Origin of the sequence: Micromonospora vulcania, assembly GCF_042658605.1 — a bacterium.
GTDB classification, from domain to species: Bacteria; Actinomycetota; Actinomycetes; order Mycobacteriales; family Micromonosporaceae; genus Micromonospora; species Micromonospora vulcania.
In genome coordinates this window covers 1-54,840 of the sequence record NZ_JBHSQS010000021.1, presented here as the reverse complement: position 1 = coordinate 54,840, position 54,840 = coordinate 1, and the positions used below count along the sequence as shown (strand labels likewise).

The following is a 54,840-nucleotide window of genomic DNA, read 5'->3' as shown; positions in this document are numbered from 1 at the left end:
CCTGTCCTGCGCGCCGCTGCTGCACAACGGCATCAAGGTCAACCTGCTGGACACCCCCGGGTACGCCGACTTCGTCGGCGAGCTGCGCGCCGGGCTACGGGCCGCCGACGCCGCGCTCTTCGTCGTGTCCGCCGTCGACGGGATGGACGCGGCCACCGCGGCGCTCTGGGACGAGTGCGCGGCGGTCGACATGCCCCGAGCCGTCGCGGTCGCCCGGCTGGACCACCCGCGTGCCGACTTCGACAACGCGGTGGCGCTCTGCCAGCGGATCTTCGGCGACAACGTGATGCCGCTCTACCTGCCGATGCTCGGCGACGACGGGGTGTCCACGGCCGGTCTGCTCGGTCTGATCACCCGCCGGGTCTTCGACTACACCGCCGGGCTCCCCGCCGACGTGCGCGAGCCCGACCCGGAGCACCAGCCGGCCATCGCCGAGTCCCGCAACGAGCTGATCGAGGGAATCATCGCCGAGAGCGAGGACGAGTCCCTGATGGACCGCTACCTCGGCGGCGAGGAGATCGGCACCGAGGTGCTTATCGAGGACCTGGAGAAGGCGGTCGCCCGCGGCCACTTCTATCCGGTGGTGCCGGTCTGCGCGGAGACCGGCGTCGGCCTGGACGCGCTGCTGGAGGTGCTGACCGCCGCGTTCCCCTCCCCGCTGGAGCACGACCTGCCGGCGGTGGCCGGTCTGGACGGCTCACCGCGTCCGCCGCTGACCTGCGATCCGGACGGGCCGCTGATCGCCGAGGTCGTCAAGACCACCGTCGACCGGCACGTCGGGCGGGTCTCGCTGGTCCGGGTCTTCTCCGGCACGCTGCGTCAAGACCAGACCGTGCATGTCGCCGGGCACGGCCTGGCCGAGCGCGGGCACCCCGACCACGACGCCGACGAGCGGGTCGGGCACATCTACACCCCGCTGGGCGCGACCCTGCGTGAGGTGCCGCTCTGCGTGGCCGGTGACATCTGCGCCATCACGAAGTCCGGCAGTGCGGAGACCGGCGACACCGTCTCGTCCAAGGACGAGCCGCTGCTGATCGCGCCGTGGGAGATGCCCGAGCCGCTGCTGCCGGTGGCGATCGTCGCGCACACCCGGGCCGACGAGGACGCGCTGGCCCGCAACCTCGCCCGGCTGGTCGCCGGCGACCCGACGCTGCGGCTGGAGCGCAACCCGCAGACCCACCAACAGGTGCTCTGGTGCATGGGCGAGGCACACGCGGACGTGGTGCTGGATCGTCTGCGGGCCGGCGGCGTGGAGCTGGACACCGAGCCGGTACGGGTGTCGCTGCGCGAGACGCTGACCGTGCCGGCGAAGGGGCACGGCCGGCACGTCAAGCAGTCCGGCGGCCACGGCCAGTACGCGGTCTGCGACATCGAGGTCGAGCCGCTGCCCCGCGGCAGTGGCTTCGAGTTCGTCGACCGGGTGGTCGGCGGCGCGGTGCCGCACAACTACATCCCGTCCGTGGAGAAGGGCGTCCGCACCCAACTGGAGCGCGGCCTGGTCGCCGGCCACCCGGTGGTGGACCTGCGGGTGACCCTGGTCGACGGGAAGGCGCACAGCGTCGACTCGTCCGACGCGGCCTTCCAGACCGCCGGCGCGCTGGCGCTGCGCGACGCCGCCGAACGCGGTCAGCCGGCGTTGCTGGAGCCGATCGACGAGGTGACCGTCCGGGTGCCGGACGGCTCGGTGGGCGCGGTCATGGGCGATCTGTCCGGTCGACGCGGCCGGGTGCTCGGCACCGAGCCCGACGAGGACGCCGAGGGCCGCACCCTGATCCGCGCCGAGGTCCCGGCCAGCGAGCTGCTCCGCTACGCCGTCGAGCTGCGCTCGATCACCGCCGGCACCGGCACCTTCCGTCGCCACTTCGTCCGCCACGACCCCATGCCCGCCCACCTGGCCGACCAGATCCGCAAGGAGCAGACCCCGTAACCGTCACCCTCGCCCCGCCGATCTAGGGAAAATCACCGTGCGTTGATCTCCTCGGGCAACGATTTGCCCTAGATCGACGAGGTGGGGTGGGGTGGGTGGGTGGGTGGGTGGGGTGGGGGGTTGTCAGGGGTGGGTTTGGGGGTCGTTGGGGCGGGGCCAGTGCGGGCGGTCGGCGTCGCGTAGGGCGGCCGTGCGCAGGGCGGCCAGTTGGCGTTCCACCTCGGCGAACTGGTCGCTCGGCAGTGGGCCGAGGTGCAGCGCTGCGGCGTTCTCCTCGACCTGGGCGACCGTACGACAGCCGGGGATCGGGACGGTGCGCCCGCTGCGGGCCCAGATCCAGCCCAGCGCGCCCTGGGCGAGGGTGCGACCGTCGGCGGTGAGCGCGGCCCGGACCGCGCCGACCCGACGCAGCCATTCCGGCGCCGGCCGGCCACCGCGGAACCACTCCAGCCAGCCCGGGGCCAGGCCGCGTACGTCGTCCCGGGGCAGGGTGGACCCGGCCGAATACTTGCCGGTGAGCAGCCCCATCCCCAGCGGCCCCCGGTTGATGCTGGCCAGGTCGTACTTGTCGCAGACGGCGAGCACCTCGGGCGCGTCCCGCAGCACCGACAGGGTGTGCTGCACGGCGGTGGCGCCCGCGGCGGCGTGCCCGAACGCGGTGGCCCGGTCCGGGCGGTCGGTGCTCCAGCCGTAGGCGCGGATCAGGCCCTCGGCGACCAGTCCCTCGCAGGTGTCGATGAGCGCCTCCGCCCGGGGCACCGACAGGTCCGCCAGGTGCAGCTGGTAGAGGTCGATCCGGTCGGTGGCCAACCGGCGCAGCGAGTCGGTCACCGCCTGCCGCAGGTACGCCGGCGACGCGTCCTGCCCGGTCGCCTGCCTGCTCGCCTCGTCGAAGGTGTAGCCCCACTTGGTGGCGATCACGGCCTCGTCCCGGCGCCCGGCGAGCGCCCTGCCGAGCACCCGCTCACTGTGCCCGGCCCCGTACGTGTCGGCGGTGTCGAACAGGGTGACGCCCAGGTCGAGGGCCCGACGTACGGTCCGGACCGACTCATCGTCGTCGACCGCGCCCCAGCCCAGCGGCTGGGAGCCCTCCGCCCAGGGGCCTCCGATCGCCCAGCACCCCATGCCGAGGGCGCTGACCTCGATGCCACTGCGCCCCAACGTCCGTGTCGTGACTGCCATCGGCCGATCGTGCCACCTCCACCGGTCGGGGCGTAGCGGTTCCCGGCCCGGAGAACCCGGTACGCGGCGGCCGGCCCGGTGCGGCATGATCGACGGATGCGGCGGTTGGGCGTGGACATCGGCGGTGTGATCATCCAGCCGGCCGACGAGGACGCCGACACGTCCTTCTTCGGCGAGCACTACCTGCGTACGCCCATGATCGACGGGGCGTTCGACGCGCTCGGCGCGCTCGGCGCGGCGTTCAACGAGGTGCACCTGGTCTCCAAGTGCGGTGAGTCCACCGAGCAGCGGACCCGGGAGTGGCTGGCCCACCACGACTTCCCGGCCCGCACCGGCATCCCCGTCGAACGGGTGCACTTCTGCCGGACCCGGCCGGCCAAGGCGCCGATCGCCCGGCAGCTCGGGCTGACCCACTTCGTGGACGACAAGCTGGAGGTGCTCGGCTACCTCGACTCGGTGCCGCACCGCTACCTGTTCCGGCCCCGCCCGGCAGAGGTCGCCGCGCACGCCGCGCTGCTGCCCGGCGTACACCGGGTGGAGAGCTGGCCGGAGCTGACCACCCTGCTGCGCGCCGGCTAGGTGCGCAGCGGCGAGGAACGCGGAGCCGCGGTGGTCGACACCGCCGACTGGCCAGCTCAGCCGACCGGCATCGGCGGCGGGGGCATCGGCGGAGCCGGAGGCTGGATCGGAGCGGGGGGCGGCACGTTGGGTGGCGGCTCCGTCATGATCAGGTCAGCCCGCCGCCGGGTCATGACCCCCGCCGCTGCGGCGATCATCAGCGAGAAGTCGCCGTAGAGGTGCTCTGGCCAGTCCACCTCGACGACATCGCCGGCCGCGACGGTCAGACCAGGTGCGCGCAGTTGGGCGGGTGCCTTCGGGTCCGACTGGCACACGCCATCGACCCCGAGGCAGACGCGCACAGGCCCACCCGACCCGTTGTACAGCCGGAAATCGTCACCGTCGAACGAGTAACGCGGCCGGTGGAAACCGGCCGCGGTCACGTCGATGGTGCCGCCGCGCCGCCACAGCGGCACCGAACACGCCCCGGCGACGAGGGCCAGGACCAGCACGACCAGCAGAGCGGAGCCTTTGTCGTCTTCGTCGTCGCGGATGAACACAACGACGAGGCCGACCGCGAACGCGGCAGCGATCACGATGCCGGACACCGCGAGCCAGCGTTCGTCGGACGGCACCGGCGAGCCCTGGTCGCTCCGGAGGCTCGGCAGTAGCCGGCACAGCCCGTACAGGGCCGACACCGCGACGAGGCTGAGGGTCACAGCCGCGGTGGCGAAGACGGCACGTGCTCGCCACTCGGCCACGACACGACTGTATCGACTTTGGTCAACCTCTGATCGGCGTACCGGAGCAGGCCCGTCAGGACGGCCAGGCGCGGCCGAGCAGATCCCGGGTGTCGCCGAGCAACTGCGGCAGGACCTTGGTCCGGCCGATCACCGGCATGAAGTTCGCGTCGCCGCCCCAGCGCGGCACGATGTGCTGGTGCAGGTGCGCCGCGATGCCGGCACCGGCCACCCCACCCTGGTTCATCCCAAGGTTGAAGCCGTGCGCGTTGCTCACCTTGCGGATCACCCGCATCGCGGTCTGGGTGAACGCCGCCAGCTCGGCGGTCTCCGGCTCGTCCAGGTCGGTGTAGTCGGCGACGTGCCGGTAGGGGCAGACCAGCAGGTGCCCCGGGTTGTACGGGTAGAGGTTGAGCACCGCGTAGACGTGGGTGCCACGAGCCACCACCAGGCTCTCCTCCGGCGGCAGCCCGGGCGCCCGGCAGAACGGGCAGCCGGTGGGCTTCTCGTAGCCCTCGGCCGGGCGTTCCTCGCCCGCGATGTAGGTCATCCGGTGCGGCGTCCAGAGCCGCTCCAGGCCGTCGGCCATGCCGTCACTGTCCGTGTGCCGTTCCACCCCTGTCACGAGGCGATCCTACGGAGCCACCGGCGCGGGTCGCGACACCCGCCGTTGGGAAAGTCGACCGCTGGAAGTTGTTGACGGATCGAGGCCGGCACCTGAAAATTCCATGCATCCAGATACTTCCATTTAGCGATGGAGATTTCGATGATCCGACTGCTCGGCAGGTTCCTCGCGGCGCTCGCGCTGACGGCCGCCACCACGGTGGCCGGTGTGACACTCAGCGCCGGTGCGGCGCACGCGGACGGCTGCTACACCTGGGGTCGCAGCCTGTCTCAGGGAACGTCCGGCGAGGACGTCCGGCAACTACAGATCCGGGTCGCCGGCTACCCGGCCTACGGCGCCGTGCTCACCATCGACGGAGCGTTCGGGCCGGCCACCCGGTCCGCGGTGATCCGCTTCCAGCAGGCGTACGGCCTCGCGGCGGACGGCATCGCCGGCCCGCAGACCTACAACCGGCTCTACGCGTTGCAGGACGACGACTGCACGCCGGTCAACTTCAGCTACGCCGAATTGAACAAGTGCAACAGCACCTGGGCCGGCGGAGCGGTGGCGGCGAGCACCGCACGGGCCAACGCGCTCGTCTCGATGTGGAAACTCCAGGCCCTGCGGCACGCCCTCGGGGACGTGCCCATCTCGATCAGCAGCAGCTTCCGCAGCTACGCCTGCAACAGCGCGGTCGGCGGCGCGTCGAACAGCCGACACCTGTACGGCGACGCGGTGGACCTGGTCGGATCCCCGTCGTTCTGCCGGCTGGCCCAACAGGCCCGCTACCACGGCTTCGCGCAGATCCTCGGCCCCGGCTACCCGGACCACAACGACCACACCCACGTGGCGGCGGTCGGCGGCTGGTCGGCGCCGAACTGCGGCATCTGACGCCGAGCTCGGGCCCGCGCTCGAACCTGATCGCGCTCGAACATGGAAGTAGTGGCCTGCCCGGCACGGGGAGGCCACTACTTCCTGGATCATGCGCGATCTGCGGGACCGGCTACTCCGCGGCGGCGGACGGGCCGATGTTGGTGCGGGTGCTGACCACGTCGAGGACGTGGTTGACGGCCTCGGCGGTCGGCACCCCGTTGCGCTGGGAACCGTCGCGGTAGCGGAAGGAGACCGTGCCGGCGGCCACGTCGTCGTCACCGGCGATCACCATGAACGGGATCTTCTGCTGCTGCGCGGTACGGATCTTCTTCTGCATCCGGTCGTCGCCCGCGTCCACCTGAGCCCGGATCCCCTCGGCGCGCAGCGCCGCGACGAAGCCGTGCAGGTAGTCGGTGTGGTCCTCGCGGATCGGGATGCCCACCACCTGCACCGGGGCCAGCCAGGCCGGGAACGCACCCGCGTAGTGCTCGGTGAGCAACCCGAAGAACCGCTCGATCGAGCCGAACAGGGCCCGGTGGATCATCACCGGCCGCTGCCGGGTGCCGTCGGCGGCCTGGTACTCCAGCCCGAACCGCTCCGGCTGGTTGAAGTCGATCTGGATGGTGGACATCTGCCAGGTCCGGCCGATCGCGTCGCGGGCCTGCACCGAGATCTTCGGCCCGTAGAACGCCGCGCCGCCCGGGTCGGGCACCAGATCCAGGCCGGAGGTCTCGGCGGCGGTCCGCAGCGCCTCGGTCGCCTCGGCCCAGTCGGCGTCGTCACCGATGAACTTGGGCGAGTCGTCCCGGGTGGAGAGCTCCAGGTAGAAGTCGTCCAGCCCGTAGTCGCGCAGCAGGTCCAGCACGAAGCTGAGCAGCGTGGACAGCTCGCCGGCCATCTGCTCGCGGGTGCAGTAGATGTGCGAGTCGTCCTGGGTCAGGCCGCGGACCCGGGTCAGGCCGTGCACCACGCCGGACTTCTCGTACCGGTAGACCGTGCCGAACTCGAACATCCGCAGCGGCAGTTCCCGGTACGACCGCCCGCGCGCCTTGAAGATCAGGTTGTGCATCGGGCAGTTCATGGCCTTGAGGTAGTAGTCCGCGCCCTCCAACTGCATGGGCGGGAACATCGTGTCCGCGTAGTAGGGCAGGTGACCGGAGGTCTCGAACAACTGCGCCTTGGTGATGTGCGGGGTGTTGACGAACTCGTACCCCGCCTCCTCGTGCCGGCGCCGCGAGTAGTGCTCCATCTCCCGGCGGATGATGCCGCCCTTAGGGTGGAATACCGCCAGGCCGGAGCCGATCTCGTCGGGGAAGCTGAACAGGTCCAGGTCCGCGCCGAGCTTGCGGTGGTCGCGCCGGGCGGCCTCCTCCAGCAGCTTCAGGTACGCCTTGAGCTCGTCGCGGGTCGGCCACGCGGTCCCGTACACCCGCTGCAGTTGCGGGTTCTTCTCGGACCCGCGCCAGTACGCGGCGGCCGAGCGCATCAGCTTGAACGCGCCGATCAGCCGGGTGTTCGGCAGGTGCGGACCCCGGCACAGGTCCGACCAGCAGACCTTGTCCTCCTTGGCGTCGAGGTTGTCGTAGATCGTCAGCTCTCCGCCGCCGACCTCCATCACCTCGTCGGTGTCCAGGCCCTCGCCCTTGACCTCGATCAGCTCCAGCTTGAACGGCTCGGCGGCCAGCTCGGCGCGGGCCTCGTCCAGGCTGCCGAAGCGACGACGGCGGAACCGCTGACCGGACTTGACGATCTCCTGCATGCGCTTCTCGAGCTTGCCGAGGTCGTCGGGCTGGAACGGCTTGTCGACGTCGAAGTCGTAGTAGAAGCCGTTCTCGATCGGCGGCCCGATGCCCAGCTTGGCCTCGGGGAAGACGTCCTGCACGGCTTGGGCGAGCACGTGCGCGGTGGAGTGCCGAAGCACGTTGAGCCCGTCGGGCGAGTCCAGGCTGACCGGCTCGACGACGGTCTCGTCGGCCGGCGCCCAGTCCAGGTCACGCAGCTGGCCCTGGGGATCGCGGACCACCACGATCGCCTTGGGGCCGTTCGCGGGCAGTCCGGCCGCGGCCACCGCGTCGGGCGCCGTGGCCCCGGCGGCGACGACGACGGGGTCGGCCACGGCGGGGGTACGGGGTGCAGACACGGTGACTCCTCCAGCAGGCGTTACGGACAGTGCCGATCCTCGGCTCCTGCCGATGCTATCGGTCCGCCCCCCTCGGCTAAGGAAGGGCACCTTCTTAACGCCTGCGGTAGAGGAAGGGCCCCTTGTTAACGGTCGGCTTGTTAACGACCGACGTTGAACCTTTTTCGCCCGCCAGCCGAACTACCAGGTGTGGCCGGAGCCGGTACCGGCTCACACACAAGACGGATGGGGGCACGAGATGGCGAGCACGCACGGCGGTGGCCGCCGGTGGCGGATCATGACGGCGACCACGCTGACCGCCGCCGGACTGCTGCTCTGGCCCGCCGCGGCGCACGCGGCGGACGTGACGACCACCCCGACCGAGGCCCGGCAGGGCGACGCGGTCCGGCTGGAGTTCACCGTCCCCGAGGACCGGGCCGGCACGACGACCAGGCAGATCGAGGTCCGGATGCCGGCCGACGCGCCGGTGGCGGAGGTCTATCCGATGTCGGTGACCGGCTGGGCGCCCCGGATCAGCTCCCGCACTCTGGACCAGCCGGTGGCCGGCATCCACTCCACCGGGGTGAGCACGGTGACGACAGCGGTGACCTGGATCAGGGTCGGTGTCAGTGAGCCCGGCCCGGCACGGTTGGCGCTGTCCATGGGCCCGCTCCCGCAGGCCGACAAGCTCGCCTTCGAGGTCGTCCAGACGTACGCCGATGGCACGGTGGTCCGCTGGGCGGACGCCAGCGGGGCGCACCGGGCGCCGGTGCTCACCCTGCTGCCGGCAGCGGCCGGCGCGGCCGGGGCAACCGGACACAACGCGCACGGCGGCCCGGCGCCCGAGGCGGGAGCCGACGCCGCGCCGGCGGACGGCGCCGAGGGCGCCGGCGAGACAGGCAGCTCGGACGCGATGCTGGCGGCCGGGCTGTTGGCCGGCCTGGGCGGCGGCGTGGCGATCGGCTGGCTGGTGAGCCGGTGGCGCCGACGCGACCCGGCCGAGCGCACGGCCCTGGCCGAGGTGACCGGCGGACAGGACCACGCTCTCGCACCGGCCGACCCGTCGGATGCCGACTCGGCACCGGACGACCGGACCACGACCGCGCCCGCCACGGACTCGGCGACCGCCACGAAGCCGCAGACGGACACGAAACCGGCGACCGCCACGAAACCGGCGACCGCCACGAAGCCGAAGACGGACACGAAGCCGGCGACCGCCACGAAGCCGAAGACCGCCACGAAACCGAAGACCGCCACGAAACCGGCGACCGCCACGGAGTCGGAGACGAACACGGCACCGCAGACCGACCCGGAGCCGGCCTTGGCCGCCACCCCGGTCCGTACCGGCTGATCCACCCCACGTCCATCCCGCACGCCCCTTGCTCTGCTTCAACGCACGCAACAGTCTCGGTCCGGAACCGTTGCGCCGGTTGAAGCAGAGCAAAGCCGGCGCGCAGCGGCCCCGCACCCGTCGGCGCGGGTCGAACGCGGGTGCGCGGCAGTGGTCAGGGCACCCAGGTGGGTAGCGCCTCGCGGGCTGCCAGCCACGGCTCGGGCACCCCGCCCGGCGTGCCCACGCCGGTGTACGCCGCCACCACCGCGCCGGCGATCGCGGCCGTGGTGTCCAGGTCCCCGCCGGCCTGCACGCAGGCCCGGATGGCCGCGGGATAGTCGTCGAGGTGGGTGGCGGCCACCCAGAGGGTGAACGCGACGGTGTCCTGCGCCGTCACCCGCGAGCCGTTGCCGAGCGCCGCCATCACCCGGCTCAGCGGCCGGCCGAGCAGCCCGGCCGCCCGGTTCACGCCGCGGTGTACCTCGGTGCCCGGATCGAGCGCGGCGGCGATCTCGGCGAGCAGCCGGTCCGGCTCGGGCCGGTGCCCGTCGAGGCGGGCCCGGGCGGCCAGCGCGGCGGCGACCGCCACCGCGACCGCACCGGCGATCCCCTCCGGGTGCGCGTGGGTCACCTCGGCCGAGGCCCGGGCCTGTGCCGCCGCCCGGGCGGTCGAGTCGGCGAAGTACGCGCCCAGCGGGCCGACCCGCATCGCCGCGCCGTTGCCGCAGGAGCCCTGGCCGTCGAAGGCGGACGCGGCGGCGACCGGCCACGGGGTGCCGGTACGGATCAGCCGCAGGATCAGCATCGCCCCGGCGCCGTAGCCCCGCCGGGGGGCGCAGCGCTCGGCGAACGCCAGGGCCAGCCGGTCCCGGTCGATGCCGCCGCGCTCGGCCAACTCGGCGAGGACCGAGCAGGCCATCTCGGTGTCGTCGGTCCACTCCCAGGGCGCCGGCGGCAGGGCGCCAGCGGCGAGATCCGCCGGTCGCAGACCGGGCAGGAAGTACTGCGCGCCGAGCGCGTCGCCGGTGGAGAGGCCGGCGAGACTGTCCCGGGCGAGCGCCAGGCGGGCATCGACGAACAGGGTGAACGTCATCGTCGTACCAGCTTGCCCGCTCGCCAGGCACGTCGCAACGCGATCAACTTGCCAGGCCAAGTACGGTCTTGGGGTGGCCTCCGTGCTCCTGGTCGAAGACGATCACGTCGTACGCGGCGCGATGCTGCGGTCCCTCGCCGACCGGGGGCACGCCGTGCACGCCGTGGGCACCGCGCTGGACGCACTGCGCCGGGTCGCCGCCGAGACACCCGACCTGGTGGTTCTCGACCTCGGCCTGCCCGACCTGGACGGCTCGGACGCGCTGCGGATGCTGCGCGGCATCACCGATGTCCCGATCATCATCGCCACGGCCCGGGACGACGAGCAGTCGGTGGTCAAGCTGCTGCGCGCCGGCGCGGACGACTACATGGTCAAACCGTTCACCGGGGCGCACCTGGACGCCCGGATCACCACCGTGCTGCGCCGGGCTGGTCGGGCCAGCCGGACCGTGCAGCCCGCGGTGCACACCGTCGGCGGCCTCCGGGTGGACGTCGGCGAACGCAGCGCACAGCTCGACGGCGAGCCGCTCGCGCTGACCCGTAAGGAATTCGACCTGCTGGCGTATCTCGCCGCACGACCCGGGCGGGTAGTGTCCCGCCGGGAACTCTTGGAGGAGGTATGGCGGCAGCCATCGGTCGGCGAGGACCAGACCATCGACGTTCACCTGTACTGGCTCCGCCGAAAGATGGGCGAGTCCGCGGCGAAGCCGCGCTACCTGCGCACCGTGCGGGGGGTGGGATTCCGGCTGGTGGCACCGGACTGAGGACGGCGCTGGCCCTGCTGACGGCCGGCATGTGTTCACTCGTGGCGCTGGCCTTCCTGATTCCGCTCGGGCTGAGCCTGCGCGGGCAGACCCGCGACGAGGCGATCGCCGACGCGGCCCGGCGCAGCGCGCTGGTGACCGGGGCGCTGGCCGTGAGCACCGAGCCGGCCGTGGTCGACCGGGCGGTGGTGGCCAGTGCCGAGGGCGCACCGACCCGCCCGGTGGTGCACGGGCTGGGGCTGGACGAGTCCGCCGGCCGGGCCAGCGGCGCCGACCTGGAACGGGCCCGTGCCGACCGGCGCTCACTGGTCACCGACGTCGACGGCGGGGTGGTCCGGCTCGATCCGGTGGTCCTCGGCGACCGGACGGCCGTGGTCGAGGTGTTCGTACCGGATTCGACGCTGGGCGAGGGCAGCGGCGGCACCTGGCTGCTGCTGTTCGCGGTCGGCGCGGCGATGGCCGGCGCGGCGGTGCTGGTGGTCGACCGGGTCGCCGCCCGCGCGGTGGAGTCGACCCGGGGCCTGGTCAAGGCCGCGCTCTCGATCGGCGACGGCGACCTGGGGGTACGCGTCGAGCCGACCGGCCCCCGCGAACTGGCCGAGGCCGGGTACGCCTTCAACCGGATGGCCGACCGCCTGGACGCGGCCCGCACCGACGAGCGGGAACTGGTGGCGGACCTGTCGCATCGGCTGCGTACCCCATTGACCGTGCTCCGGCTGGACGCGGAGGCGTTGGAGTCCGACGACACCAGCGTGGGTTCGTTCAGCCCCGCGGAGCTGGACCGGCTCCGCGGCATCCGGCGGATCCGGCAGGCGATCGTCACCCTGGAGGGTGAGATCGACGTGTTGATCAAGACCACCCGCAAGGCGGTGGCCCACGAGGCCGGGCCGGCGATGTGTGACGTCAGCGAGGTGGTCCGGGACCGGATGGTGTTCTGGGCGGCGCTGGCGGGCGACCAGAACCGGCCGCACCGGGTCAACGGCGCACAGCTGCGCATCCCCGCGCCGGTGCCGCGTGCCGAGTTGGCCGCCGCGCTGGACGCGGTGATCGGCAACGTCTTCCGGTACACCCCGCAGGGGACCGCGTTCGAGGTGGCCGTCTCCCGCCGGGACGGCTACGTGGCCATCCGGGTCGACGACGCCGGCCCCGGCATCGCCGACCCGGACCGGGCGCTGCGCCGGGGCACCAGCGACAAGGGCTCGACCGGGCTCGGCCTGGACATCGCCAAACGGGTGTCGTTGCAAGCCAACGGGTCGGTCAGCATCGACCGGGCCCGGTTGGGCGGCGCCAGCGTGGTGATGCTGCTCGCCGACCCGGAGGCCACGCCCCGGCAGGTCAGCCGGTTCGGTCTGGTCGGCCGGATGGCACGCGACGCCCGGGACCAGAAGACGAGCGGTCGGCGCTGGCCCCGCCAGCGCCCCACCGACGACTGACCGGGAGCCGACAGGCCCGGCTGTGGGCCGGCGCAAGTCTTCCTTAGATCGCGGTTAACGACAGTGGTGGAGCCCTCGCGGGCTGACAGGATCGAGGAACGAACCCACCGAGTTCCACCGGCCGGTGCACCGCGCACCTACCGGTCGGTGGAGCCGCGCGCGCGGCGGGAGTTCAGGTCCCCCCACACCAACGCTCCCGCCGCGCGCCCTCCTCTCCCAAGCTCGTCAGCCGGCGACGGTGGCGAGGTAGGCGTCGATCTCGGCGGTGATCCGCTGCTTGCCCGTCGGGTCGAGGAAGGACGCGGTCACCGCGTTGCGGGCCAGCCCGGCGAGCCCCTGCGGGCCCACCCCGAGCAGCCGGGCGGCCACCGCGTACTCGTCGTCGAGGGTGGTGCCGAACATCGGCGGGTCGTCGGAGTTGATGGTGACCAGCAGCCCGGCCTCGACGAGTCGGGGCAGCGGGTGCTCGTCGAGGCTGGCCACCGCCCGGGTCCGTACGTTCGACGTCGGGCAGACCTCCATCCCGATCTGCCGCTCGGCCAGGTACGCGAGCAGCTCCGGGTCCTGCGCGGCGGAGATGCCGTGCCCGATCCGCTCGGCGCCCAGCTCGTTCAGCGCGTCCCAGATCGTCTGCGGGCCGGTGGTCTCCCCCGCGTGCGGCACGGAGCGCAGCCCGGCGGCCCGGGCCTGGTCGAAGTAGGGGCGGAACTGCGGCCGGGGTACGCCGATCTCCGGGCCGCCCAGGCCGAAGCTGATCAGCCCGTCCGGACGCTCCTCCAGCGCGATGCGCAGCGTCTCCTCGGCCGCCGGCAGGCCCGCCTCGCCGGGGATGTCGAAGCACCAGCGCAGCTCGATGCCGAAGTCGTCGAGGGCACGCTTGCGGGCGTCCTCGATCGCCTCGCAGAACGCTGGCGCGGGGATGCCCCGGCGCACGTGCGAGTACGGCGTGATGGTCAGCTCCGCGTACCGGACCTGCTGGCGGGCCAGTTCCCGGGCCACCTCGTGGGTGAGGATCCAGACGTCCTCCGGGTCGCGGACGAGGTCCACCACGCTCAGGTAGACCTCGATGAAGTGCGCGAAGTCGCGGAACTCGAAGTAGTCGACGAGCGCCGCCGGGTCGGCCGGCACCGGGGTGCGGCCCTCGTGCCGGGCGGCCAGCTCGGCGACGATCCGGGGCGAGGCGGAGCCGACGTGGTGCACGTGCAGCTCCACCTTGGGCAGTCCGGCGATGAAGGTGGACAGGTCGGTCACTGATTCTCCTCGGCACAGTCGCCGGTGCGGGCGACGACGAAGACGCGGCGGAACGGGAAGTACACCTGACCCTGCCGGACCGGGTACGCGGCGGCGAGCCGTACCCCCAGCTCGGCCCGGAAGGCGGACCAGCCGGCGGCGTCCAGGGCGGCCCGGACCGGGCGCAGCGCCGTGCCCTCCATCCAGGTCAGCACCGGGTGGTCGGCGGCGGGCCGGGCCGGTAGCAGGTGCACGTAGGTAGTCTCCCAGGCGTCCACCGCGCAGCCGGCACCGGTCAACAGCGCCGCGTAGCCGGGCGCGTCGTCGACGGGGTCCGCGCGCAGCAGCGGGGCGACCTCGGCCCGCCAGGCCGGCTGGTCGGCGACCTCGCGCAGCGCCCGGTGCGAGGGTGCGTCGAAGTTGCCCGGGACCTGCACGGCGAGCCAGGCGCCGGTGGGCAGTTCGGCGGCCCAGCGGCGCAGTAGCTCCTGATGGCCGGGGACCCACTGCAGCGCGGCGTTGGTGACCACCACGTCCTCGTCACCGGCCGGGTGCCAGTCGCGCAGGTCGGCGACGGCGAACTCGACCGGGGCGCTCAGCGCGGCGGCTCGCTCGATCATCTCCGGCGACGAGTCCAGGCCGAGCACCCGGCTCGCCGGCCACCGTTGAGCCAGGGTGGCGGTGAGCTGGCCGGGGCCGCAGCCGAGGTCGACCACCGTGCGGGGCCGCTCGGCCGGGACCCGGGCGACCAGGTCGTGGAACGGCCGGGACCGCTCGTCGCCGTAGCGCAGGTATGTCGCCGGGTCCCACATCACGCCTCCCAAACCGTACGTCCGTCTTGTTTACCGTACGGCCCGCGCGGCGGACCGGCAACCCGATCACTAGGCTCGGGGGATGGAGCAGCGCACCTTCCCCCGGCTCGGCCGGACCGTCGGGGTCGTCGGCCTGGGCGCCTGGCAGCTCGGCGCCGACTGGGGCACCGTCAGCGAGGACGACGCGATGGCGGTGCTGGCCACCGCCGTGGACTCCGGGGTCACCTTCCTGGACACCGCCGACGTCTACGGCGACGGCCGCAGCGAGCAGCTGATCGGCCGCTTCCTGCGCTCCCGTCCCGCCGCCGGACTGACCGTCGCCACCAAGATCGGCCGCCGCGTCGAGCAGCGGCCGGAGGCCTACACCCTGGCCAACTTCCGGCAGTGGACCGACCGGTCCCGGGCCAATCTTCAGATGGACACCCTCGATCTGGTCCAGCTGCACTGCCCGCCCACCGCCGTCTTCGCCGACGACGCGGTCTTCGACGCCCTGGACACCCTCGTCGCCGAGCAGGCCATCGCCGCGTACGGGGTCAGCGTGGAGACCTGTGACCAGGCGCTGACCGCGATCGCCCGGCCCGGCGTGGCCAGCGTGCAGATCATCCTCAACGCGGTACGTCACAAGCCGCTGGAGCGGGTACTGCCGGCGGCAGCGGCGGCCGGGGTGGGCATCATCGCCCGGGTGCCGCTGGCCAGTGGCCTGCTCTCCGGCCGGTACGACGAGCACACCGAGTTTCCGGCCGACGACCACCGCAACTACAACCGGCACGGGGCGGCGTTCGACGTCGGCGAGACGTTCTCCGGGGTCGACTTCGAGCGCGGGCTCGCCGCCGTACGTCGACTGGCGCCGCTGGTGGACGCGGACCGCACGATGGCGCAGTTCGCGCTGCGCTGGGTGCTGGACCAGGCGGGCGTCACCGTGGTCATCCCCGGCGCCCGCGACGCCGACCAGGCCCGACGCAACGCCGCCGCGGCGGACCTGCCGCCGCTCACGGCCGAGCAGTTGGCCGGGGTACGCGAGGTCTACGACGAGCTGATCCGCCCGCAGGTGCACGACCGGTGGTGACCGACGGAGAGGGGACGCGATGAGGGGCTGGCTCCTGCTCACCCTCGGCCTGCTGGCGGTCGTGGTCGGTGCGGTGTGGACGGTGCAGGGTCTCGGCTACGTCGACGGCAGCGTGATGACCGACCAGCGGATCTGGGCGGTGCTCGGCCCGGTCGTGGCACTGGCCGGGCTGGTGACGCTCTGGCTCGGCCTGCGGATGCGCCGCCGCCGCTGACCCGACGGTCCACTGTGCTCGCCCCGACACGTGGAAAAGCCCCGCATCCCGGACGGGATACGGGGCTTCACAACGACCCCTGGCCGGATCGTCCCACTGGCCGGCGGGGGCCGGCCGTACTACTCAGATGGGACGGACCTGCTCAGCCTGCGGGCCCTTCTGACCCTGAGCGATCTCGAACTCCACCCGCTGGTTCTCCTCCAGCGTGCGGTAGCCGCTGGTCTGGATGGCCGAGAAGTGGACGAACACGTCAGCACCCCCGCCGTCGACGGTGATGAAGCCGAAGCCCTTGTCAGCGTTGAACCACTTCACGGTTCCCTGCGCCATGTGTATCTCCTTCTAAAAACTGGCGGCCGTGCACGCCGTGCGGCCGATTGGCCGTTTTTCGAGCAGCGGCGCCTGAGGCGGCCCCCCACGAAGGAGACTTCTCTCAACCCACGCCATCTCGCAACAGCGTGGAACAGCAAATCACGTACGCAAAAAGTCTGCACGACCTCTCCGACGAATTTCTCCGACATGTGACCTGACGGATGCCTCGGGTCGTCGGGCGGCGTGCGGAGCCGTGCGAAAGGCCCCTTTCCCATCGATGTGGGAAAGGGGCCGATGTCGCTGGACTGGTCAGTCCGGCCAGTGACCGGTCATCCGGCGTACGCCGACCGCCCCGCCTCGGTCCACAGCGGCCCGAACCACCGCGAAGATGGCTCCCTGCAACGCCGCGGCGGCCAGGATCTCGCCCCATCCACGGTCCTCGTCGGTCGCGTTGGGGGCCTCACCGTCGCCGGCGGTGACCTTCCAGACCTGCCGGAAGATCGAGCCCGCCACCGCACCGGCGGCGATACCCAACAGCACGCCGACCGGCCGGTACGCGGCCCTGCCGATGCCCTTGCTCACCTACGCCTCCCCCGCACGATCATCAGCACCACCACGGTGGCCACCGCACCGGCCGCGATGGCCGCCCACGGCACCGGGTTGCGTCGAACCAGTTCGCCCTTTTCGTACGCCTGCGCCCGCGCGTCCGTGGCGCGGCGCACGGCCTGCCCGCGGAGCTGGGCCACGGTCTGCGCGGCCTGCCCGCGGAGCCGCTCGCGCGCCTGCCCGGCGGACTCCTTCAGGCGTGCCTTGACGTCCGCCTTGGCCGCGAGGGCCTCCATCGTCTCGCCCAGCTCGACCCGGGTACGGCGGATCTCCTCGCGGAGCGCCTCGGTGTCGCCGGTTCCGTTGCCCGTCATGGCCGGCTCCTGTCCTTCACCGCGGCGGTGACGGTGTCCACGTCTGCTCGGAGGCTGCGGACGGTGGCCGACGGGACCGGCGGGACCGCACGGCTGACCTGCTTCTTGCCCACCAGGGCGAGGATGCCGGCCAACAGGAAGGCGGCCACCGCCACGATCAGCGCGGCCGCCCAGGCCGGCAGCACCAGGTCGAGTAGCAGGATGGCCGTGGCGACCAGCGCGCCCAGGCCGAAGAACGCCAGCGCGCCGCCGCCGCCGAAGAGGCCGATCCCGATGCCGGCGTGCTTGCCCTTCTGGGTCAACTCCGCCCGGGCCAGCGTCAGCTCGTCCCGCACCAGGCGGGAGATCTGCTCGGTGGCTCGCTGCACCAACTCGGCGGTGGAGGGCTCGCTCCCGTTCTGGGATGTGCGGGCATTCGCCACGTCAGCCATGCTGTCCTCCTTTCCTCATCACCGCGCTGTATGCCCGGAGTCGCCGCTCGTCAATCCTAAAGCGCACCAACCCAACCACCGTGCCTGTTGTCTGGTCCCCAAACCGCAAACCGGTCCGCCAGCAGGTCCCCCACCAAAGCCCAACCAAACCTCTCACCCGCCCCCACCCCACACCTCATCCCCGGTGATCATGAAGTTATCGTCGCGACACGCCGACACGGCCGTCGCCAACTTCATGATCAATGGGGAAAAGGGGGGTGGAGGGGGGGTTCTAGGGGCGGGGGTCTTCGGGGCCTACGAAGGCTTCGCTGCGGGCGTCGCCGTCGTCGCTGCCGCCGAAGACGCGGGCGTCGTCGGGTACGTCGGTGTCGGTCGTCCGACTCGGCCGCCGAGGCTGCACCCACTGCCAGGACAGGTTGCTGTTGGCGTCGCCCAGCTCGGTGCGTACCCGGGGCATCGCGGTGGGGCGGTTGTCCCGGATCCAGCCGACCAGGTGCTCGCGGACCAGGCACCGCAGGTCCCACAGGCTGCCCGCGTCGGCCGCGCTGACCAGCGCGCGGACCCGGACCGTCCCGCCGGTGGCGTCGGTCAGCTGCAGGACGCAGACCCGGCCGTCCCACAGGTCGGTGCTCTCCACCAGCCGGCGCAGCTCCTCCCGCATCGTCTGCACCGGCACGGCCCAGTCCACGTCGAACTCGGCGGTGCCGAGCACCGCCGCCTCGGTACGGGTCCAGTTCTGAAAGGGGGTGCTGGTGAAGTACGACGTGGGCAGGATCAACCGCCGGTCGTCCCAGATCTGCACCACCACGTAGCTGAGGGTCAGCTCCTCGATCCGGCCCCACTCCCCCTCGACGACCACCACGTCGTCGAGCCGGACGGCGTCGCTGAAGGCGAGCTGGAGGCCGGCGAAGACGTTGCCGAGCAGACTCTGGGCGGCCAGCGCGGCAACCACACCGACCACACCGGCGGAGGTCAGCACACCGGCGCCGATGCCCCGCACGCTCGGGAACGTCATCAGCATCACGCCGATCGTGAGGATGACGATCACCGCGATGGTCACCCGGCGCAGCATCACCACCTGGGTCCGCACCCGGCGGGCGTGCCGGTTGTCCGGCACGTCGACCCGGAACCGGGCCAGCGCGGTGTCCTCCACCACGATCAGCAGCGACGCCACCAGCCAGGCCGTGGTGGCGATGACGCAGAGGATGAGCAGATGCAGCAGCATCCGACGCCAGCCCTGGCCGACCGCGTACCCGGTGCTGAACCGGGCGGCGAACTGCACGGCGAGCACCGTGGCGGCGACCTGGAACGGGCGGTGCGAATGGTCGGTCAGCTCGGTCATCAGCAGTGATCGGCGGCCGAACCGCCGGGTGAGCCGGTGGATGAACTCGACCAGGAAGAGTGCGACCGCCGCCGCGGCGAGCGCGGCGACGGCCGTTTCGAGATAGTTCTGCACAGGCTTGTTGCTCCCCTCCGGCCGGGCGGCGATACTTCGGGCAAAAGCCCAATAGTGCCCGGCGACTTCGGTATCGACCAGCTCAGACCTTGCGGTACCGGGACTGGAGGAAGCAGTAGAGGCCGAAGGCGGCGATGCCGAGGGCCACCAGGCTGAGCAGCAAGGTGCCGTACGACTGGTCGCGAAGCGTGTGCAACGCGGCGTCCAGACCGCGGGCCTTCTCCGGGTCGTACTTCACCGCGGCCACGATGATCAGCAGGCCGGCGATGCCGTACGCGATGCCCTTGGCCACGTACCCGGCGATGCCCAGCCGACGCGCCAGCGTGCGGGTCTTCGGGCTCATCTCGCCGGTCTTGAGGTGCTTCTCGAACCGCTTGACGATCCCGTAGATCACCAGGCCGACGCCGATCGCGGCGAGCACCAGCCCGGCAAGACCGACCAGCCAGCGCCCACCGCTGGAGGTCATCAGCTTGCCGGTCAGCGCCTCCTGCTGGTCGGCGCTGTTGGAGCCGGCATCGGAGAAGACCTTGAACGCGGTCCAGGCGAAGTAGAGGTAGACGATCGTCCGGCCGGCCGAGGCGAGCCGCTCCAGGACCCGTTCCTTGCCCCGCTCGGCGCGGTGCCCGACCGCCGCCTCCAGGGCCTGCCAGATCGCCATCGCGAGCAGGCCCACCGCGGTCGCGATGACTAGGAACTTGCCCAGCGGCTGCTCGGAGAGCGTCCGCAGCGCGCCGGACTGGTCGCCGTCGTCGGACGACGTCCCGAACGCGATCTGCAACGCCAGCCAGGCGAAGAGCAGGTGCACGATCCCGTAGCCGATGAAGCCGGCCCGGGCGAGGAATTCCAACCACCGGCTGTCCGCCGTACGGGAGGCGGTGGCTTCGGCGCTACGGGTGAGTGACATGCCGTCACAATCTCCGATTTGGGAGATCCCCAAACGTCCAGCCACCGCCACCCGTCGGTGGTCAGCTTCCCGGGTTACGGGACACGCGGATCTTGACCTGCTGGTCGGTGACGCTGTCCAGGGTGACCGCGAAGCCCCCGGCCTCGGTGGCCTGCTGGCCGGTGGTGAGGGTGAGCTGTTCGCCGGCGACCTCGACGGTCACCTGGTCGCCCTCGGCCCCGACCAGCTTGGCCTCGACGCCGAGGATGGTGGCGCTCGCGTCGACACCCCGCTCGAAGGTGACCGTGCAGGCGTCCAGCCCGCAGTCGGTGGAGGCGCCCTGGGAGCTGCAACCGGCCAGCACGGCGAGGCCGAGCGCCAGACCGGCGAACAGGCCGGCAACGCGGCGGATGGGCAGGAACGGGATGGTGGCGGGTCGGTTCGTCACCTCGCCAAGGATACGAGACGCCGGCGAGGCCCCCGCCGAACGTTGCTCGTCACAGCGGCGGGTCGGGGTACGCGGGCACCGGTTAGGGTCCGGGACATGCCGTTCGACATCGCCCGCACCCGGGCCGCGTACCCCGCCCTGACCGAGGGCTTCGTCCACTTCGACGGTGCCGGGGGCACCCAGACCGCGGCCGGCGTGATCGACGCGGTCACCGACGCCATGCGCTCGGCCGTCGGCAACCGCAGCGCCGCCTTCGTGCCGGGTCGCCGGTCGCTGGAGTTGGTGGCGAAGGCCCGCTCGGCGGTGGCCGACCTGCTCGGCGCCGACCCGGCCGGGGTGGTGCTGGGCCCGAGCGCGACCGCGTTGACGTACACCCTGGCCCGTACCCTCGGCGCGAGCTGGCGGCCGGGCGACGAGGTGGTGGTCTCCCGACTCGACCACGACGCGAACGTACGGCCGTGGGTGCAGGCCGCCGAGGCGGCCGGCGCGACGGTGCGCTGGGCCGAGGTCGACCGGCAGACCGGCGAGCTGCCCGCCGACCAGTACGCCGACCTGGTCGGCGAGCGGACCCGACTGGTCGCGGTGACCGCCGGCAGCAACGCCATCGGCACCGTGCCGGACGTACCGGCGATCGCCAAGACCGCGCACGCGGTCGGCGCGCTGGTCTGCGTCGACGGGGTGCACTCGGTGCCGCACGGGCCGACCGACCTGGCCTCGCTCGGCGCGGACGTGCTGGTCACCAGCGCCTACAAGTGGTCCGGCCCGCACCTGGCGGCTCTGGTGGCCGATCCGGCCCGGTGGACGGCGCTGCGCCCGGCGAAGCTGGTGCCGTCCTCCGACGCCGTGCCGGACCGGTTCGAGTACGGCACGCCGAGCTTCCCGCTGCTGGCCGGCGTCGCCGCCGCCGTGGACCACCTGGCCGGCCTGGACCCGGAGGCGGTCGGGGACCGCCCGACGCGGCTGCGTGCCGGGTTGGCCGCCGCGCAGGCGCACGAGGAGGCGCTGCTGGACCGGCTGCTCGCCGGGCTGGCCGCGCGGCCGGCGATCACGGTGTACGGCGCACCGGCCCGACGCTGCCCGACGGTCTCCTTCCGGGTCGCCGGAATGTCCCCGACGGCCACCCAGGAGGCGTTGGGCGCCGCCGGGTTCTGCCTCTCCGCCGGCGACTACTACGCCTACGAGTACTTCCAGATGATGGGGCTGCGGGACACCGGTGGCGCGGTCCGGGCCAGCATCTACCACTACAACACGGCGGACGAGGTGGACCGCTTGCTCGCCGAACTGGACGCGCTGGCCGACGGCGCGGGGAGAATGACACCGTGAGCACCCTGGTCGAGGACAACGCCGCCGAGCACCGCTTCGAGATCCTCATCGACAACGCGCTGGCCGGCTTCTCGGCGTACCTGCCGCGCGGCGCGGACGTGCTGGTCTTCACCCACACCCAGGTGGACCCGCACTTCCAGGGCAGGGGCGTGGGCGGCGCGCTGATCCGGGGCACCCTGGATCAGGTACGCGCCCGCGGCGGCACGGTGGTGCCGCAGTGCCCGTTCATGGCCGCGTTCATCGACAAGCACCCCGAGTACGCCGACCTGGTCGCCGAGCACCCGTAGCGACCGGCCGCCGGGCCGACCGCACCGGTCAGCGGGCGCCGGTCAGCACCTCGGCGGCGGCCTGCCCGCTGGCCCGGGTGGCACCGTGGGTGGCCAGGTGCACCGCGCCGGTGACCAGCTCGGGTACGCCCAACTCGACCACGACCGCGTCCGGCCGGGCGGTCAGTGCCCGCTGTACCGCGGCGCGCATCCAGTCGTGCCGGTGCAGGTCGCGGACCACCAGCACCAGCGGGCGGCTGCCCGCACCGGCGCCCGGGTCGGCCGGCACGTCGGTCGCGCAGTAGCGGACCGTGCCCGTGCCGGGCAGCAGCTCGCCCAGGGGTCGGCCGATGCCCCACGGCGTCTCCGCGCCGATCGCGATGTTGCGCGGCGGCTCGAACTCCACCACGTACGCCGCCCGGGTCAGCGGCAACGTGGGCGACTGACCGTCGGTCCCGGCCGCGACGGTGACCCGGACGGCCCGACGGGCGGCGACCAGCCCCACCTCGGTGGTGGTGCCGCGTGCTCGGCTCGACTGATCGGCGCGGGCGGCCACCGTCCAGGCGGCGAGCTGGCCGACCCGCTTGGCCGCCTCGGCGAGGCGTTCCTCGGGCAGCTCGCCGGAGACGACGGCGGCCACGATGGCGTCGCGCAGTTCACGGGCCGCCCCCTCGTCGGCCCGTTCCCCGCCGATGCAGATCGCGTCGGCCCCGGCGGCGAGCGCACGGACCGCCGCGCCGGCGAAGCCGTACCGGTCGGCGACCGCGCGCATCTCCACCGCGTCGGTCACCACCACGCCGCAGAAGCCCAGCTCGTCGCGGAGCAGGCCACCCAGGATGCGCTGACTCAGGGTGGCCGGCAGCTGCGGGTCCAGCGCGGGCACCAGCAGGTGACCCGTCATGATCGCCTGTACCCCGGCGGTCACCGCAGCCCGGAACGGGGCCAGCTCGCAGGCGTCCAGCCGGGCCCGGTCGGCGGTGATCCGGGGCAGGTCGTGGTGCGAGTCGACCCGGGTGTCGCCGTGCCCGGGGAAGTGCTTGGCGCAGGCGGCCACCCCACCGGACTGGAGTCCGCGTACCCAGGCGGCGGTGTGCCGGGCGACCAGTGCCGGGTCGGCCCCGAAGGAGCGGACTCCGATCACCGGGTTCGCCGGGTTGGAGTTGACGTCGGCGTCCGGGGCGTAGTCGAGGGTGATCCCGGCCTCGGCCAGTTCGAGGCCGAGGTCGCGGGCGACCGCCTCGGTCAGCTCCGGATCGTCGACCGCGCCGAGGGCGAAGTTGCCCGGGCGGGAACTGCCCCGGCCGGACTCGATCCGGGTGACGTCGCCGGCCTCCTCGTCGATCGCCACGACGACGTCCGCCCGCTCGGCGCGCAGCGTCGCGGTGAGCGCCGCCACCTGGTCGGTGTCCACCACGTTGCGGGCGAACAGCACCACCGAGCCGAGCCCCTCGCCGAGCCAACGGCACACCCAGGGCGGTGGGGTGGTGCCGACGAAGCCGGGTTGCAGGACACCGGCGGCGAGCGTCGCCAGGTTTCCGGTCGGTGCGCTCACGCCGGTACCCCCCGTCGGGCGACGCTGACCACAACGTCGTCTCCCGGCACCGCCGCGCCGTACTCGCCGACCCGCTGGCTGCGCTCGCTCATCCGGCCCCCGTACCCGTCGCCACCGCCTCGGCGGACCACCCCAGGCGGGCAGTGCTGCCATGGTCACACCGGGCGATTCAATAGTCAATAAACCTTACAGTTGCCTCACGGCACGGTCCCCGGGGAGAGTGCGGGCATGGACACCGTGCTGCTGGCCGACGCGACGAGCCCGGCCGACATCCCCGGCGTACGCCTGCTCGGTCTGGTGGTCGGCGCGCTGCTGCTGCTGGCCGCGATCCGGGCGATGTTCCGCCGCCGCTGAGCGCGCCTTCCCGGGAGGCGCGCGGACGAGACCCAACGGGCCGGGTGTGACCGGCGACGACCGGGGTACCGCTGTCCCCGTCGAGCAGGTCCGCGCGCCGAGGGGGAACCATGAAGATCGGCTATTTTCTGTCCTGTGAGGAGTTCACCCCGGCCGAGTTGCTGGAGCAGGCACGCGGTGCCGAGCAGGCCGGTTTCGAGGCTCTGTGGATCTCCGACCACTACCACCCGTGGACCGACGCGCAGGGGCAGAGCCCCTTCGTCTGGTCGATGATCGGCGCGCTCAGCCAGGTCTGTTCGCTACCGGTGACCACCGCGGTGACCTGCCCGACCGTGCGTATCCATCCGGCGGTGATCGCCCAGGCGGCGGCGACCAGCGCGGTGCTGCACGGCGGGCGGTTCGTGCTCGGCGTCGGCACCGGCGAGGCGTTGAACGAGCACATCCTCGGCGACGCCTGGTCGCACACCGCCGTCCGGCTGGAGATGCTCCAGGAGGCCGTCGAGGTGCTGCGCGAGCTGTGGCGGGGCGGTGTCGTCAACCACCGGGGCACGCACTACACCGTCGAGCAGGCCCGGCTCTACACGCTGCCCGACACTCCGCCACCGATCTACGTCTCGGGCTTCGGCCCGAAGGCCATCGACCTGGCCGCCCGGATCGGTGACGGCTACGTGAGCACCACGCCGGACGGCGACATGGTCCGGCGTTTCCGGGAGAACGGCGGCGGCGACAAACCGTGCCAGGCCGGCTTCAAGGCGGCGTACGCCAACAGCGAGGACGAGGGCGTACGGATCGCGTACGAGCGCTGGCCCAACGCCGGGTTGCCGGGCGAGCTGTCCCAGGTGCTCCCCTCGCCGCGCCACTTCGAGCAGGCCGCCGAGCTGGTCAAGCCGGAGATGATGAAGGAGTCGTTCGTCTGCGGCAACAGCCCCGACGCGCACCTGGAGATGATCGACCGGTACGCCAAGGCCGGCTTCGACGAGGTGTACGTGGCCAACACCGGCCCGCACTACCAGGGCCTGCTCGACCTCTACCGGCGCGAGGTCCTGCCCCGGCTGCGGTGAGCCGGCCGGCGGACGGTCAGGGCTCCGGTCAATCAGCTCAACCGGTCCATGGGGGACGGTTTCGGCGTTGAGGTGGTCGGGTACCTCCGGCCCTCGATGAAACTGCTCACGAACTCGATGACGTTGCGCCGCGCGGCGCGGAGCCTCTTCGGCTGGACCGCGCTGCGGCCCAACCAGCTGGCCGCCATGCGCGCGGTGATGAAGCGACGCGACGCCCTGGTGGTGCTGCCCACCGGGGCCGGCAAGTCGGCCATCTACCAGATCCCGGCCAGCCTGATCCCCGGCCCCACCGTGGTGATCTCCCCGCTGCTGGCCCTGCAACAGGACCAGATCGCGGCCCTCAACGAGCGCCAGCGCCCGGAGCTGCGGGCGGTGCGGATCAGCTCGAACGAGTCGGCCGCCCAGCAGGCCGAGGCGATCACCGAGATCCGCGAGGGCCGGGCGGAGTTCCTGTTCATCACCCCGGAACAGTTGAGCAACCCGGACCGGATGGCCGAGGTCGCCGCGCTCAAGCCAGCACTGGTGGCCATCGACGAGGCGCACTGCATCTCGGCCTGGGGGCACGACTTCCGCCCCGACTACCTGGCGCTCGGGCACCTGATCGAGGGCATCGGCCGGCCGCCGGTGGTCGCGCTGACCGCCACCGCGTCCCCGCCCGTACGCGACGACATCATCGCCCGGCTGCGGCTGCGCAAGCCGGAGGTGGTGATCTCCGGCCTGGACCGCGCCAACCTGTTCCTGGAGGTGGCGCACTGCCCCACCGAGGACTACCGGTGGCGGCGGCTGGTCGCGCTCCTGCGCGACGACGAGCGACCGGGGATCATCTACGTGCCGACCCGCCGCTCCGCCGAGGAGTTGGCCGCCCGACTGACCGACGCGGGCTTCCCGGCCCAGTACTACCACGGTGGGATGCCGGCCGGCGCGCGCGCCGAACTGCACGAGGCGTTCCTCGCCGACCAGGTGCCGATCATGGTGGCCACCTCGGCGTTCGGCATGGGCATCGACAAGCCCAACATCGCCTGGGTGGTGCACATGGCGCTGCCCGACTCGCCGGACAGCTACTTCCAGGAGATCGGCCGGGCCGGCCGCAACGGTCAGCCGGCCCGGGTGCTGCTGCTCTGGCAGGCCGAGGACGTGGGCCTGCAACGGTTCTTCAGTGGTGGCCTGCCGGACGAGAACGAGTTGCGTGACCTGGCCGCACTGCTGCGCCGCAAGCCGGCCACCAAGACCGAGCTGCGCGAGGTCACCGGCCTCGGGCCGCGCAAGCTGGGCCAGTACCTCTCGCTGCTGGAGCAGGCCGGGGCGGCCGAGCCGCGCGCCGGGCAGCGGATCGGCGCACCCCGCTACTCCCCCACGCCGGTGGACGCCGCCGCCGCGGCGCTGGCCCAGGCGGAGCGCCAGCAGACCGTGACCCGGTCCCGGACCGACATGATGCGGGCCTTCGCCGAGACCACCGCGTGCCGCGGGCAGACGCTGCTGGCCTACTTCGGTGAGCAGATGACCCAGGTCTGTGGGCACTGCGACAACTGCCACGCCGGCACCAGCGTCGCCGACCAGGGTGCCGTCGGGCCGTTCCCCGTGCACAGCCAGGTACGCCACCCGGAGTGGGGGCACGGCATGGTGCTCGGCTACGAGGACGACCGGATGACGGTTCTCTTCGACGACGTGGGGTACAAGACGCTGTCCGTACGCGTGGTGTCCGAACAGGGCCTGCTGACGCTGGACTAGCCTGACCGCACAGAGCGCGGATCGACCAAACAGAGCAGGGTGGAAGGGGCGTTGCCGTGATCGAGCAGCCGGCGTACACCGGTTTCGGTTTCTCCGACGAGGAGTGGGGGCTGCTGGTCGGCCTGCCGCAGTCGGTGCTCACCGCGGCGAGCGCCGCCGAGTCCGACGGCACCCGTCGGACCATGGCGGAGAACGCGGCCGGGCTGGAGACCATCGCGGCCGGCCGGGAGTCGGCGAGCCCGCTCGTCGCCGCCGTGGCCGGCGAGATCGTGACCCGGGTCGGCGACCCGGAGACCGGCGAGGAGCTGCCGGTCATCGAGCCCGCCGACCCGCAGGCGATGATCGACGACGTGCTGGTGCGGGCCGGCGAGGCCGCGACGCTGCTGGCCGCCCGGGTCGACGAGGGCGCGGCCGGCGCGTACAAGCACTGGCTCGTGAAGATCGCCGAGCAGGTGGTCGGCGCCGCGTCCAGCGGTGGGCTGCTGGGCATCGGCGGCGAGTCGGTCAGCGACTCCGAGCGGCGCTTCCGCGACCGGCTCGCGCACGTCCTCACCGACTGACCGACCCGACACGGCCGCCCGGCGGCCCGCCCCGCGTACGCGGGGTGGCGCCACCGGGGGCCGGCCGGATCCTCCGGTCACGACGCCGCCGGCTGGGCGACGCCGGCCGGGACCGGGTCGGCGTCCAGCGCGGCGGCATCGCCCGGCCGGACGCCGCGCAGCGCGATCAGCGCCGTCACCGCGCCCAGCAGCATCGCCACCGCGGCGGCGATCGCGGCGAGGTGCAGCCCGTCGGTGAACGCGAGCCGGGCGGCGTGCAGTACCGCGTCGCCCAGGTCGGCGGGCAACCCGTCGGCGACCGCCAGCGCGCCGCCCAACGTCTCCCGGGCCGCGTCGCGGGTGTCCGCCGGCAGCCCGGCGGGCAGGCCGTCGACCACCTCGCGCCGGTAGACCGCCGCGCCCACGCTGCCCAGGATCGCCATCCCCAGCGCGCCGCCCAACTCGCTGCTGGACTCGGTGAGCGCCGAGGCGACTCCGGCCTGCTCCGGCGGGGCCGCGCCGAGGACCAGCTCGGTGACCAGCGACATCACCATCACCAACCCGGCCGCGTAGATGCTCGCGCCGAGCAGCAGCAGCCACAGTGGCGTCTGCGGCGTGACCCGGGTCAGCACCACGAACCCGACCACGGCGATCCCGAAGCCCGTCCCGATCAGGTACGACCGTTCGATGCGCTGGGCGAGCGCGGCGGCGGCCGGGGCGATGCCACCCACCGCGAGCGACGGCACGAGGCTCCACAGTGCCGCCCGCAGCGGGCTCAGGCCGAGCACCGACTGGAGGTGCTGGGTGGTGAAGATGGCGAAGCCGACCAGGGCGAACATCGCCAGCAGGTTGACCGCGAGCGACCCGGCGAAGCCGTGGCGGCGAAACAGCGCCAGGTCGATCATCGGGTACGCCCGGGTCCGCTGCCGGTGCAGGAACAGCGCGCCGACCAGCAGGCCGGCGAGGATGGACGCCACCCGCACCGCGCTGACGCCGTCGCGGGCCATCTCCTTGATCCCGTAGATCACCGGCAACAGCGTGCCGAGCGACAGTACGGCGCTGAGCAGGTCGAACCGCCCACCCGCCGGGTTGCGGAACTCGGGCACCAGGGCCGGGGCGAGCAGGAGCAGCAGCACCATCGCCGGAATGTTGATCAGGAAGATCGAGCCCCACCAGAAGTGCTCCAGCAGGATGCCGCTGAGCACCGGGCCGATCGCGATCCCGCCGGTGAGCGCGGCGGTCCAGATGCCGATCGCGGTGCCGCGCTGCTTGGCGTCGGGGAACATGTTGCGCACCAGCGCCAGCGTGGACGGCATCAGGGTCGCCCCGCCGATGCCGAGCACGGCCCGCGCGGCGATCAACGTCGCGGCGCTGTCGGCGTACGCGGCCAGCAGCGACGCCGCACCGAACGCGGCGGCGCCGAACAACAGCAGCCGACGCCGGCCGATCCGGTCGCCCAACGCGCCCATGGTGATCAGGAGCCCGGCCAGCACGAAACCGTAGATGTCGAAGATCCAGAGCTGCTGGGTGCCGGTGGGGCGCAGCTCCTCGCTGATGAACGGGACGGCGAAGTAGAGCACCGAGACGTCCATCGAGACCAGGAGCAGGGGCAGCATCAGCACCCCGAACCCGATCCACTCCCGCCGGCCCGCTCGCGGTGCCGGTGCGGTCGTCGCTGTCATGGCAAGACTCCTTCTGCGTATGACGTACGCTCTTATGCGTAGACCATACGCAGAACTAGGATGAGGCCGCAAGGAGGAAAATGTGGCGGCAAGGACAGACGACAACGGCCCGGCGCTCCCGCCGGCCATCGAGAGTGCCTGGGGGTTGCGCGAGCGAGCACCCAAAGGTCCCCGACCGGGGTTGAGCGTGAGCGGCATCGTCGACGCCGCCGTCAAGGTGGCCGATGCCGACGGCCTGGCGGCCGTCTCGATGAGCCGGGTGGCCAAGGAGTTGGGCGCGGCCACCATGGCTCTCTACCGGCACGTCGGCTCGAAGGACGAGCTGCTGCTGCTCATGGTGGACGTCGGGTACGGCCCGCCACCCGGGCCGGCCGAGGCGAACGACGACTGGCGTGCGCGCCTGACACGCTGGGCCTGGGCCGAGCACGACGTGCTGCGCCAGCGCTCCTGGCTGCTCCAGGTGCCGATCACCGGCCCGCCGATCACTCCGCAGCAGCTCGGCTGGATGGAGGACGGGCTGCGCTGCCTGGACGACACCGCGCTGGCCGAGAGCGAGAAGATGTCGGTGCTCCTGCTGGTCACCGGCTACGTCCGGAACGAGGCGATGCTCACCATGCAGATCGCCGAGGGCAGCCGGGCGGCCGGCATCGGGCCGGGCGAGATGATGCCGGCGTACGGCCGGACGGTGGCACGGCTCATCGACCCGGTCCGCTTCCGGGCGCTGCACCGGGTGCTGACCTCCGGCGTACTCAGCCAGGACGACGACCCGGACGACGAGTTCACCTTCGGCCTCGACCGGATCCTGGACGGCATCGCGGTCCTGATCCACCGCCGAGCTGATTGAGAGGGCCGGATGCTACCCAGGGACATCATCGACACCAGCGTCCTGCCACCCCGCGACCGGTTCGGGATGTGGCTCGACCTGGTCGCGCGTACCTCGGCGCCCATGCAGTTCCGGTCCGCGCACACCGACGACTTCCGCGCCCGGGCCGACCTCATCGACCTCGGCCCGATCAAGCTGATCAATTACCGCTATCCGTCGCTGGACGCCACCCGAACCCCCAAGCTGATCCGGCAGTCGGCCCCGGAGATGTACGTGCTCGCCCTCACCACCAATGGCGTCGGACGGTCCAGCCAGGACGGCCGAAACACCGAGATCCGCGCCGGCGACTTCACCTTCTACGACCACGCCCGCCCGCACAACGTCGGCCACCAGGCGAGCAAGCCCGAGCGAAGCCCTGCCACCTCGATCGTCACGATGATCCCGCACGCGGCGCTGCCGCTGCCGCCACAGCGAATGGCCGCGTTGTATGGCGGGCGAATGTCCGGCAGCGAGGGGATCGGGGCGCTGCTGGCGCAGTTCCTGCTCCAGATCACCGGGCACCCGGAGCAGTACCACGCCGCCGACGTCAACCGGCTCGGCACGGTGGGCCTGGACCTGGCCACCACCCTGCTCGGCCGGAATCTGGTCGCCGAGGACGCGGTACCGACCGAGGTACGCCGACGGGCGTTGCTCACCCAGGTGCAGGCGTACATCCACCGCCACCTCGGCGACCAGACGCTCAGCCCGAAGTCCGTCGCGGACGCCCACCACGTCTCGCTGCGCTCGTTGCACCGGTTGTTCGAGGACGAGGAGGCCACCGTGGCGTCCTACATCCGGGATCTACGGCTGGCCCGCTGCCGCCGTGACCTGGCCGACCCGGCGCTGCGTACCCGGCCTGCGCAGACCATCGCCGCCCGGTGGGGTTTCCCCGACAAGGCCCACTTCAGCCGGGCGTTCCGGGCGGCGTACGGGCTCAGCCCGCAGGCGTACCGGGAGAACCCGACCGACCCGGCGCGGATCGTCAACCGTCCGGCGTCCATGGTCAACTCGCCTGCACCAGACTGAGAACCAACGCGGCCGACCCGCCGCCCGCCTGCGCGGGCCAACGGTGGGCCGCCAACGGGGGCCGTGGCGAGGCGCCCGCCGTCGATCCGGCGGCGGGCGGCCGCCCGGTGCCGCCTCCCACCAAGGCGCCGGCCCCGTCGCTCTTCCCCCCAGGATCGCCGATGGGGCCGGTCAGGCTCTCTCCAGCAGCTCCAGCACGACCCGTTCGGCCTCCGCACGCGGTGCCAGCGGGTCCACCGACACCACCACCCCGTCGTGATACAGATCGACCACGCGCGGGTCCACGTAGGACGTCCGTGCCACCGTGGCGGTGTTCCCCAGCAGTTCGGCGACCGCACGCATCACCGCGACCACGGCCTTGCGTCGGGCGGTCACCGAGCGGGCCGGGCCGGCGGTGGCCAACTCGGTAGCGGCGAGCACGGTGGCGTGCCAGGTGCGGAAGTCCTTGGCGGTCATCTCCCCGCCGCTGGCGTCCCGCAGGTAGCCGTTGACCTCGTCGCTGCGCACGTCGCGCCACTCCCGGCCATCCCAGTAGCCGAACAGCCGGTCCGCCCGTCGGCGACGACGGCGCAGGGTGGTCAACACCTGGCACAACTCGGGATCCTCGATCCGGCGCACCTGTTCGATGCCGCCCTTCGCGGGAAACACGAACACCACGCAGCCGCCTCGGGTCCGGGCGTGCTCGGGACGCAGGGTGGACACCCCGAACGTCGGGTCGTCGCCGGCCGCGTACTGGTCGCTGCCGACCCGGAACATCCCCATGTCCAGCAGCCGGGCGACCGTGGCCAGCACCCGGTCGCGGCCCAGCCCTCGGCCGTCCAGGTCGCGCCCGACCCGCTCGCGCAGCACCGGCAGCCGCCGGGCCACCTCCAGCACGCGGTCGAACTTGGCCTCGTCCTGCTTCTCCCGCCACAACGGGTGGTACACGTACTGCTTACGGCCGGCCGCGTCGACGCCGGTGGCCTGGATGTGGCCGTTCGGGTGCGGCGAGATCCAGACCTGCTGCCAGGCCGGCGGGATGACCAGCTCCCGCAGTCGGGTCAGCTGGGCGGAATCGCGGACCGGGGCACCGGCCGGATCGACGAACACCCAGCCCCTGCCGCGCCGCCGACGCCCGTACCCCGGCCGGCCCGGGTCGCTACGCCGCAACCGCACCGGAGACCCGTACCACCCGTTCCACCTCGTCCACGGCGGCCAGCACCTCGTCGAGGCGCAGGGCGGTCAACGTCGGATGGCTTCCTACCCCGTCCCACCTGGGCCAATCGCCCTCGCCGGCCCAGAGCGCCCGGTGCCGGGGCCGGTCCGGCGGCGGCCCCCAGCGGGCCGGTGGCACCGGCCCGAAGAGCACCACCGAGGCGGTGCCGTACCCGGTGGCCAGGTGCGCCACCCCGGTGTCGCCGCTGACCACCAGCCGGGCGTGTGCGACCAGCGCGGCCAACGCGCCGAGGTCGGTCCGGCCGGCCAGCACGGCGGTGGGTGGCAGGCCGGCCGTCTCGGCCACCCGCTCGGCCAGCGCCCGTTCGTCGGCCGAGCCGGTGAGCACCACCCGGTGCCCCCGGTCGGTGAGCGCCCGGGCCAGCGCGGCGAAGCGCTCGGCGGGCCAGCGCTTGGCGGGAATCTTGGTGCCGGGGTGCAGCACGGTGGCCCCGACCGGCAGTCCGGCCGGCCCGGGTCGGCGCAGCCCGAGGTCGGTGCGGTCGGCCGGGATGTCGTACCAGGACAGCAGCCGGCACCAGCGGTCCACCTCGTGCTCGTCGGCGGCCCAGCGCGGGCCGTCGGAGAACCTCGCGTCCGCGTTGGCGAAGGCGAGCATCCGCCCGGGCCGGGCGGCGGCGACAAGTCGGTGCGACTGCGGGCCGCGCCCGTGCAGGTTGACCGCGACCTGCGGGGCGGGACCGGACCAGGCCGGTCGATCCAGGCCGGCGGTGTCCACCAGCCGGTCGATACCGCCGACCAGCTCGACCAGCGGGGCCAGCCCGGCCGGCGCGGCGAGCGCCAGCTCCCGACCGGGGTACGCGGCCCGCAGCGCCCGCAACGCGGGCACCGCGGTGACCAGGTCGCCGACACCGAGGGCGCGCAGAACGAGGATCACGGGTACGAGGTCTCCTGCTCGGCGCAGACCACCATCTCGCGGACCGCGCAGCCGGTCGGCTGACTGAGCGCGAACATGATCGCGGCAGCGGTGTCGACGGGGTCGTTGAGGATGGCGTCCGCCCCCGGCCGGTACTGCGGGTCCCGCTCGTCGAAGAACGCCGTACGCATCCCGCCCGGGATGAGCAGGGTGACGCCGACCTGCCCGGCGAGCTCGGCGGCGAGCGCGCGGGTGAAGCCGACCACGCCGAACTTCGCCGCGCAGTACGCGGTGGCGTCGCTGACCGCCTTGACACCCAGGGTGGAGGCGACCGTGACGATGTGACCCCGGGAGGTCCGCAGGAACGGCAGCGCGGCCCGGATCACCGCCGCGGTGGCCAGCAGGTCGACGGCGATGATTCGGTCCCAGGTCTCGCCCGGCACGTCGGCGAGTCGGCCCGGCACGTCGATGCCGGCCGCGGTGACCACCGCGTCCAGGCCGCCGGCCTGCTCGGCGAGGTGCCGGGTGGCCACCTCGGCGGCCCGGGTGTCGGCCAGGTCGCACTCGGTCCAGGACACCCCGTCCACCGGTGGCTGCCGGTCCAGCACGAGCGGGCGACCGCCGGACCCGGCCACCGCGGCGAGCACCGCCGCGCCGAGTCCGCTGGAGCCGCCGGTCACCAGGACGGTGGGCCCGGCGCCGGGCGTCGCGGCGGTCACCGCGTCCGCCCCTGGTCCGGCATCGTCGACGGGGTGGCGAGCCGCGCCGGTTCCGTCGGGCGTCCGGCCGCGCAGCACCCGTCGGCGTGGCCGCCGCCGGAGCGGGCGATCATGTCGGTGGTGGATCGGCCGTCGAGGTACGGCACCACCACCGTGTTCCCGCCCCAGCGGCGCAGCAGCTCCGCCTCGGGCAGCGTCGCGGCGTCCCCGCCACCGGTGGCGTAGTCCCCGCCCTTGACCCAGATGTCCGGACGCAGCCAGGACAGCGCCGCGTGCGGGGTCGCCTCGTCGAAGATCATGACCGCGTCCACGCAGCTCAACGCGGCCAGCAGTCGGCCACGGTCGCCCTCGGACATCACCGGCCGGTCCGGCCCCTTGAGCCCGGCCACGCTGGCGTCGGAGTTGAGGCAGACGATCAGGCAGTCGCCGAGTTGCCGGGCCGCCTGAAGGGTGGCCACGTGCCCGGCGTGCAGCAGGTCGAAGCAGCCCCCGGTGGCCACCACCGTGCCCCCGGCGGCGCGTACGTCGGCGAGTACTCCGGCGGCTGCCGCGACGCCCACCCGGTCGCCCCCCGGCCCGACCACGCCGGCGCTCACCGGACGTACCGGCGGCGGTAGGGCCGTGGCCACTCCCCCACCGGCCACGTACGCGGACGCCTCGGCGACCCCCTCCTGCACCGCCTCGGAGACCAGAGCGCCCCGGGCCAGCGCGAGACTGGCGGCGGCCGCGAACCGGTCGCCGGCCCCGCAGGTGTCCCCCTCGGCGCTGCCCGGGGTGGGCACCACCAGCGGCGTCGACCCGGCGTGGCAGAGCAGCGCGCCGTCCCCACCCAGGGTCACCGCGACCGCGCCGGCCCGCCACTGCCGGCGCAGCCCCTGCGCGCCCCGCGAGGCGGTGGCCAGCCGGGACGCCCCGGGCAGCGCGGGGACCAGCTCGCGTACCTCCGACTCGTTCGGGGTGGCCAGGTGTACGCCGGGCACCGCGGCCGGACCACGCGGGTGCGGGTCCCACACCACCGGCGCGCGGGTGGCGGCCAGGGCGGCCCGCAGCGCCGGCTGCCGTGCCACGCCCCGGCCGTAGTCGCTGACCAGCACCGCCGACGCCGCCCCGATCACCCGCAGCACCTCCTCGGAGGGCTGGCCCGGCTCGCCGGGCACCCCGCCGCGGTCGTGGCGCAGCAGCACCCGACCTCGGGCCCGCAGCCGGATCTTCTCCGGCGTCGCACCGGACAGCGCCAGTGGGTACACCTGGACGCCGGCGGCGGTGAGCAACGCGCTCAGCCGGGCCCCGCCGGCGTCGTCGGCGAGTGCGGTCACCAGCACCACCTCGGCGCCCTGCGCGGCGGCGAAGACCGCCGCCAGGCCGGCGCCGCCGGGCCGGTCGATGGACGCGGTCTCGTCGAGCACCGGCACCGGGGAGTCCGGGCAGAGCCGGTTCACCACCCCTTCCACGTCCCGGTCGAGCAGGGTGTCCCCGACCACCACCACGGGTCCCCTCACGCTTTCCTCCTCATCCTCACGCGTCGATCTGCTGTCCGGTTCCGCCGTCCAGCACCACCTCGACCCCGGTACGCACCGCCCCGGAGCGGGCCCGACCGGCCGGCGCGGGTTCGGTCAGCGCGGGCTCGGCCGGCGTGGGTTCGGTCAGCGCGGCGGGAAGTGCCTGTTCGAGGTATTCGCAGAGCAGGTGACTGGTGACGAGGTGCAGCTCCTGGACGACCTGGGTGTCTCCAGACGCGATGACGAGCGCGTCGTCGCAGATCTCGGTGAGGGGGTTGGGGGCGGGCCCGGTGAGAGCCCAGGTGGTGAGGCCGGCCGCGCGGGCGGCACCGGCGGCGGCGAGCAGGTTGGGGCTGGTGCCACTGGTGCTCAGGAGTAGCAGGACGTCGCCGGGACGCCCGTGGGCACGGACCTGACGGGCGTAGACGTCGGTGTAGCCGTAGTCGTTGGCGATCGCCGTGAGAGCGCTCGTCTCGGCGTGCAGGGCGATCGCGGACAGCGGCTGGCGGTCGTGGTGGAGTTTGCCGACGAGTTCCGCGGTGAGGTGCTGGGCCTCGGCGGCGCTGCCGCCGTTACCGGCGACCAGCAGCCGGGCACCGGCGGCCAGCCGGTGCGCCAGCTCCGTACCCCAGCGCACCAACTGCGGCTCGCACCGCCGGTACGGCACCAACGCCTCGGCCAGGTTCCTCAGGTGCAGATCCAGCACGCTGCCCACCGTCATCAGGCCACCACCCTGCTCGGCCGACGGACCGCCGCCACCTCGCCGTAGACCTCGGCCAACCGTTCGGCGGTGGCCGCCCAGGAATACCGCGCCCGGGCCCGTTCACGTGCCGCGGTGGCGTACGCGAAGCGCCGGATCCGGTCGTCGAGCAGTCGCTGGATCGCGGTGGCCAGGGCTCGCGGGTCGCGGGCCGGTACGAGTTCACCGGTCGTCCCGTCGACCACGGTGTCGCGGATCCCGCCCACGGCGGTACCGACGACCGGCACCCCGCAGGCCATCGCCTCCAGCGGAGTCAACCCGAACGGCTCGTACCAGGGGGCGGCGACCAGCAGGTCCGCCGAGCGGTACCAGCGGCCCATCTCCTCCCGGGGCACCGCGCCGACCAACCGTACCCGGTCGGCCACCCCGCACGACTCGGCCAGAGCCCGCAGCCGCCGGGCGTACGGGTCGGTCTCCAGCAGCCCCTCGGGCGGGCCGCCGACCACCACGCACTCGGCGTCCGGGACCAGCGCCATCGCGCGGATCACCGTCTGGAAACCCTTGCGTTCGACGAGCCGGCCCACGGTCAGGATCCGGGCCCGACCCGGCTCGCGGTCGGCGGCCGGCCCGAGCGGGGCGAACGTGGCGAGGTTGACCCCGGACGGGACGACGGTCATCCGGGACCGGGGCACCCCCATCCGTACCAGCTCACCGACCTCGTCGCGGCACTGCGCGACCACCCGGTCCACCGAGCGGCCCAACTCCCGCTCGTAGGACACCCGCCGCGCCGGGCTGGTGTCCTGTACGCCCTGGTAGCGGCGCTTCACGGTGCCCAGCGCGTGGTACGTCTGCACCACCGGCACCCCGGTCTGCCGACCGGCGGTCAACGCCGCCAGGCCACTCATCCAGAAGTGCGCGTGGATCACCTCGGGCACCCAGTCCCCGCCCCGCCACCGCTCGATGAGCCAGCGGCTGAACTCCCGCATGTGCGGCAACAGCGCGTCCTTGGCCACCGGCTCGGCCGGGCCGGCCGGCACGTGCACCACGTCGTACCCGTCCGGGGTACGGACGGTCACCGGCAGGTCGAGCGCGTCGCGCCGGGTGTAGACCCGCACCTCGTGCCCGGCGGCGGTGAGCGCGGCGGACAACTCCGCGACGTGCGTGTTCTGGCCGCCAGCGTCCTCCCCTCCGAGGATGGCGAGCGGGCTGGCGTGCTCCGAGATCATCGCGATCCGCATACTTCCTCCTCCAGCAGCCGGTCCCAGTCAGCGAGGAAACGGTCGAGGCCGTACCGGTCACGCGCGGCGGTCCGTGCCGCCGCGCCGGCCTGGCGCGCGGCCGCCGGATCGGCGATGAACCGGCGGGCGGCGTCGAGCAGGGTGTCCATCCGGGTGGCGAGGGCTCCCGCGGCGGGCGGCACCGCCGTCACCGCCTCGGTGGTGGCGAGCGCGACGACCGGCATGCCGATCGCCATCGCCTCGATGAGGCTGAGCCCGAGCGAGGTCCACCGGCAGAGGTGCAGGTACGCGCGCCGCCGGGCCAGCTCGGCGTGCATCCGGTCCTGGGGTACGTCGTCGTGGCTGGTGAGCCGGTCGGCGGGCAGGCCGAGGTGGTCGGCCAGGCCGGCCACGCCCATGCCGTACACGTCCAGTGGCGCGATCTCGGCGAACCGGGACAGCAGGTCGGTGCCGGTGACCCGGCCCCGCCGGACCGGCTCGTTGATCACCACGGCGAGCCGGTCCAGCTCGCCGGTGTAGGACACGGTGGGCGCGACGATGCCGTGGTCGACCACGGTGGTCCGGGTGTCGCCGGTGTCCCAGAAGATCTGGTTGAACCCGGTGACGTGGGCGATGAGCAGGTCGTCGCGGTCGGCCATCGGGTGGCGGCTGTTGGGCACGTCCCCCTTGGGGGTGTTGTGCTCGACGTAGATGGCGGGCACGTCGCGGCCGGGGCGGCGGCGCAGCCACTCCTCGGCACGGTCGAGTTCCTCGGGGCGTTGCAGGATCACCAGGTCGACGTCGGTGGTGAGCAGGTCGTCGGGGGTGACCTCGACGGCGGAGTCGGGCCACGGGTAGGTGCGGGCGCGGCCGAGGCCCCAGGGGCCACGCTCGGGTGTGGTGGGGATCAGGTAGCGGTGGCTGCCGTGCACGAACGACGTGGTCCAGGAGCCGTGCACGTGCCAGAGCAGGACGTTCATCGTCGGCCACCACCGACGACGGCCAGCACCCGCAGCGCCTTGACCACGTCGGCCGGGTCGAGGCCGCTGAGGCAGGGGTGCCCGGGGATCGGGCAGCTCGCGGCCCTGGTGTCCCGGCAGGGCGCCGCGGCGTCACCGAGCCGGACGGTGGGCACCCGGTAGGGCCCCCACTGTCCGAACGGGACGGTGGGCGCGAAGAGGCTCACCACCGGCACTCCGGCCGCGGCGGCGAGGTGCGCGGGTCCGGTGTTGCCGACCACCACCGCGCCCGCGTCGGCCACGATCGCGGCCAGCCCGGCCAGGTCGGTCCGGCCACCGAGATCGGTACCGCCGGCCGCCGCGACCTGGGCGGTGACCTCGCGTTCGTCCGGCCCCCCGGTGACCAGCACCCGGTGGCCGGCGGCGGTCAGCGCCCCGGCGATCCGGGCCGCCAGCTCGGGCGGGCAGGCCCGACTCGACGCGGCCGAGCCGGGGTGCAGCACCACGTACCCGGGATCGCCGAGGTCGCCCCGGCGGGGCGGCAGCGCGTCCGGCCGGAGCCGGAGCACGGGTTCGTCGCCGGCGGGCAGCCGGTGGCCGGCGGCGGCGGCGAGGGACAGGGCACGTTCGGGTTCGGGTACGCCCACCGGCACCCGGTGGCGGATGTCCAGCAGCGAGCCCGGGTAGTCGTCGCTGATCGCCGCGATCCGGGGGATCCCGGCCATCCGGAGCAGCAACGCCAGCGGCAGGGCGGACTGGTGGAACGAGGTGAACACCACCGCCTGTTCCGCGCCGACCGCGGCGATGCGTGCGGTCAGGGTCCGCATGGCGGCCGGATCGACGGGCGCCGGCGTGGGGTCGATCCACGGCAGCGGATGCTCGATGATCTCGTCGATGCCGGGCAGCAGGTTAGCGGCGGCGCGTCCGCGCGGGCCGCACAGCAGCACCACCCGCTGCGCGCCGGCCGCGACAGCGCGGATCGCCGGCCCGGTGACCAGCACGTCCCCGGCCGAGTCGGACCGCACCACCAGCGCGGTACCCACCCGGTCGGCAGCACCCGGCGCCACCTGCACGGCCTGCTGCCGGCGCAGGATCTCGTGCACGGCCGCCGGCAGATCGTTGGCCACCCACCCGGCGGCGGCCACCTCCTCCGGCCGCGTGACCGGGGTCGGCACCAGCACCCCGGTCGCCCCCGCCGCCAGCGCGGCGGCCACGTCCCGGCCGATGTCGCCCACCATGACGCACCGTGCCGGGGTCGTGCCCAGTTCCCGGGCTGCGGCATGCACCAGACCGGGCGCGGGCTTGCGGCAGTCACAGCCGTCGGCGTCGTCGTGCGGGCAGACCAGCCACGCGTCGAAGCGACCCAGCAGCTCCTCGACCCGGGCGTGCACCGCCCGCATCTGCTCCTGGGTGAAGTAGCCCCGGGCCAGGCCCGACTGGTTCGTCACCACCGCCAGCCTCAGCCCGGCCGCCCGCAACCGGTCCAGCGCCGCCCGCGCCCCCGGCAACGGCCGCACCTTCTCCGGATCACCGTTGTACGGAACGTCCTCGATCAGGGTGCCGTCGCGGTCCAGCAGGACCGCGTCGTACAGGACCCGGGGGTGACCCTCGACGGGCCCGGAAGCGGCCCGGTCAGCACCGGCGTACACCGGGGCTGACCTGCGCTTATCCGGATCCTCCTGGTCCTGTCGCACAGGCGGCGGGTTCCCTGCGCCCCGAGGAGTAAACGTCAGTCTGAGCGCGGTGGAGCCAGCGCCGCCGGCGGTGCCCGCGTCGGCCTTACCCGTCGCCCCGGAGAAGCTAACCCGCTGGCCCGGCCGCCCGTCGAACGGTGCGACGGGGAGCCTTTTCAATCCGGATCGAGCAACTGGCTACCCTCTCAGGTAGCCCTGTCCGCAAACCGAGGATGTCCGACATGATCGAGCCCGTGCAGCTGCCGTCACCGTGGCGGGACGCACACCTGACCGTCGTGGTGCCCACCTACAACGAGGCGGGCAACCTGCCGGCGCTGGTCGAGCGGCTGCTCGCACTGCCGCTGCCGGGGCTGCGCATTCTCGTGGCGGACGACAACTCCCCCGACGGCACCGGCGAGGTGGCCGACAAGCTGGCCATCGAGCACCCGGACCGGATCGAGGTGATGCACCGGGCCGGCAAGGAGGGCCTGGGTCGGGCGTACGTGGACGGGATGGGGCGGGCCATCGAGGGCGGCGCCGAGTACGTGGCGCAGATGGACGCCGACCTGTCGCACCCACCGGAGGCGCTGCCGGGGATGCTGGGCGCGCTGCTCTCCACCCAGGCCGGCGTGGTGATCGGGTCCCGGTACGTGCCGGGTGGCGAGCTGGACGAGAACTGGCCGCTCTACCGCCGGGCCCTCAGCGGCTGGGCGAACCTCTACGTGCACACCCTGCTGCGGGTACGGATCCGCGATCTGACCGCGGGCTTCAAGATCTGGCGGGCCGACGCGCTGCGGGACATCGGCCTGCACCGGGTGCAGTCCAACGGCTACAGCTTCCAGGTGGAGATGCACTACCTGGCCACCAAGCTGGGGCACACGATCCTGGAGGTGCCGATCCGCTTCGAGGAGCGGCGCGACGGTGAATCCAAGATGACCACCGCCACCAAGGTCGAGAGCGCCCTGATGCCGTTCCGCCTGCGCAGCAAGCACCGCAACATCACCGGCTGACCCGCGTACCCCCGCCGCCCGCCGTGTCGGGGCGGCGGGGGCCGGGACCGGTCAGTCGGGATAGACGGTGCGGTGCGCGGCGGCGATGGCGGCGGCGTAGGCACGGCCGGTGAGCGCACGGTCGCGGGCCAGCGCCGCACGGGCGGCGTTCGCGCCGGGCGCGCCGTGCACGCCGCCGCCGGGATGCGCCGACGCGCTGGCCAGGAAGAGCCGGTCCACCGGGGTGTCCGCCCGGCCCAGGCCGGGAATCGGGCGTAGGAACAGCTGCTGGTACGCCGCGGCGGTACCACCGCCGAGCGCCCCACCGACCAGGCTCGGATCGCCCTTCTCCAGGTCGGCCGGCCCGGCCACGTGCCGGCCCACGATGAGCTGCCGGAAGCCCGGAGCGGCCGCCTCCAGCACGTCCTCCATCCGCTGCACGTGCCCGGCGACGTCCTCGGCCCGCCAGTCCCGGCGAAACGGCAGGTGCGTGTAGGACCAGAGCGACTCGGTCCCCGGCGGGGAGTGGCTCGGGTCGGCGACGGACATCTGCCCGACCAGCAGGAACGGGTCGCGGGGCAGTTCGCCGCGGGCCAACTGACCGGCGTAGTGGGTCAGCCCGTCCAGGTCCGCGCCGAGGTGCACGGTGCCGGCGGTGGCCACGGCCCGGTTCGTCCACGGCACCGGCGCGGAGAGCGCCCAGTCCACCTTCAGCGTCGAGCCGTCCCACCGGAAGTGCGCCAGGTCCTCCACCAGCCGCGACGGCAGCGTCGCCGCGCCGACCAGGTCGAGGTAGAGCGCCGGCGCGGGTACGTCGGCGAGCACGGCCCTACGGGCCCGCCACAGCGCACCGCCGACCGTACGGACGCCCATCGCCCGGCCCCGGGCGGTGAGCACCCGGTCGACCCGGGCACCGTAGAGGATGCGGCCACCGCGCTCGCGCAGTCGGGCCACCAACGCGTCGGTGATCCGCTGCGAGCCACCGTCGGGCACCGGCCAGCCGACCTGTTGACCGAGCATGGCCAGCAGCCAGCCGTACACCCCGGAGCCGGCCTCCTCGGGGGACAGGTCGGTGTGCAGGGCGCAGCCGGCCAGCAGGGCCGGTCCGCCCGGGCCGTCGAAGAGTTCGTCGCCGAGCTTGCGGACCGGCACCACCAGCCGTCGGGCCAGCCGGAGCGCACCGGCGACCCGCAGCCGGCGCAGCAGGCCCAGCCCGCCGCGCACCGGTGGGAACGGCGTGGTGATGCTCTCCAGCAGCGGCTCGGCCACCTCGACCCAGTCGGCGTACGCGTCGAGCCAGCGCTTCCCGTCGCCGGGAGCGAACTGCTCCAGCGAGGTCGCGGTGGTGTCCGGGTCCCGGTTGATCACCGCCGCCCGGCCGTCCGGCAGCAGGTGCGCCAGCACGTCCGGCGAGTGCCGCCAGGCCAGCCCGTGCCGGCCCAGGTCGAGACCGCGGAGCACCGGGGAGGCGTACCCGAGGGGGTAGAACGAGCTGTAGAGGTCGCTCAGGTAGCCGGGTGCGGTGACCTCGGCGGAGCGGACCGCGCCCCCGGGCACCGCGGTCGCCTCCAGCACCACCACGTCCCACCCGGCGTCCGCCAGCAGGTTGGCCGCCACCAGACCGTTGTGACCGGCTCCGACGACGACGGCGTCGGCCCTCTCCGCGCCCGTGGTGGTCACCCGATCCGCCTACCCGGCACGCAACCAGGCGAAACGCGTTTGCCCGGGCAGGGCCGGGGCATCCAGCGCCGCATGTACACGGTTGCGCAGCTGATCGGCGGGGTGTGGGGCGCGGGCGGAGCGGGCGGCGAGTCGGTCGTCCACGATCCGGCGGACGGCACGCCGGTCAGCGCCGCACCGGTGGCCACCGCCGACGAGGTCGGCAAGGCGGTGGAGGCAGCGCGCGAGACGGCGACGGAGTGGGCGGCGACCGCACCGGCCGCGCGGGCCGCGGCGCTGCACCGGGCGGCCGACGCGGTGGCGGCGGTCACCGAGGAGTTGACCGCCGCGGTCACCGCCGAGATGGGCAAGCCGCTGGCGGACGCCCGCGGCGGCGTCGAGGCGGGCATCGGCACCCTGCGACAGTACGCGGAGTTGGCCCCACTACGCGGCGGGCGGACGCTGCACGGTGAATCGGCCGCGCTGGACTTCATGACCCCGCAGCCACGCGGCGTGGTGGCCGCGATAACCCCGTGGAACGACCCCGTCGCGATCTCCTGCGGGCTGCTCGGCGCGGCGCTGGTCACCGGCAACGTGGTGCTCTACAAGCCCAGCGAGCGGACACCGGCGACGGGCTGGTTGCTGGCCCGGGCGCTGGACCAGGCGCTGCCGGCGGGTGTGCTGTCGCTGCTGACCGGCGGGCCGGAGGTGGGCGCGGCGTTGGCCGGCCAGGACGTGGACGTCATCGCGCACGTCGGTGCCACCGCCACCGGGCGGGCGATCGCCGCCGCCGCGGCGCGGACCGGCGCGAAGGTGCTGCTGGAGAACGGCGGCAGTGACCCGCTGGTCGTCGACGCTGATGTCGACCCCGACTGGGCGGCCGGGCAGGCCGCGCTCGGCGCCTTCGCCAACGCCGGGCAGATCTGCGTCGCGGTGGAGCGGATCTACGTGCACCGGGACGTGGCCGACGACTTCGTGGCGGCGCTGGTGCGGCGGGCCGGCGCGCTGCGGACCGGGCCGGGCCGGGACCCGGACACCGAGCTGGGCCCGCTGGTCGACCGGCGACACCGCGACCACGTGCACGGGCAGGTCACGGCGGCGCTGGCGGCCGGCGCGCGGGTCCGCGTCGGCGGGGAGCTGCCGGACGGACCGGGCGCGTTCTACCCGGCCACCGTGGTCACCGACTGCCGCCACGACATACCGCTGGTGCGGGAGGAGACGTTCGGCCCGGTCGCCCCGGTGGTGGTCGTCGACTCGTTCGACGAGGCGCTGCGCTGCGCCGCGGACTCCCCGTACGGGCTGGCCGCCACCGTGTTGACCGGGTCGATGAGCCACGCGCAGCGGGCCTGGCGGGAGCTGCCGGTGGGCACCGTGAAGATCAATTCGGTCTTCGGCGGGGCACCGGGGGGCGCCGCGCACCCGCGCCGGGCCAGCGGGCAGGGCTTCGGCTACGGCCCGGAGCTGTTGGACGAGTTCACCGCCACCAAGGCGGTGCACATCGAGGCGCCGGGCCACGGGTCTTGGTGAGCGCGGTACGGGCGGGCGCGGTGCCGCCGCGTCCGCCCGTACCCCCTGGTTGGTGTCGCGGACTCAGCCGCCGCGGGCCCTGCGGGTGGCCCGGTCGTTGGCCTTCTCGATCGCCGTGACCAGCTCCGGCTTGGTCATGCTGGACCGACCGGGTACGTCCAGCTTGCGAGCCACCGACATCAGGTGGTCCTTGCTGGCGTTGGCGTCCACCCCACCCGCGGTGGGTGCCCTCCGCTCCGGCCCGCCGCCGGCCGCCTGTTGATCACTCGGGCCCTTGCGGCCCTTCGGCTCCCAGTGGTCGCCGACCTTCTCGAACTGGTGCTTCACGGCGGCGAACGCGGTGCGGTGCGACCGCTCACCCTCGCCGTAGGTCTCCACCGCCGAGTCGTGCGTCTTCTCCCAGGTGCGCTGCGCCTTCTCCGGGGAGCGTCGCAGCGTGCTGGGCAGGTCCTCGCGCCCGGGCATCTCGTCCTCCTCCGCGTCGACAGGGTCACTGTGATCGTTCCCGGACGCTCGGGCGGCAAACCCCGCACGGCGTGCGTTGCGAGGTTTGTCGATTTCCCGGTCCGGGTACCGGCCGGGCCAGGCCCGACCGGACGACCGGTCATCCGGTGGCCGGGGCACAGGGAGCGGGCATGACGACCACGGAGCCCGGCACGACGCTCGGCACGGACCGCGGGCGGCACATCCCCCGCCGGATGCGGCAGCTGAGCTGGCGGACCTGGCGCGGCGTGCTGTTCCGCAGCGTGCGCAACTTCGTCAACGACGACTGCACCGACTGGGCCGCCGCGCTCACCTACTACGGCGTGCTGGCGCTCTTTCCGTCCGCCATCGTGGTGGTGGCCCTGGTCGGTCTGGTCTCCAACGGCGAGCAGACCGTGGACCTGGTGGTCGACCTGGCCAAGCAGGTGGGCGCCGGCTCCGTGGTCGCCAACGACGGCATGGTCGACGTGATCCGGGGCGTCGTGGTCCAGCAGAGCAACGCGAAGATGCTGCTGAGCTTCGGCCTGCTCGGTGCGCTCTGGTCCGCGTCCGGCTTCATCGGGGCGTTCACCCGGGCCTCCAACGCCATCTACGGGGTGACCGAGGGCCGGGCGGTCTGGAAGCTGCGGCCGTTGCAGATCGGGCTGGCGGCGCTCACGCTGGTGCTGCTCGCGGTGGTCGCCCTCGGGCTGATCGTCAGCGGCCCGGTCACCAACGCGGTCGGCGACCTGATCCACGCCGGAGGTCTGGCCCGTACGGTGTGGAGCGTGGCCAAGTGGCCGGTGCTCGGCATGATCATGATGGTGCTGCTGTCCCTGCTGTTCTGGATCGCCCCGAACGTGCGCCAGCCCCGGTTCCGCTGGCTCACCCCGGGCGGCGCGGTGGCCCTGCTCGCCTGGGCGGTGGCCTCCTTCGGCTTCGGCCTCTACGTGGCCAACTTCGGCTCGTACAGCGCGACCTACGGCAGCCTGGGCGCGGCCATCGCGTTCCTGGTCTGGCTGTACCTGTCCAACTCGGCGCTGATGCTGGGCGTGCAGATCAACGCCGAGGTGCAGCGCGGCAGGCGGTTGCAGGCCGGCGAGACGGACCCCGACGAGCCGGTGCTGCCGCCCCGCAAGCCCGCCGACTCCTGAGCGCCCGTCCGGGCCCGGATGTCCGCTCCGGGGCACGTCCCAGGGCCGGTTCGTGGCCCGGTGCCGGTTTACCCGCCGGGGTGCCGGGTAGCGCACAAGACATGGAACGTGGCAGCAGCAAGCACGGACCCAGGCTCGACGAACAGATGGGCAAGGAGGTCAGCGGGCTCGTACAGGGACCGGGGGCCGCCGGCTCCCGGGTCGACGAGTCCCGTGAGCCGGAACCCGCCGGTGAGGACCAGCCGGGCGCGACCACCGCGCCGGCCGGTGACCTACGCACCGGCACCCCGCAGGGGATGAGTTCCGGCGACGTCGAGCAGCGCAGCAAACTCGGGAGGTTCATCTCGATGAACGCGCTGCCCGGCGACCGTGCGGCGCTGCTCGCCAGCGCCCGTGACAACGAGGCGCCGGACGACATCGTGGCGGAGTTGGAGCGGCTGCCCGAGGGCACCCGCTACCAGACCGTCTCCGAGGTGTGGTCCGCGCTCGGCCACAGAAACGAGACAACCCGCTGGTGACCGGATCGCCCCCGATCCGGACGACCACCGGTGGACGAAGGAGGTTCCCTGATGAGTGGTGTAACCGAGCACGTCGACGTTTCCGTACCTGTCCGCACCGCGTACGACCAGTGGACGCAGTTCGAGGAGTTCCCCGAGTTCATGGAGGGTGTGTCGGAGGTCCGGCAGCTCTCCGAGACGATGACCCACTGGACGGTGGACATCGCCGGTGTGAAGCGCGAGTTCGACGCCGAGATCACCGAACAGCTCCCCGACGAGCGGGTCGCCTGGCGCTCCACCGGCGGTACGCAGCAGGCCGGCGTGGTGACCTTCCACCGCCTTGACCCGGAGAAGACCCGGGTCACCCTCCAGTTGGAGTTCGAGCCGCACGGGGTGGTCGAGCAGGCCGGCGACAAGCTCGGCATCGTCGACCGCCGAGCCAAGGGTGACCTGGAGCGGTTCAAGACCTACATCGAGCGCCGCGGTCAGGAGACCGGCGCGTGGCGCGGGCAGGTGGACCGCCCGCAGCCGTGATCCCCGCGTTTTCGATGGCCGCCGGAGCATCCGGCGGCCATCGCCGTCTCCGGGCCCGCCGGCCGGGTCGGGCGCGTGGCGCCGTTTGCGATCATCGCGCCCGGGTACCGCTGATGGCATGAGCGACGACAGGGTGAGGGTGTGGCGGGACGAGGAGAAGATTCCGCTGGAGGAGTTGGAACGCGCCGTGGCGGGCTCCAGCATCGACGGGGAGGCCGACGACGTGACCGGCAATGACGCCGGCGAGGAGTCCGCGTTCGGGCACGGGCCGGCGGCAGCGGACGACGAGCGCGAGGGCGGGCGGGAGCCGACCGACCCCGAGCGCGCCTACCGCCCGTCGACCACCGGCCGAACCGGTCCCGACGTCTGACCGTCCCTGCCGGGCTCACCCGGCCCGTGTTGAGCGGGCACGGGCTCAGCCGGTCCACCCTGGGCCGGGCCGGGCCCGCCGGCGGATCGGCGGGCACCCAGCTCGTAGAGCCCGATCAGCGCCAGCGCGAGCACCACCAGGGCCGGGCCGAGCGCGCTCACCGAGGTGTGGCCGATCAGCACGCCGAGCGCCCCCGGGACCAGCGCGGCGCCGACGCCGGACGCACCGATCTGCAGGCCGATGGCGCGGTCCGCGTGCGCCGCGCCGACCCGGTCGGCGGTGGTGAGGGTGAGCAGCGGGAACACCGGCGCGGCGGCGAAGCCGACCACGACCAGGCCGAGCACCGCCAGCGCGGCCGGTCCGGGTACGGCGATCAGCACCGCGCCGACGGCCATCCCGACCAGGCTGGAGCGGAGCACCAGCGTGGCCCCGAGCCGCTCGGCCACCACGCCCTGCACCACCCGGCCGACGAAGAGGCTGCCCCAGTAGGCGGAGACGCACCCGCCCGCCACCGCGGGGCCCAGCCCGCGCCCCTCGGTGAGCAGGAGGAACGCGAACAGCCCGGCGGCCACCTCGATGGCCACGTACAAGGCGAACGAGAGCGCCCCCGACCAGACCGCCGGCAGCCGTAGCGTCTCTGACACCGGTACCCGGAGCGCCGGCTCGGCCGTCGTCTCGGCCGGGGTTGGCACGCCCCGTCGCCAGGCGCGCACGGTGAGCGCGAAGGCGGTGGCCAGGGCGAGCTGGGCGGCGGCCACGATGCCGTACCCCCACCGCCAGGAGAGCCCGGCGCTCAGCACCCCCGTCATGATCAACGGGCCGATCGCCACACCCAGCCCGAAGAACGCGTGCAGCCAGTTCATGTGACGTGGGCCGAAGGCCCCGGCGGCGTACGCGTTGAGCCCGGAGTCGATCGCGCCGGAGCCCAGCCCGACCACCAGCGTGCAGCACACGATCAGGGCCAGCCCGGGGCTCAGCGCGAAGCCGGTCAGCGCCAGGCTGGCGAGCAGTGTGCTGCCGGCGAGCAGTGCGCCCACACCGATCCGGGCGAGCGTGAACCCGGCCACCACGCTGGAGGTGAGGTAGCCGACGGTGCCCGCGGTGAGCAGCAGCCCGACCGCCTCGGTCGGTACGCCGAAGTCGCTGCGGATCGAGGGCCAGCCGACGCCCAGCAGGCTGTCGGGCAGGCCGAGGCTGACGAAGGCGAGATAGGCCAGCAGGAGCAGCGAGGCGCGAGGCGGCGCAGGCGTGGTGGACACGAAGCATCATCCTGCCGCAGCGGCACCCTATCGCCCTCAGGGGCCGCTCCCGGTGTCCGACAGAAAGTGCTGTCCGTATGGTCGAGAAAACGGACAGCTCATCCAGAATCGGCCGATCGGGGGACGGCAAACGGGCCGTTTCACGTAAGAATTTCGGGATGCATCAGGGCTCCGGATACCTCACGACGCGTCAGCGCCGCCTCGCCTGGCTCGGCTTCCTGCTCGCCGCCCTCCAGGCTCCCGTCTCCGCCCGGCTCGTCTCGGACGACTCCTGGCTGTTCAGCCTCTGTGTCGCGCTCATGGTAGCCACCGTGATCATCGCCGACGACGCCGCTCGGCGTCGGCCGGCCGACGCGACCAGCGACTAGTCTCCGGCGCCCGGCCGGGCCTCGTGACCCGACCGGCCCCGGCTGCGCCGACGCTCCTTCATCTCCGCCTCGTAGAGGTGGCGCCGCCCGCCCACCAACTCCTCGCGGGCCTGCCGGTCCAACTCGGTGAACAGCGCGTGGTACCCGTCGTCGAAATCCTCGACGATCTGGAACGTCCACCGACCGGGGATGACGTTGCGGCCCAGCAACTCGGTGTCGATCCGGTCCGCGAACTGCGGGTGCCCGGCGGTCCGGAACTGCTCCACCGCGTCGTCGAGCATCAGGTCGGCGTGCCCGATGAGCTGGTGGAACGAGTACAGGTGCCCACGGGCACGGTGGACGCACTCCAGTGCCTCGCTGAGCTTGCCGAGCGCGGCGACCGTCGCGTCGCTCACCCCGGCCGGCCGGCGGTGCTGCTCGTCCGGTCCGTCCGCCTGTTGTCCCATCCGGCCCTCCTGCGGGGTGCGTCGCCGTGTGTGGGTGGTCCTCTCCTGCTGCCCCGTCTGTGCCGGATCAACCCCCACGGCCAGCGCGAGTTGCCCAGTGGCGTAGCCGACAACCGCCGGGCGGCCGAGGTCCATCCGGTCACCCGTCGGTTAGCCTCGGTCACCATGCGTGTGCCGTTCAACCGGGTCGCCCCCCGTACCGCCGTCGACTCGGCGCGGTCCACCCTGGCCGCCCTCACCGTCTCCGTGGGTACCGTCGGGCTCGCCGCCGCCGCCCAGCGGCCCCGGCTGCTGGCTCTGGTCGACCAGCACGCCGCCGCCGTACGGGACAGCCTCGACGGGGACCGTCGACCGCTGACCGCCGCGACGCTCGCCGGCTATGCCGAGGGGATCCGCACGGCCGCCCTGGAGCACGGGTGGGTGCCGCCCAGCGGCCCGGTGGACTGGAGCGAGCCGGAGTGGCCGCTCACCCGGCTGGTCGCGGTCTGCGCGCTGGCCCGTTCGCTCGATGGGTCCTGACCGCGTCGGGAGGGCGCCCGCGCCGCAGCGTGGAACACCCTCCCAACGGTCGTGCCGTTCCGCCTCGCTACGGGCGTTGACTCGCCTGCTCGTCGACCCGGGGCATGGCCTGGGTGCGGTCGCCGCCACGGTCGGCCATCTGCCGCTCCATGTCGCCGCGCCCGGCCGCGTTGGCCCGCCGGGTCTCCTGCACGGCCCGGGCTTCCTGGGCCGCCCGCTGCAGCCAGCCGTCCCACCGGTTCTGCATCGGTTTCACCAGACCACCGCCGACACCGACGATCAGGATGCCGGCCACCGTGGCGAGCACCGCGATCAGCACCGGTGTGGTCACCGTCGTGGCGATGCCCACCTGGTTCAGCGCGGCGATCACGCCGAGCGCGATGATGAAGATCGCTGTCAGGTCGGCCAGGACCTTGCCGTACGAGAGCCCGCCCAGCGCCCCGGTGACCAGATCCCGGGCGGCGTTGGCGATAGCGGACGCAACCACCACGATGATGATCGCGACGAACGCACGCGGTAGCCAGGCCACCACGCCGCGGATCAGATCACTGATCGCGTTGGGTCCCCAGACCCCGAAAGCGAACTGCAGGGTGAACAGCAGTACCGCGTAGTACGCCAGTCTGGCCAGAATGTCGCTGGCGTCGTACTTCGTCCTCTCCAGGGCACGTTTGATGCCGCCGCGTTCGACGGCCTGGTCGAAGTGCACCCGTTCCAGCACCGTGTCCACGATCTTCAGGACGGCTTTGGCGATGAGCCAGCCGACCACGAGGATCACGATGAAGGCCACTGCCTTCGGGATGAAGAGCAGCACCGACCTCCAGGTGTCGGCGATGGCATCGCCGATGTCGGCCTGCCGGACCGCGAGGGTTTTCAGCATGATGTCCCTCCTGTCGCATGGACTGCGCCGAGCGCATACCCGGCCACCGGTGCGGCAGTCCGCGTAGCTCGCCGCGTTTTTTCCGACAAGCCGCCGGACAGGGGCCCTGAACTGCCCGAACGGTCACCGCAGCCGAAGTTCGCAGGACCGGTGGCGACCCGCGCCCTTGGTCAGCTCCGGCTACCGGCCGGCCCGCTAGGCTGCGGACATGCCAGGAACGGTCGGGCGAGTCCCCACGCCAGCAGTTCCGGTCCCGGGCGCGTCCACCGGGCCGGGCGCGGCGGTCGCCGTGTTCGCCCACGACTGGGCCGGCACCCCACTCGGCCCGCCTGAGGGGTGGGACCCGGCCATCCGGGCCGTGGTCGAGCTGATCCTCGCGGCCCCGATGCCGATGGCGCTGGCCTACGGCGACGACCTGGTCCTGCTCTACAACGACGGCTTCGCCGAGCTGCTGGGCAGCAAGCACCCGGGCGCCCTCGGCCGCCCCTCCGCCGAGGTGTACGCCGAGGTCTGGCCGCTGCCCGGTGTCGGCGAGGTGATCGAGCGCGCATACCGGCAGGGCGTGCCGTTCCTGGAAAAGGAGAGCACCCTCCCGCTGGCCCGCGGTCACTCCGGCGTTGTCGAACAGGCGGTCTTCACCCGGAGCTTCTCGCCGGTGCACGACAGCAGTGGGCAGATCGTCGGGATGCTGACGGTCGCCGCCGAGACCACCCACGTCACCGAGCAGTTGCAGAGCCTCAGCGAGGTCGCCGCCGCGCTCGCCGGCACCCTCACCCTCGACGACGTGGCCCGGGTGGCGCTGCGCTACGCGATCACCACCTTCGACGCCGACTGGGTCGCCTTCGCGGTCGACGAGGGCGGCGGCGGTTGGCGGATGGTGCGGCGGGTACGCGGCGAGCTGGTGGACGAGGCCGACGAGCGGCTGCCACCGCTCTGGCGGCGCGTACCGGCGGACTGGGCGGCACCGGTGGTGCAGGCGGCCCGCTCCGGCGCTTCGTCGTTCACCCGGGACGGGCAGCCGCTGCGGGAGACCGCCGTGGACCGCCACGACCAGAAGATCCGCTCGATGGCCGCGCTGCCGCTGGGCACCTCGGTGGTCCGGGGCGGGCTGGCGGTCGGCTATCAGGTGCCGCACACCTGGTCGGCGGCCGAGCGGGCGCTGTTGGCCGCCTCGGCCGAGCTGATCGGCCAGGCCGCGGACCGGGCCCGCCGGTTCGAGACCCAGCACGGCACCGCCCAGCTGCTGCAGCGCAGCATGCTGCCGGAGCACCTACCGGACCTGCCCCGACTGCGGATCGCGGCCCGCTACGACCCCGGGGTGGACGGCAACGCGGCCGGCGGGGACTTCTACGACGCGTTCCCGCTGCCCACCGGCGGGCTCGGCGTGGTGCTGGGCGACGTCGCCGGGCACGACGTACAGGCCGCCGCGCGGATGGGACAGGTCCGAGCCGCGCTGCGCGCGCTGGCCCTGGCCGACCCGGCACCGGACGCGGTGCTGGCCGGGCTGGATCGGCTGGTGACCAGCCTGGGCGCGGAGGCCGGCACCTACGAGCTGTTCGTCACCGTGGTGTTCGGTGTGATCGACGCGGATCGCCGGGAGCTGACCCTCGCCAGCGCCGGTCACCCCGCGCCGCTGATCCGCCGCAGCGCGCCGGACGGCCGCGTCCACGCCGAGTACGTGGACCTGCCGGCCGGGCCGCCGCTGGGCCTGGGTGGCCGGCCGACCACCACCACGGTCGCGTTCCACCCGGGCGACACCCTGCTGCTGTTCAGCGACGGCGTGGTGGAGCGTCGCCGGCAGAGCCTCACCGCCGGGCTGCAGGCGCTCGGTGACGCGGTCGCCAAGGCCGGCAGCGGTGACCCGCGCGCGTTGTGCGCGGTGGCCACCGCCGCGGTGCCCGGCGGGACCGAGGACGACGTGGCCGTGCTGGCGGTCGAGCACGCGCTCAAGCCGAGTCGGTCGGCGAGCATGGAGGTGCCGGCGGAGCCGACCGCGCCCAGCCGGGTCCGGCACTGGATGACCGGTCAGCTCGCCGAGTGGCAGGTGCCCGAATCGGTGATCGGCGCGGCGGTGCTGTGCACCAGCGAGCTGACCACCAACGCCTTGCTGCACGCCGGCACCGCAGCCCGGGTGGACATCGACCTCAGCCCCGAGCGGCTGCTGGTCTCGGTCGCCGACTCCGGCACCCGGGGCACCGTGACCCGGACCCGGACCGACACGTTGAGCAGTCGAGGGCGCGGGCTGGGCCTGATCGAACAGCTCAGCGACGCCTGGGGCACCGACCCGACGGTCCGCGGCTCCACGGTCTGGTTCGAGATCCTCGTTCCGCAGACCGGGCAGCACTGAGACCGGCGGGGCCCACCCGCATCAGCCGACCGCCGACCGGGTAGGAGGACGCCCATGCGTACCGACACGCCCGCCGGGGTCCTCTTCGACGTGGATGGCACCCTCCTCGACACCACCTACCTGCACACGGTGTGCTGGTGGGAGGCGCTGCGCCAGACCGACCAGCCGGTGCCGATGGCGACGGTGCACCGGTCGATCGGGATGGGCGCGGACAAGCTCCTGGAGCACCTGCTCGGCCCGGAGCGGGACCGCGACGCCGACGGCAAACTCCAGGAGGCGCACGACACCTTGTACGCCGAGTACTGGGAACGACTCACACCCCTGCCCGGGGCGGCGGACCTGCTGCGGGCCTGCGCCGAGCGGGGTCTGCGGGTGGTGCTGGCCACCTCCGCGTCCGAGCACGAGGTCGGCGCGCTGCGCCGGGCACTGAACGCCGACGACGTGGTCGACACCGTCACCACCTCGGCGGACGCCCAGCAGAGCAAGCCGGCCCCGGACATCCTGGTCGCCGCGCTGGAGCAGTCCGGGCTGGCCGCCGAGCGGGTGGTCTTCGTCGGCGACTCGGTCTGGGACGTCGCCGCGGCCGGCAAGTTGGACATCCCCTGCGTCGGGCTGACCTGCGGCGGCACCAGCCGGGGCGAGCTGGCCGGTGCCGGCGCGGTGGCGGTGTACGACGACCCCGCCGCGCTGCTGGCCACACTGGACGACTCTCCGCTCACCCGAGGACGCTGAGGATCACTCCGGTCCGCCAGTCCCAACGCGCATAGCCCACGGCCGTGCTGGGCATGGTCTGTCACCACCTGCCCGCACCGCGCGGGTACGGCGGAGGGACGGTGCCGTGGAGCCGGTAGACGTGGCGTTCGCGCTGGTGGGCGTGGGTGCCCTACTCGCGGGCATCCTGCCCCGGGTGCTGGAGCGGCGCCCCCTGTCCATGCCGATCGCCTTCGTCGCCCTCGGCCTGCTGGTCTTCCTGCTCCCGGTCGGCCTGCCGACTCCGGATCCGCTGGCCCATCCGGAGCTGACCACCCACCTGACCGAGATCGGGGTGATCGTCGCCCTGATGGGCGCCGGGCTCAAGATCGACCGACCGTTGAGCTGGGCCCGGTGGTCGTCCACCTGGCGGTTGCTGGCCATCGCGATGCCGCTGTGCATCGCGGCGGTGGCGGTGCTCGGCTGGTGGTGGGCGGGGCTGGTGCCGGCCGCCGCGCTGCTGCTGGGCGCCGCGCTGGCACCGACCGATCCGGTGCTCGCCGCCGACGTGCAGGTCGGCGAGCCGACCGACGTCGAGGACTCCGAGGACGAGGTCCGCTTCGCGTTGACCTCGGAGGCCGGCCTCAACGACGGGCTGGCGTTCCCGTTCGTCTACGCGGCCATCGCCATCGCCTCGACCAGCCTGGCCCCGCGCGATTGGCTGGCCGAGTGGTTCACCGTGGACGTGCTCTGGAAGGTCGGCGTCGGGGTCGGCGGCGGCCTGCTCATCGGTTGGCTGCTCGGCAAGTTGTTCTTCCGGGCGCCCAGCAAGCTGCGGTTGGCCCGGCACTCCGAGGGCTTCCTGGCTCTGGCCGCGACCTTCCTCGCGTACGGGCTGGTGGAGGTGGTCGGCGGGTACGGCTTCCTGGCCGTCTTCGTGGCCGCCCGGGCGATCCGGGCCGCCGAGCGGACCCACGAGTTCCACTCGGTGCTGCACGGCTTCGCCGAGCAGATCGAGCGGCTGCTCACCCTGGTGCTGTTGCTACTGCTCGGTGGCGCGATCGTGGGTGGCCTGCTCGGCCCGCTGACCTGGCCGGCGGCGGCCGTCGGGCTGGCGCTAGTGTTCCTGGTCCGGCCGCTGGTCGGCTGGCTGTCGCTGCGGGGCGCGCCAGGCCGGCCGGCCGAGCACTGGGTGATCGCGCTGTTCGGCATCCGTGGCGTCGGCTCGTTCTACTACCTCGCGTACGCCACCACGAAGGCCGAGTTTCCGCAGGCGGAGTTGCTCTGGGCCACCGTCGGCCTGGTGGTGCTCGTGTCGGTGGTGGTGCACGGCGTCGCGGCGACCCCGGTCATGCAGTTGCTGGACCGGGCCGGTGAGCGCACGGCCGACCCGGCCGAGCGGGACGCGGCCGCGGAACCGGTCGCCGCCGCCGGGCGCGCCTAGGGCCTGTGTCGAAGTCGGCTGTGGATGCCGAGGGTGAGGAAGTTTCGGCGTGGCGGTGATCGATAAGTAGCGA

General features: G+C 73.2%; 56 protein-coding genes (1 of these 56 only partly in view). 27 read left to right on the top strand and 29 right to left on the bottom strand.

The features are described from left to right. Positions 1–1,927 carry the 3' portion of an elongation factor G-like protein EF-G2 gene (locus tag ACFQGL_RS26135; RefSeq protein WP_377515109.1) on the top strand. The gene continues 230 nt to the left of window position 1, outside the view, so only the last 1,927 of its 2,157 coding nucleotides appear in the window; the start codon falls outside the window, past its left edge; the stop codon is at positions 1,925–1,927. 123 nt (positions 1,928–2,050) lie between these two features. Here the strand turns inward: ACFQGL_RS26135 and ACFQGL_RS26130 are convergent, their stop codons facing one another. Next, positions 2,051–3,109 carry an aldo/keto reductase gene (locus ACFQGL_RS26130; RefSeq protein WP_377515108.1) on the bottom strand — a complete coding sequence of 353 codons (1,059 nt, stop codon included), beginning with the start codon at positions 3,107–3,109 and terminating at the stop codon, positions 2,051–2,053. 96 nt (positions 3,110–3,205) lie between these two features. On the opposite strand from ACFQGL_RS26130, the gene ACFQGL_RS26125 reads away from it, so the two are divergent. After that, a complete protein-coding gene (locus ACFQGL_RS26125; protein ID WP_377515107.1) occupies positions 3,206–3,688 on the top strand; it encodes a hypothetical protein in 483 nt (160 codons plus the stop codon). A gap of 56 nt (positions 3,689–3,744) precedes the next feature. Here ACFQGL_RS26125 and ACFQGL_RS26120 read toward each other — a convergent pair whose 3' ends face one another. Together ACFQGL_RS26120 and ACFQGL_RS26115 are read right to left on the bottom strand one after the other, a co-directional pair. Continuing rightward, a complete protein-coding gene (locus tag ACFQGL_RS26120; RefSeq protein ID WP_377515106.1) occupies positions 3,745–4,428 on the bottom strand; it encodes a hypothetical protein in 684 nt (227 codons plus the stop codon). A gap of 55 nt (positions 4,429–4,483) precedes the next feature. Further along, positions 4,484–4,996, bottom strand: a complete 513-nt coding sequence (locus ACFQGL_RS26115) for an HIT family protein (RefSeq protein ID WP_377515136.1) — start codon at positions 4,994–4,996, stop codon at positions 4,484–4,486. A 165-nt stretch (positions 4,997–5,161) separates the two neighbouring features. Between ACFQGL_RS26115 and ACFQGL_RS26110 the strand changes: the two genes are divergently transcribed. Next, a complete protein-coding gene (locus tag ACFQGL_RS26110; RefSeq protein WP_377515105.1) occupies positions 5,162–5,902 on the top strand; it encodes a D-Ala-D-Ala carboxypeptidase family metallohydrolase in 741 nt (246 codons plus the stop codon). 112 nt (positions 5,903–6,014) lie between these two features. Here the strand turns inward: ACFQGL_RS26110 and thrS are convergent, their stop codons facing one another. Next, positions 6,015–8,024, bottom strand: coding sequence for a threonine--tRNA ligase (thrS, locus tag ACFQGL_RS26105; protein ID WP_377515103.1), 2,010 nt, complete (start codon positions 8,022–8,024; stop codon positions 6,015–6,017). A gap of 238 nt (positions 8,025–8,262) precedes the next feature. Between thrS and ACFQGL_RS26100 the strand changes: the two genes are divergently transcribed. Beyond that, positions 8,263–9,354 carry a DUF1775 domain-containing protein gene (locus ACFQGL_RS26100; RefSeq protein ID WP_377515102.1) on the top strand — a complete coding sequence of 364 codons (1,092 nt, stop codon included), beginning with the start codon at positions 8,263–8,265 and terminating at the stop codon, positions 9,352–9,354. Between the two features lie 154 nt (positions 9,355–9,508). Here ACFQGL_RS26100 and ACFQGL_RS26095 read toward each other — a convergent pair whose 3' ends face one another. Beyond that, positions 9,509–10,429 carry an ADP-ribosylglycohydrolase family protein gene (locus ACFQGL_RS26095; RefSeq protein WP_377515100.1) on the bottom strand — a complete coding sequence of 307 codons (921 nt, stop codon included), beginning with the start codon at positions 10,427–10,429 and terminating at the stop codon, positions 9,509–9,511. 73 nt (positions 10,430–10,502) lie between these two features. On the opposite strand from ACFQGL_RS26095, the gene ACFQGL_RS26090 reads away from it, so the two are divergent. Both ACFQGL_RS26090 and ACFQGL_RS26085 read left to right on the top strand, forming a co-directional pair. After that, positions 10,503–11,192, top strand: coding sequence for a response regulator transcription factor (locus ACFQGL_RS26090; protein WP_007458139.1), 690 nt, complete (start codon positions 10,503–10,505; stop codon positions 11,190–11,192). A 29-nt stretch (positions 11,193–11,221) separates the two neighbouring features. Then, entirely contained in the window at positions 11,222–12,625 is a 1,404-nt protein-coding gene (locus tag ACFQGL_RS26085) for a HAMP domain-containing sensor histidine kinase (protein ID WP_377515098.1), read from the top strand. 225 nt (positions 12,626–12,850) lie between these two features. On the opposite strand, the gene ACFQGL_RS26080 is transcribed toward ACFQGL_RS26085, so the two are convergent. Further along, the gene (locus ACFQGL_RS26080) at positions 12,851–13,876 is read right to left on the bottom strand and encodes an adenosine deaminase (protein WP_377515097.1); all 1,026 of its coding nucleotides are present in this window, start codon (positions 13,874–13,876) and stop codon (positions 12,851–12,853) included. Continuing rightward, complete coding sequence (locus ACFQGL_RS26075; RefSeq protein ID WP_377515096.1) at positions 13,873–14,667, bottom strand: trans-aconitate 2-methyltransferase; 795 nt, start codon at positions 14,665–14,667, stop codon at positions 13,873–13,875. The genes ACFQGL_RS26080 and ACFQGL_RS26075 overlap by 4 nt, the downstream gene beginning before the upstream one ends. A gap of 82 nt (positions 14,668–14,749) precedes the next feature. Here ACFQGL_RS26075 and ACFQGL_RS26070 point away from each other — a divergent pair, with 82 nt between their 5' ends. Together ACFQGL_RS26070 and ACFQGL_RS26065 are read left to right on the top strand one after the other, a co-directional pair. Further along, positions 14,750–15,733 carry an aldo/keto reductase gene (locus ACFQGL_RS26070; protein ID WP_377515095.1) on the top strand — a complete coding sequence of 328 codons (984 nt, stop codon included), beginning with the start codon at positions 14,750–14,752 and terminating at the stop codon, positions 15,731–15,733. Between the two features lie 19 nt (positions 15,734–15,752). Then, positions 15,753–15,947: a hypothetical protein gene (locus ACFQGL_RS26065; protein ID WP_377515093.1), complete on the top strand. Its 195-nt coding sequence runs from the start codon at positions 15,753–15,755 to the stop codon at positions 15,945–15,947. Positions 15,948–16,070: 123 nt separating this feature from the next. Here ACFQGL_RS26065 and ACFQGL_RS26060 read toward each other — a convergent pair whose 3' ends face one another. The 7 genes from ACFQGL_RS26060 to ACFQGL_RS26030 all read right to left on the bottom strand — a co-directional run bounded on the left by ACFQGL_RS26060 (position 16,071) and on the right by ACFQGL_RS26030 (position 20,394). Continuing rightward, positions 16,071–16,274: a cold-shock protein gene (locus ACFQGL_RS26060; RefSeq protein ID WP_007075740.1), complete on the bottom strand. Its 204-nt coding sequence runs from the start codon at positions 16,272–16,274 to the stop codon at positions 16,071–16,073. 291 nt (positions 16,275–16,565) lie between these two features. Further along, positions 16,566–16,838, bottom strand: a complete 273-nt coding sequence (locus ACFQGL_RS26055; RefSeq protein WP_377515092.1) for a DUF4235 domain-containing protein — start codon at positions 16,836–16,838, stop codon at positions 16,566–16,568. Further along, positions 16,835–17,176 carry a DUF3618 domain-containing protein gene (locus tag ACFQGL_RS26050; protein WP_377515091.1) on the bottom strand — a complete coding sequence of 114 codons (342 nt, stop codon included), beginning with the start codon at positions 17,174–17,176 and terminating at the stop codon, positions 16,835–16,837. Before ACFQGL_RS26050 ends, ACFQGL_RS26055 begins: the two co-directional genes overlap by 4 nt. Continuing rightward, positions 17,173–17,607: a phage holin family protein gene (locus ACFQGL_RS26045; RefSeq protein ID WP_377515089.1), complete on the bottom strand. Its 435-nt coding sequence runs from the start codon at positions 17,605–17,607 to the stop codon at positions 17,173–17,175. The genes ACFQGL_RS26050 and ACFQGL_RS26045 overlap by 4 nt, the downstream gene beginning before the upstream one ends. A 271-nt stretch (positions 17,608–17,878) precedes the next feature. Then, on the bottom strand, positions 17,879–19,063 hold the full coding sequence (locus tag ACFQGL_RS26040) for a mechanosensitive ion channel family protein (protein ID WP_377515088.1): 1,185 nt from the start codon (positions 19,061–19,063) through the stop codon (positions 17,879–17,881). Between the two features lie 82 nt (positions 19,064–19,145). Continuing rightward, on the bottom strand, positions 19,146–19,967 hold the full coding sequence (locus tag ACFQGL_RS26035) for a DUF1206 domain-containing protein (RefSeq protein WP_377515086.1): 822 nt from the start codon (positions 19,965–19,967) through the stop codon (positions 19,146–19,148). Between the two features lie 61 nt (positions 19,968–20,028). After that, the gene (locus ACFQGL_RS26030) at positions 20,029–20,394 is read right to left on the bottom strand and encodes a hypothetical protein (RefSeq protein ID WP_377515085.1); all 366 of its coding nucleotides are present in this window, start codon (positions 20,392–20,394) and stop codon (positions 20,029–20,031) included. Positions 20,395–20,490: 96 nt separating this feature from the next. Here ACFQGL_RS26030 and ACFQGL_RS26025 point away from each other — a divergent pair, with 96 nt between their 5' ends. Both ACFQGL_RS26025 and ACFQGL_RS26020 read left to right on the top strand, forming a co-directional pair. After that, positions 20,491–21,717 carry a cysteine desulfurase-like protein gene (locus ACFQGL_RS26025; RefSeq protein WP_377515084.1) on the top strand — a complete coding sequence of 409 codons (1,227 nt, stop codon included), beginning with the start codon at positions 20,491–20,493 and terminating at the stop codon, positions 21,715–21,717. Next, positions 21,714–22,004, top strand: a complete 291-nt coding sequence (locus ACFQGL_RS26020; protein WP_377515083.1) for a GNAT family N-acetyltransferase — start codon at positions 21,714–21,716, stop codon at positions 22,002–22,004. Before ACFQGL_RS26025 ends, ACFQGL_RS26020 begins: the two co-directional genes overlap by 4 nt. Before the next feature lie 28 nt (positions 22,005–22,032). Here the strand turns inward: ACFQGL_RS26020 and ACFQGL_RS26015 are convergent, their stop codons facing one another. Continuing rightward, positions 22,033–23,535 (bottom strand): glycoside hydrolase family 3 protein, encoded by a 1,503-nt coding sequence (locus ACFQGL_RS26015; protein ID WP_377515082.1) that lies wholly within the window; start codon positions 23,533–23,535, stop codon positions 22,033–22,035. A gap of 228 nt (positions 23,536–23,763) precedes the next feature. On the opposite strand from ACFQGL_RS26015, the gene ACFQGL_RS26010 reads away from it, so the two are divergent. The 4 genes from ACFQGL_RS26010 to ACFQGL_RS25995 all read left to right on the top strand — a co-directional run bounded on the left by ACFQGL_RS26010 (position 23,764) and on the right by ACFQGL_RS25995 (position 27,238). Continuing rightward, positions 23,764–23,889: a hypothetical protein gene (locus ACFQGL_RS26010; protein ID WP_377515081.1), complete on the top strand. Its 126-nt coding sequence runs from the start codon at positions 23,764–23,766 to the stop codon at positions 23,887–23,889. Positions 23,890–23,999: 110 nt separating this feature from the next. Continuing rightward, entirely contained in the window at positions 24,000–24,950 is a 951-nt protein-coding gene (locus ACFQGL_RS26005; RefSeq protein ID WP_377515080.1) for a TIGR03557 family F420-dependent LLM class oxidoreductase, read from the top strand. A 96-nt stretch (positions 24,951–25,046) separates the two neighbouring features. After that, complete coding sequence (locus ACFQGL_RS26000; RefSeq protein WP_377515079.1) at positions 25,047–26,678, top strand: RecQ family ATP-dependent DNA helicase; 1,632 nt, start codon at positions 25,047–25,049, stop codon at positions 26,676–26,678. A 56-nt stretch (positions 26,679–26,734) separates the two neighbouring features. After that, on the top strand, positions 26,735–27,238 hold the full coding sequence (locus ACFQGL_RS25995; RefSeq protein ID WP_377515078.1) for a hypothetical protein: 504 nt from the start codon (positions 26,735–26,737) through the stop codon (positions 27,236–27,238). Positions 27,239–27,315: 77 nt separating this feature from the next. Here the strand turns inward: ACFQGL_RS25995 and ACFQGL_RS25990 are convergent, their stop codons facing one another. Then, complete coding sequence (locus ACFQGL_RS25990; RefSeq protein WP_377515077.1) at positions 27,316–28,899, bottom strand: MFS transporter; 1,584 nt, start codon at positions 28,897–28,899, stop codon at positions 27,316–27,318. An 82-nt stretch (positions 28,900–28,981) separates the two neighbouring features. On the opposite strand from ACFQGL_RS25990, the gene ACFQGL_RS25985 reads away from it, so the two are divergent. Continuing rightward, complete coding sequence (locus tag ACFQGL_RS25985; RefSeq protein ID WP_377515076.1) at positions 28,982–29,743, top strand: TetR/AcrR family transcriptional regulator; 762 nt, start codon at positions 28,982–28,984, stop codon at positions 29,741–29,743. Positions 29,744–29,752: 9 nt separating this feature from the next. Beyond that, entirely contained in the window at positions 29,753–30,787 is a 1,035-nt protein-coding gene (locus ACFQGL_RS25980) for an AraC-like ligand-binding domain-containing protein (RefSeq protein WP_377515075.1), read from the top strand. 171 nt (positions 30,788–30,958) lie between these two features. On the opposite strand, the gene ACFQGL_RS25975 is transcribed toward ACFQGL_RS25980, so the two are convergent. Genes ACFQGL_RS25975 through ACFQGL_RS25940 form a run of 8 tightly spaced genes read right to left on the bottom strand, consistent with a single transcriptional unit; the run spans position 30,959 to position 39,646 of the window. Beyond that, entirely contained in the window at positions 30,959–31,942 is a 984-nt protein-coding gene (locus tag ACFQGL_RS25975) for a DNA topoisomerase IB (protein WP_377515074.1), read from the bottom strand. After that, complete coding sequence (locus tag ACFQGL_RS25970; protein WP_377515073.1) at positions 31,926–32,879, bottom strand: glycosyltransferase family 9 protein; 954 nt, start codon at positions 32,877–32,879, stop codon at positions 31,926–31,928. The genes ACFQGL_RS25975 and ACFQGL_RS25970 overlap by 17 nt, the downstream gene beginning before the upstream one ends. Next, a complete protein-coding gene (locus ACFQGL_RS25965) occupies positions 32,876–33,577 on the bottom strand; it encodes an SDR family oxidoreductase (RefSeq protein WP_377515072.1) in 702 nt (233 codons plus the stop codon). The genes ACFQGL_RS25970 and ACFQGL_RS25965 overlap by 4 nt, the downstream gene beginning before the upstream one ends. Then, positions 33,574–35,061, bottom strand: coding sequence for a PfkB family carbohydrate kinase (locus ACFQGL_RS25960; protein ID WP_377515135.1), 1,488 nt, complete (start codon positions 35,059–35,061; stop codon positions 33,574–33,576). The genes ACFQGL_RS25965 and ACFQGL_RS25960 overlap by 4 nt, the downstream gene beginning before the upstream one ends. Positions 35,062–35,092: 31 nt before the next feature. Then, a complete protein-coding gene (locus ACFQGL_RS25955; RefSeq protein ID WP_377515134.1) occupies positions 35,093–35,800 on the bottom strand; it encodes a D-sedoheptulose-7-phosphate isomerase in 708 nt (235 codons plus the stop codon). Next, complete coding sequence (locus tag ACFQGL_RS25950; RefSeq protein ID WP_377515071.1) at positions 35,797–37,014, bottom strand: glycosyltransferase; 1,218 nt, start codon at positions 37,012–37,014, stop codon at positions 35,797–35,799. Before ACFQGL_RS25950 ends, ACFQGL_RS25955 begins: the two co-directional genes overlap by 4 nt. After that, positions 36,999–37,973 carry a glycosyltransferase gene (locus ACFQGL_RS25945; protein ID WP_377515070.1) on the bottom strand — a complete coding sequence of 325 codons (975 nt, stop codon included), beginning with the start codon at positions 37,971–37,973 and terminating at the stop codon, positions 36,999–37,001. Before ACFQGL_RS25945 ends, ACFQGL_RS25950 begins: the two co-directional genes overlap by 16 nt. Continuing rightward, positions 37,970–39,646 carry an HAD-IIIA family hydrolase gene (locus ACFQGL_RS25940; RefSeq protein ID WP_377515069.1) on the bottom strand — a complete coding sequence of 559 codons (1,677 nt, stop codon included), beginning with the start codon at positions 39,644–39,646 and terminating at the stop codon, positions 37,970–37,972. The genes ACFQGL_RS25945 and ACFQGL_RS25940 overlap by 4 nt, the downstream gene beginning before the upstream one ends. A 221-nt stretch (positions 39,647–39,867) precedes the next feature. Here ACFQGL_RS25940 and ACFQGL_RS25935 point away from each other — a divergent pair, with 221 nt between their 5' ends. Then, on the top strand, positions 39,868–40,635 hold the full coding sequence (locus ACFQGL_RS25935; RefSeq protein WP_377515068.1) for a polyprenol monophosphomannose synthase: 768 nt from the start codon (positions 39,868–39,870) through the stop codon (positions 40,633–40,635). A gap of 51 nt (positions 40,636–40,686) precedes the next feature. On the opposite strand, the gene ACFQGL_RS25930 is transcribed toward ACFQGL_RS25935, so the two are convergent. Further along, positions 40,687–42,294: a phytoene desaturase family protein gene (locus tag ACFQGL_RS25930; RefSeq protein ID WP_377515067.1), complete on the bottom strand. Its 1,608-nt coding sequence runs from the start codon at positions 42,292–42,294 to the stop codon at positions 40,687–40,689. Between the two features lie 72 nt (positions 42,295–42,366). On the opposite strand from ACFQGL_RS25930, the gene ACFQGL_RS25925 reads away from it, so the two are divergent. Further along, complete coding sequence (locus ACFQGL_RS25925; RefSeq protein WP_377515066.1) at positions 42,367–43,800, top strand: aldehyde dehydrogenase family protein; 1,434 nt, start codon at positions 42,367–42,369, stop codon at positions 43,798–43,800. A 63-nt stretch (positions 43,801–43,863) separates the two neighbouring features. On the opposite strand, the gene ACFQGL_RS25920 is transcribed toward ACFQGL_RS25925, so the two are convergent. Beyond that, complete coding sequence (locus ACFQGL_RS25920) at positions 43,864–44,265, bottom strand: ChaB family protein (protein WP_377515065.1); 402 nt, start codon at positions 44,263–44,265, stop codon at positions 43,864–43,866. 170 nt (positions 44,266–44,435) lie between these two features. Here ACFQGL_RS25920 and ACFQGL_RS25915 point away from each other — a divergent pair, with 170 nt between their 5' ends. The 4 genes from ACFQGL_RS25915 (at position 44,436) to ACFQGL_RS25900 (ending at position 46,817) form a co-directional block, all read left to right on the top strand. Beyond that, entirely contained in the window at positions 44,436–45,416 is a 981-nt protein-coding gene (locus ACFQGL_RS25915; RefSeq protein WP_377515064.1) for a YihY/virulence factor BrkB family protein, read from the top strand. A gap of 101 nt (positions 45,417–45,517) precedes the next feature. Beyond that, the gene (locus ACFQGL_RS25910; RefSeq protein ID WP_377515063.1) at positions 45,518–45,934 is read left to right on the top strand and encodes a DUF2795 domain-containing protein; all 417 of its coding nucleotides are present in this window, start codon (positions 45,518–45,520) and stop codon (positions 45,932–45,934) included. Between the two features lie 51 nt (positions 45,935–45,985). Beyond that, positions 45,986–46,447, top strand: coding sequence for an SRPBCC family protein (locus tag ACFQGL_RS25905; protein ID WP_377515061.1), 462 nt, complete (start codon positions 45,986–45,988; stop codon positions 46,445–46,447). Between the two features lie 118 nt (positions 46,448–46,565). After that, entirely contained in the window at positions 46,566–46,817 is a 252-nt protein-coding gene (locus ACFQGL_RS25900; protein WP_377515060.1) for a hypothetical protein, read from the top strand. On the opposite strand, the gene ACFQGL_RS25895 is transcribed toward ACFQGL_RS25900, so the two are convergent. Next, a complete protein-coding gene (locus ACFQGL_RS25895; protein ID WP_377515059.1) occupies positions 46,775–48,076 on the bottom strand; it encodes an MFS transporter in 1,302 nt (433 codons plus the stop codon). The two genes, ACFQGL_RS25900 and ACFQGL_RS25895, sit on opposite strands and share 43 nt — an antisense overlap. Before the next feature lie 158 nt (positions 48,077–48,234). Between ACFQGL_RS25895 and ACFQGL_RS25890 the strand changes: the two genes are divergently transcribed. Next, on the top strand, positions 48,235–48,444 hold the full coding sequence (locus tag ACFQGL_RS25890) for a hypothetical protein (RefSeq protein WP_377515058.1): 210 nt from the start codon (positions 48,235–48,237) through the stop codon (positions 48,442–48,444). Here ACFQGL_RS25890 and ACFQGL_RS25885 read toward each other — a convergent pair. Next, complete coding sequence (locus tag ACFQGL_RS25885; protein ID WP_377515057.1) at positions 48,441–48,890, bottom strand: hypothetical protein; 450 nt, start codon at positions 48,888–48,890, stop codon at positions 48,441–48,443. The genes ACFQGL_RS25890 and ACFQGL_RS25885 overlap by 4 nt on opposite strands. A gap of 165 nt (positions 48,891–49,055) precedes the next feature. On the opposite strand from ACFQGL_RS25885, the gene ACFQGL_RS25880 reads away from it, so the two are divergent. After that, positions 49,056–49,409 (top strand): DUF6401 family natural product biosynthesis protein, encoded by a 354-nt coding sequence (locus ACFQGL_RS25880; RefSeq protein WP_377515056.1) that lies wholly within the window; start codon positions 49,056–49,058, stop codon positions 49,407–49,409. A gap of 67 nt (positions 49,410–49,476) precedes the next feature. Here the strand turns inward: ACFQGL_RS25880 and ACFQGL_RS25875 are convergent, their stop codons facing one another. After that, on the bottom strand, positions 49,477–50,286 hold the full coding sequence (locus ACFQGL_RS25875; protein WP_377515054.1) for a mechanosensitive ion channel family protein: 810 nt from the start codon (positions 50,284–50,286) through the stop codon (positions 49,477–49,479). 208 nt (positions 50,287–50,494) lie between these two features. Between ACFQGL_RS25875 and ACFQGL_RS25870 the strand changes: the two genes are divergently transcribed. From ACFQGL_RS25870 to ACFQGL_RS25860, 3 genes are all read left to right on the top strand, one after another. After that, a complete protein-coding gene (locus ACFQGL_RS25870) occupies positions 50,495–52,633 on the top strand; it encodes an ATP-binding SpoIIE family protein phosphatase (RefSeq protein ID WP_377515053.1) in 2,139 nt (712 codons plus the stop codon). Between the two features lie 54 nt (positions 52,634–52,687). Beyond that, positions 52,688–53,365 (top strand): HAD family hydrolase, encoded by a 678-nt coding sequence (locus ACFQGL_RS25865; RefSeq protein WP_377515052.1) that lies wholly within the window; start codon positions 52,688–52,690, stop codon positions 53,363–53,365. Positions 53,366–53,471: 106 nt separating this feature from the next. Further along, positions 53,472–54,767, top strand: a complete 1,296-nt coding sequence (locus ACFQGL_RS25860; protein WP_377515051.1) for a cation:proton antiporter domain-containing protein — start codon at positions 53,472–53,474, stop codon at positions 54,765–54,767. Positions 54,768–54,840 lie beyond the last annotated feature (73 nt).

Bases quoted from the DNA above. Each gene is read 5' to 3' on its own strand.
- ACFQGL_RS26050 (WP_377515091.1), bottom strand. From the start codon at position 17,176: ATGACGGGCAACGGAACCGGCGACACCGAGGCGCTCCGCGAGGAGATC.
- ACFQGL_RS25990 (WP_377515077.1), bottom strand. From the start codon at position 28,899: ATGACAGCGACGACCGCACCGGCACCGCGAGCGGGCCGGCGGGAGTGG.
- ACFQGL_RS25890 (WP_377515058.1), top strand. From the start codon at position 48,235: ATGCATCAGGGCTCCGGATACCTCACGACGCGTCAGCGCCGCCTCGCC.
- ACFQGL_RS26095 (WP_377515100.1), bottom strand. From the start codon at position 10,429: ATGACGTTCACCCTGTTCGTCGATGCCCGCCTGGCGCTCGCCCGGGAC.
- ACFQGL_RS25915 (WP_377515064.1), top strand. From the start codon at position 44,436: ATGACGACCACGGAGCCCGGCACGACGCTCGGCACGGACCGCGGGCGG.
- ACFQGL_RS25870 (WP_377515053.1), top strand. From the start codon at position 50,495: ATGCCAGGAACGGTCGGGCGAGTCCCCACGCCAGCAGTTCCGGTCCCG.
- ACFQGL_RS26060 (WP_007075740.1), bottom strand. From the start codon at position 16,274: ATGGCGCAGGGAACCGTGAAGTGGTTCAACGCTGACAAGGGCTTCGGC.
- ACFQGL_RS26000 (WP_377515079.1), top strand. From the start codon at position 25,047: ATGAAACTGCTCACGAACTCGATGACGTTGCGCCGCGCGGCGCGGAGC.
- ACFQGL_RS25920 (WP_377515065.1), bottom strand. From the start codon at position 44,265: ATGCCCGGGCGCGAGGACCTGCCCAGCACGCTGCGACGCTCCCCGGAG.
- ACFQGL_RS26125 (WP_377515107.1), top strand. From the start codon at position 3,206: ATGCGGCGGTTGGGCGTGGACATCGGCGGTGTGATCATCCAGCCGGCC.
- ACFQGL_RS25945 (WP_377515070.1), bottom strand. From the start codon at position 37,973: ATGAACGTCCTGCTCTGGCACGTGCACGGCTCCTGGACCACGTCGTTC.
- ACFQGL_RS26045 (WP_377515089.1), bottom strand. From the start codon at position 17,607: ATGGCTGACGTGGCGAATGCCCGCACATCCCAGAACGGGAGCGAGCCC.
- ACFQGL_RS26070 (WP_377515095.1), top strand. From the start codon at position 14,750: ATGGAGCAGCGCACCTTCCCCCGGCTCGGCCGGACCGTCGGGGTCGTC.
- ACFQGL_RS26035 (WP_377515086.1), bottom strand. From the start codon at position 19,967: ATGTCACTCACCCGTAGCGCCGAAGCCACCGCCTCCCGTACGGCGGAC.
- ACFQGL_RS25905 (WP_377515061.1), top strand. From the start codon at position 45,986: ATGAGTGGTGTAACCGAGCACGTCGACGTTTCCGTACCTGTCCGCACC.
- ACFQGL_RS26025 (WP_377515084.1), top strand. From the start codon at position 20,491: ATGCCGTTCGACATCGCCCGCACCCGGGCCGCGTACCCCGCCCTGACC.
- ACFQGL_RS26065 (WP_377515093.1), top strand. From the start codon at position 15,753: ATGAGGGGCTGGCTCCTGCTCACCCTCGGCCTGCTGGCGGTCGTGGTC.
- ACFQGL_RS25935 (WP_377515068.1), top strand. From the start codon at position 39,868: ATGATCGAGCCCGTGCAGCTGCCGTCACCGTGGCGGGACGCACACCTG.
- ACFQGL_RS26100 (WP_377515102.1), top strand. From the start codon at position 8,263: ATGGCGAGCACGCACGGCGGTGGCCGCCGGTGGCGGATCATGACGGCG.
- ACFQGL_RS25910 (WP_377515063.1), top strand. From the start codon at position 45,518: ATGGAACGTGGCAGCAGCAAGCACGGACCCAGGCTCGACGAACAGATG.
- ACFQGL_RS25950 (WP_377515071.1), bottom strand. From the start codon at position 37,014: ATGCGGATCGCGATGATCTCGGAGCACGCCAGCCCGCTCGCCATCCTC.
- ACFQGL_RS26010 (WP_377515081.1), top strand. From the start codon at position 23,764: ATGGACACCGTGCTGCTGGCCGACGCGACGAGCCCGGCCGACATCCCC.
- ACFQGL_RS25900 (WP_377515060.1), top strand. From the start codon at position 46,566: ATGAGCGACGACAGGGTGAGGGTGTGGCGGGACGAGGAGAAGATTCCG.
- ACFQGL_RS26005 (WP_377515080.1), top strand. From the start codon at position 24,000: ATGAAGATCGGCTATTTTCTGTCCTGTGAGGAGTTCACCCCGGCCGAG.
- ACFQGL_RS25885 (WP_377515057.1), bottom strand. From the start codon at position 48,890: ATGGGACAACAGGCGGACGGACCGGACGAGCAGCACCGCCGGCCGGCC.
- ACFQGL_RS25875 (WP_377515054.1), bottom strand. From the start codon at position 50,286: ATGCTGAAAACCCTCGCGGTCCGGCAGGCCGACATCGGCGATGCCATC.
- ACFQGL_RS26115 (WP_377515136.1), bottom strand. From the start codon at position 4,996: ATGGCCGACGGCCTGGAGCGGCTCTGGACGCCGCACCGGATGACCTAC.
- ACFQGL_RS26110 (WP_377515105.1), top strand. From the start codon at position 5,162: ATGGAGATTTCGATGATCCGACTGCTCGGCAGGTTCCTCGCGGCGCTC.
- ACFQGL_RS26130 (WP_377515108.1), bottom strand. From the start codon at position 3,109: ATGGCAGTCACGACACGGACGTTGGGGCGCAGTGGCATCGAGGTCAGC.
- ACFQGL_RS25980 (WP_377515075.1), top strand. From the start codon at position 29,753: ATGCTACCCAGGGACATCATCGACACCAGCGTCCTGCCACCCCGCGAC.
- ACFQGL_RS26085 (WP_377515098.1), top strand. From the start codon at position 11,222: ATGTGTTCACTCGTGGCGCTGGCCTTCCTGATTCCGCTCGGGCTGAGC.
- ACFQGL_RS25880 (WP_377515056.1), top strand. From the start codon at position 49,056: ATGCGTGTGCCGTTCAACCGGGTCGCCCCCCGTACCGCCGTCGACTCG.
- ACFQGL_RS26075 (WP_377515096.1), bottom strand. From the start codon at position 14,667: ATGTGGGACCCGGCGACATACCTGCGCTACGGCGACGAGCGGTCCCGG.
- ACFQGL_RS25865 (WP_377515052.1), top strand. From the start codon at position 52,688: ATGCGTACCGACACGCCCGCCGGGGTCCTCTTCGACGTGGATGGCACC.
- ACFQGL_RS25925 (WP_377515066.1), top strand. From the start codon at position 42,367: ATGTACACGGTTGCGCAGCTGATCGGCGGGGTGTGGGGCGCGGGCGGA.